Source organism: Microbacterium commune (genome assembly GCF_014836945.1).
Classification (GTDB): Bacteria; Actinomycetota; Actinomycetes; order Actinomycetales; family Microbacteriaceae; genus Microbacterium; species Microbacterium commune.
This window is the reverse complement of record NZ_JACSPX010000003.1, coordinates 409084-465103: the sequence shown is the minus strand read 5'-3', so window position 1 is coordinate 465103 and position 56020 is coordinate 409084. Positions and strand designations below refer to the sequence as shown.

The following is a 56020-nucleotide window of genomic DNA, read 5'->3' as shown; positions in this document are numbered from 1 at the left end:
GAGTGGGCGTCGACCATCGCCACGGCGGAGGCCACCGAGTGGAAGGCCGCCTGGACGACCTTCAACGCGATGGAGAAGACCTGGGCGTACCGCCAGGACCAGCTGCCCTCGACCCACCCGATCGTCGCCGAGATCAACGACCTCGAAGACGTGATGGTCAACTTCGACGGCATCACTTACGCCAAGGGCGGCTCGGTGCTCAAGCAGCTGACCGCATGGGTCGGCATCGACGCGTTCTTCGCCGGCGTCGGCCAGTACTTCCAGAAGCACGCGTGGGGCAACACCGAGCTGAGCGACCTGCTCGCCGAGCTCGAGGCCACCAGCGGGCGCGACCTGACCACCTGGGCGAAGAAGTGGCTCGAGACGGCGGGCGTCAACACGCTCGCGCCGGTCATCGTCGATGACGCCGCGGGTGTCATCACCCGCTTCGCGGTGACCCAGACGGCTCCCGCCGACTACCCGACCATCCGTCCGCACCGCCTCGGCATCGGGTTCTACACCCTCGATGACTCCGCGGGGCGGTCGGAGCTGGTGCGCACCCACTACGTGGAGGTCGACGTCGACGGCGATCGCACCGAGATCCCCGAGCTGCAGGGCCTCGAGCGTCCCGACATGGTGCTGCTCAACGACAACGACCTCGCCTACGCGAAGATCCGCCTCGACGAGCGCTCGCTCGCGACCGCCATCGAGCACCTGTCCGACATCTCCGACCCCCTCGCGCGCTCGCTCGTGTGGGGTGCGGCGTGGGACCAGACCCGGGATGCCGAGACCGCCGCCTCCGATTACATCGACCTGGTACTCGGCAACATCGGTCGCGAGACCGAGTCGACGACGGTGCGCACGACGCTCTCGCAGCTGCAGCTCGCGGCGAACATCTACGTCGCGCCCGAGACCCGCGCGGCCGCCCGGGAGAAGGTCGCCGACGGACTGTGGGCGCTCGCCCACCAGGCCGAGCCAGGCAGCGACAGCCAGCTGCAGCTCGTGACCGCGTTCGCCAACTCGATCGCGACCCCCGAACAGGCCGGCATCGTCGGCCGGCTGCGCGCGGGCGAGGAGACCCTGCCGGGGCTGGAGATCGACGCCGACCTGTCGTGGCTGCTGCTCACCGGCCTCGCCGCGGCAGGCGCCACCGACGCCGCAGCCATCGACGCCGCGCTCGCGGCCGACAACACCTCCAAGGGCGCCGAGTTCGCGGCCCAGGCGCGCGCCGCGCTGCCGACGGCCGAGGCGAAGCACGCCGCGTGGTCGTCGCTGATCGACAACAGCGACCTGCCGAACACCATCGTGCGCGCCGCCGCCCTCGGCTTCGTGCACCCGGCGGGCGTCGAGGTGCTCGGCGCCTTCATCCCGAAGTACTTCGAGATGCTGCTGCCGATCTGGGAGGAGCGCACCTACCAGATCGCCGACTACCTGATCGTCGGCCTCTACCCGCGGTCGCTCGCGAGCGTCGAGCTGCGTGACGCGACACGCGCGTGGCTCGCCGAGAACCAGGACGCGGCCCCGGCGCTGCGCCGTCTCGTGCACGAGAACCTCGCCGACGTCGAGCGCGCGCTCGCCGCGCAGTCCCGCGACGCCGAGGACTGATCCGCACGGCACCGTCAGCCGATCGGGCCTCAGCGCACGCAGAATGCGCTGAGGCCCGATCGCTAACATCGACGTGATGGACATCCGCTTCGCCGCCGAGACTCCCGCCCCCGACCCCACCGATCCGGGGTGGTGGGGCGGCGTGCTGGAGATCCTGCTGAAGATCGGCGGCAGAGCGCTCACCGTCGCCGTGATCATCGCGAGCTGCGTGGCCATCGCGTTCATCCTGCGCTTGGTCATCCGCCGCGTCGTGCAGCGCATCGTCAACAGCGCGAAGACGAAGGCGCGGGTCGACGACACGCAGGCTCTCGAGCGCTCCCCGCTCGCCGACATGCGTCTCGTCCAGCGCACCCGCACGCTCGGCTCGATCCTGCAGAACATCGTCAACGTGATGCTCGTGGTCATCGCGCTCGTCCTCACCGTCAACGCAGTCGATTCCAGCCTGCTCGGCTCGCTCACGCTGCTGACCGCGGCGGTCGGCGCCGGTCTCGGCTTCGGCGCGCAGAACATCGTGAAGGATGTGCTGAACGGCATCTTCCTCGTCGCCGAGGATCAGATCGGCATCGGCGACGTCGTCGATCTCGGCCTGGCATCCGGTGTCGTCGAGTACGTCAGCGTGCGGATCACGCAGGTGCGCGACGTGAACGGCACCCTCTGGTACGTCCGCAACGGCGAGGTCACCCGCATCGGCAACATGTCGCAGGGCTGGGCACGCGCCATCGTCGACCTCGGCGTCGCGCCTGACGCCGACCTGGAGCTGGTCGAGAAGTCGATGATGGACACCGCGCAGAGCCTGGCGAAGGACCCGAAGTGGCGCACGCGCATCATCGCGAAGCCGGAGATCTGGGGACTGGAGAGCGTCGACGGCGATGCCCTCGTGGTGCGCGTGGTCATGAAGACCCGCGCCAACGCGATGGACGACGTCTCGCAGGAGCTGCGTCGTCGGCTGCGGGCCGCGCTGGCCGAGCAGGGCATCGGCGTGCCGCGCCTGGCCGCGGTGACGCTGACCGGCCTGGAGGGCGCCCGCCGGGTGCGCGGAGCCAACCCGCCGGTCACGAAGCCGAACCCGGTCACCGGCGTGCCGCGCATCGTGGATCGCGGCATCTGGCGACGCAAGAAGACGACTGACGAGGAAGGCGGCGCACAGTGACGTTCTACGACGAGGTCGGCGGCCGGCCCACCTTCGAGCGCCTCGTGGCGGTGTTCTACCGCGAGGTCGCGCTCGACCCCGTTCTGAAGCCGATGTACCCCGAGGAGGATCTCGGGCCCGCCGCCGAGCGCCTGACCTGGTTCCTCGTCCAGTACTGGGGCGGGCCGACGACGTACGGCGAGCAGCGCGGTCATCCGCGGCTGCGGATGCGGCATGTGCCGTTCCACATCGATCCGGATGCCAGGGACCGCTGGCTGCGTCACATGCGCACCGCGCTCGACGAGGTGCAGCTCTCGCCGTTGCACGAGGCGACGCTGTGGGACTACCTGGAGCGGGCGGCGTATGCGATGGTGAACACATTCGAGCCCTCGGGCATCGGTGCCGGCCCCCAGGGCCGCCCGACGCTCGAGCACCGCGCCGCCCCGGAGTCGACGGAGACCACATGACCACCCCGCCCCGCATGCCCGCCACCGACGTCCTCGTGATCGGCTGGGGGCTGGCGGGGCTGGTGGCCGCCACCGAGGCGCTCGCCGCCGGTCGACGGGTCACGATCATCGACCAGGAGCCCCGCCAGAACCTCGGCGGGCAGGCGTGGTGGTCGTTCGGGGGCCTGTTCCTGATCGACTCCCCCGAGCAGCGTCGGATGGGCATCCGGGACTCGCTCGATCTCGCGCGGCAGGACTGGTTCGGCGGCGCCGGCTTCGACCGACCCGAGGACGCCTGGCCGCGGCTGTGGGCGCAAGAGTACCTGCAGTTCGCCGCCGGAGAGAAGCGCGCCTGGCTGCGCGAGCGCGGGGTCGGGTTCTTCCCGGTGGTCGGCTGGGCCGAGCGAGGAGGCGGGAGCGCGATCGGACCGGGCAACTCGGTGCCTCGCTTCCACATCACGTGGGGCACGGGTCCGGGCATCGTCGCCCCGTTCGCCGCCGCCGTCGAGCAGGCGGAGGCCGAGGGACGGGCCCGGGTGCTGCCCCGCCACCGGGTATCGGATCTCCTCGTCGACTCCGGCAGCGTCGTCGGGGCACGCGGCACGGTGCTCGCCGATGCCTTCGCCCCGAGGGGCGTGCCGACGTCGCGCGAGCCGGTGGCCGACTTCGAGATCAGGGCGGATGCCGTGATCGTCGCCTCCGGCGGCATCGGCGGGGATCACGATCTCGTCCGAGCGGTCTGGCCCGAGCGTCTCGGCACGGCGCCCGAGCACATGCTCACGGGAGTCCCCGCGTACGTCGACGGCTCCATGCAGGCGGTGGCGCGGGCGGCGGGCGCCGACCTGATCAACGCCGACCGCATGTGGCACTACGTGGAGGGGATCGAGAACGTGGATCCGGTGTGGCCGGGGCACGGCATCCGGATCCTCCCCGGCCCGTCGTCGCTGTGGCTGGACGCGACCGGCAGCCGCCTTCCGGCGCCGCTGTATCCCGGCTTCGACACGCTCGGCACGCTGGCGCACCTGCGCGGCACCGGTCACGACCACTCGTGGTTCGTGACCACGCGGAGGATCGTCGAGAAGGAGTTCGCGCTGTCGGGCAGCGAGCAGAACCCCGATCTCACCGGGCGGGACGTCGGGCTCCTGCTGCGCTCGCGCCTCGCGAAGGGCCCGACGGAGCCTGTGCGCGCGTTCCTGGAGGGGGGCGCGGACTTCGTCGTGGAGGACGATCTGGAATCACTCCTCGCCGGCATGCGCTCCCTGCCCGGCGGCGAGGTCCTCGACGTCGACCGCGCACGCGAAGAGGTGCTCGCGCGTGATCGCGAGATCGACAACGACTTCACGAAGGATGCCCAGATCGCCATGCTGCGCTCGATGCGGGGCTATCGCGGTGACCGGCTGATCCGCACCGCGGCGCCGCATCGTCTGCAGGATCCCTCAGCCGGCCCCCTGATCGCCGTGAAGCTGCACGTGCTCACCCGCAAGTCGCTCGGCGGCATCCACACCGACCTCGACGCTCGCGCGCTGGACGCCGCGGGCGATGCCATCCCCGGGCTGTTCGCCGCCGGTGAGGCGAGCGGCTTCGGCGGTGGCGGGATGCACGGCTACCGAGCGCTGGAGGGGACCTTTCTCGGCGGCTGCCTGTTCTCCGGTCGCAGGGCGGGACGAGCCGCGGCGCGCTGAGCGCGGGTTCGGCGCGCCGGCTACCGGGTCTCCGAGCCTGCCGAGGAGGCCGTGCTGCGCACGGCGGTGAGGCCGGTCACGGCCGGGCCGCGACTGAGCACGTGCCCACGGGCGAACGCGAGTCGCGTCCAGCGGCCCGACCGGGTGATGCGCACCTGCTCGGCGCCGTTGATGAAGCCGAACGCGTGAGCGGCGAACGCCACGCCGCGCGGCAGTCCTGACAGGGCGTCGTCCGGTTCGCCCCAGATGCGGGCGCGCAGCGCACGCACGGCCTCCTCGCCGGATCCGGGTGCGGTGCCGTGCGCGACGGCCGAGATGCCCCACTGGGCGCGCTCGGCCACCGTCTGCGCGGTCAGATAGCCCACGTGCTCCCACTGCGCGCGCGGCGGCGCGACGCCCGCCCACGCAGGCGCGCGACCGGTGTCGGGAAGGGTGAGCTCGTGCGGGTTCTCGCCCTCGGCGAGCTCGTCGACGACGATGTCGCAGTGCAGTTCGGGATCGGCGCGCACGATCCGCATCGCGAGCACCGTGGGCGTCTGATCGAACAGGCTCTGCGGCGCGAGCGCCGCCGAGGTCAGAGCGAGCACGCCGTCGGCCGCTTGCAGCCGCACCCCGTCCGCTCCGGCCTGGGCCGCTCGCCCGGCGAAGGTCAGCACGTCACGGGCGGTCTGGGCGTCGGCGAGCACGAGCGGTCTGGTCACCCCTCTAAGTTAGCCGGATGACCGCCGGCCCGGAGGCCGGTGATCCGTCGACCTAGACTGGTCGGATGACCGCTGAGCAGGATGCCCGCCGATCCGTCGACGCCCTTCTCGACGTCCTCGATCTGGCGGAGTCGGAGGCGAGGACCACCGAGGACATCTTCACCGGCCGCTCGCATTTCATGCCCACCGGGCGGGTGTACGGCGGTCAGGTGCTGGCGCAGTCCCTCGTCGCCGCGGAGCGCACGCTGCCCGAGGACCGGGTGGTGCACTCGATGCACGGCTACTTCCTGCGACCGGGAGACACGACGAGCAGGATCACCTTCTCCGTCGACCGCATCCACGATGGGCGCTCGTTCTCCACGCGCCGCTGCCAGGCGTTCCAGGGCGGCGTGCCGATCTTCTCGATGATCGCGTCGTTCCAGGACGAGGATCCGGGTGCCGAGCACGCCGAGCCGATGCCGGGCGGCATTCCCGACCCCGAGCAGCTGCGTCCCGACGAGGAGCTCGTCGGCGAGGTGCATCCGCTGACGCGGAAGATGCTCGCCGAGCGCCCCGCCGATGTGCGCCACGTCGAAGGTCCGCTCTTCGTCGACGTCGCCGGGGAGGCGGTCGCCCATCAGGCGGTGTGGATGCGGATGCGCGCGGCGATGCCCGACGATCCGCGCCTGCACCGGGCGGCGCTCGCGTATCTGAGCGACATGACCATCCAGGAGCCGATCCTGCGCCGCCACGGTGTGACCTGGAGCACCCGGGGGCTGAAGGTCGCGAGCCTCGATCACGCCATGTGGTGGCACCGCTTCGGCCGCGCCGACGAATGGGTGCTGTACGTGCAGGAGTCGCCCAACGCACGCGGTGGACGCGGGCTCTCCACGGGTCGGATCTACGACCGCGCGGGGACTCTGCTGGCCAGCGTCGCGCAGGAGGTCATGGTGCGGGTGCCTGAGGCCGGCGTGTGAGCGTCAGCGACGCGCGTAGCTGATCGGCTCCCCGACGTACGGCTGCCACGCCTCACGCATCTCCGGGCTGATCCGCAGCGGGCGGCCGGTGACGGCATCGACGAGCACGATGACGGCGGTCGAGCGCGCGTACAGCACGCGTGCGGAGCTCGCCGGGTCGTTGTGGACCTCGTAGCAGACCTCGAGACTCGAGCCGCCCAGCTTGCCGAACCACATCTGCACCTCGAGCGGACGGCGCTGATACGGCACGGGCGCCAGATACTCGATCTCCTGACGGGCGATCAGGGTCAGCACTCCCTGATCGATTCCGGAGGCGAGGATCGCCGTCTCCGGAGCCTGCTCCCCCGGCTCCGGCTTCCAGAAGGCGCGCACCCGCGCCTCCTCGAGCAGCTTGAGCATCGAGGTGTTGTTGACGTGGTTGAACGCGTCGAGGTCGCCCCATCGCAGGTGGATGGGGATGTGCAGACGCCGGAATGTCACGGTCACAGCTCCCGTCAGGTTCGATCGGCGTGGGAACCCCGCGCCCCGGCTGCTCCGGACAGCGCCGGGCGCCGTCCGGAGTGGGGCCCGGGGATCAGTCGCGGGTCAGCTTGCGGTGGGTCGTGCGGTGCGGGCGCGCCGCCTCCGGGCCCATGCGCTCGATCTTGTTCTTCTCGTACGCCTCGAAGTTGCCCTCGAACCAGTGCCACTGCGCCGGGTTCTCGTCCGTGCCCTCGTAGGCGAGGATGTGCGTGGCGATGCGGTCGAGGAACCACCGGTCGTGCGTGATGACCACCGCGCAGCCGGGGAACTCGAGCAGGGCGTTCTCGAGCGAGCTCAGGGTCTCGACGTCGAGGTCGTTCGTCGGCTCATCGAGAAGCAGCAGGTTGCCGCCCTCCTTGAGCGTCAGTGCGAGGTTGAGGCGGTTGCGCTCACCACCGGAGAGCACGCCGGCCTTCTTCTGCTGGTCAGGGCCCTTGAAGCCGAACTTCGAGACGTATGCGCGCGAGGGGATCTCCGTCTTGCCGACCGTGATGAAGTCGAGCCCGTCCGAGACGACCTCCCACAGCGTCTTGTTCGGATCGATGTTCGCGCGGGACTGGTCGACGTAGCTGATCTTCACGGTCTCGCCGATCTTCAGGTCACCGCCGTCGAGGGGCTCGAGCCCGACGATGGTCTTGAACAGCGTGGTCTTTCCGACACCGTTCGGACCGATGACGCCGACGATGCCGTTCGGCGGCAGGCTGAAGCTCAGACCGTCGATCAGCACCCGATCCCCGAACGCCTTGCGCAGCTTCTTCGCCTCGATGACGACGCTGCCGAGGCGCGGACCGGCGGGGATCTGGATCTCCTCGAAGTCGAGCTTGCGGGTGCGCTCAGCCTCGGCGGCCATCTCCTCGTAACGGGCCAGACGCGCCTTCGACTTGGTCTGCCGACCCTTGGCGCTGGAGCGCACCCAGTCGAGCTCGTCCTTCAGCCGCTTGGCGAGCTTGGCGTCCTTCTTGCCCTGGATGTCGAGGCGCTCGGCCTTCTTCTCGAGGTAGGTCGAGTAGTTGCCCTCGTAGCCGATCAGGCGACCGCGGTCGACCTCGGCGATCCATTCCGCGACGTTGTCGAGGAAGTACCGGTCGTGCGTGATCGCGATGACCGCGCCCTTGTAGTCCTTGAGGTGCTGCTCGAGCCAGAGCACGCTCTCCGCGTCGAGGTGGTTGGTGGGCTCGTCCAGCAGCAGCAGGTCGGGCTTCTGCAGCAGCAGCTTCGCCAGAGCCACGCGACGCTTCTCACCGCCCGAGAGCGGGCCGATCTCCGCGTCGGCCGGCGGCGTGCGCAGGGCGTCCATCGCCTGCTCGAGCTGGGAGTCGAGGTCCCAGCCGTCGGCTGCGTCGATCTCCTCCTGCAGCACGCCCATCTCGGCGAGCAGCGAGTCGAAGTCGGCGTCGGGGTCGGCCATCAGCGCCGAGATCTCGTTGAACCGATCCAGCTTCGGCTTGATCGCCACACCGTCCTGGATGTTCTCCAGCACGGTCTTGGTCTCGTCGAGCTCGGGCTCCTGCATGAGGATGCCGACGCTGAAGCCGGGGGTGAGCTTCGCCTCGCCGTTGGACGGAGTGTCGAGGCCGGCCATGATCTTCAGGATCGTCGACTTTCCGGCACCGTTCGGGCCGACCATGCCGATCTTGGCGCCGGGCAGGAACGCCATCGTCACGTCGTCGAGGATGAGCTTGTCACCGACCGCCTTGCGCGCTCGCACCATGGAATAGATGTACTCAGCCATACCTTCACCGCTCCTCTGGAGGATCTGTCTCAGCGCCCGTGATCGGCGCAGCGCATGCCGGGTCCGGATGCGCGAAGTGTGTGCGGCCGAACACGGGGGCTGCCCCTCTGGTCGGCTCGGCTTCCCAGCCTACCGGTCGACGCGCGCGGCAGCGCTCAGGCGCCGTGCGGTCGACTCCGACGACGGGTCACCAGTCGATGGGCCTGGTGCCGCCCACGAGACAGGCTCCGTCAGCCAGTCGAGGAAGCACCGCCGTGACGGGCTCGCCGGTCGACGGGCCGACCTGACCGACGAGGCACTGCGTGTCGCTCCACGCGACCGAGAACTGCAGGCTCTCCGCGGGGTTGCCGACCGTGCTCCGATCGGCGGTCACCTGCATCGCGTCCTTCGCGAAGCCGGCGTGCTCGAGGGCGTCGACGTAGGCACGGCCCTGCAGCCGCGAGTCCGATGCCCACACGCGGGCGGTGACCTCCGTGAAGGCGGCGAGAGCGGCATCCGCACCCGTCGGCGAGGCAGACGGTGCGGGGGCGCTCTTGGCGGCCGCAGGCGCAGGCGACGGTGAGACGGGGGGCGTGACAGGAGCAGCCGTCGGAGCACAGGCCGTCAGCGCGAGCGCGAGCGCCCCCGCGCTGACCAGCAGAGAGCATGATCGCGCCGACCGCCGGGCGGGGACGGAGGACCTGTGGTGCACGCCTCGAGTCTAGGCGCTCGGTTCTGCGTCCCCGCCGCGTCGGGCATCACGCGAAGGTCAGAGCGTCATCGCGGGACTCCCCCGCGGGGTCGTCGGAATCCGGCCCACCGGCCGGACGCAGCCCGGCGTCTGCCCACGCCTCATGATCCGCCGCGGTGGGCTCGTCGAACGCCGGTGCGTCGTCGCCGGCGGGCGGCACGCTGGCCTGCTCCGGACGCGGGCGGCGCACGAACGCGCTCGTACCGCGCCGCAGGTCGTGGCCGATCGCGTCGGCGGTGAGCTCGATGTCGATGCCCTTCTTGCCGTTCGCCTCCCACTCCTTCTGGCGCAGACGCCCGACGACGATGACGGGGTCGCCGCGGTGCAGCGACGCCTTCGCGTGCTCGGCGAGCTTGCCGAACGCCGAAACCGCATACCAGTTGGTGACCCCGTCGACCCAGGCGCCGGTGCGCTGATCGAAGTACCCGGACGAGGTGGCGACGCGGAAGTTGATCACCGCCTTGCCGCTTCGGGTCTCGTTGCCGGTCGGGTCGTTGCCGATGTTCCCGGCGATGGTCAGGACGTCGTTGGTGATGCTCATAGCGTGCTCCTTCGTTGCCGGGACCAGCCCGGGTTCGACCAGAGTGCATGCCGCCGCGGGTCGCACGGAGTCGGTATCGCGGCGGCGGTGGACAACCGGCCGCCGACGCGACCGGTGCAGGAAGACCGCGCGAGCAGGTGGGTCGTCAGTGCAGGAACAGCAGCAGGGCGGCGACGGCGATGAAGAGGGCGCCGAAGACCGAGTTCAGGACGCGCTGACCGCGGGCGTGGGTCGTGAACCGCCGGAACGATTTGGCGGCGGCGGCGAAGAAGAACCACATCACCAGGATGTCCACGACGATCACGGTGCCGACGAGCACCAGGTACTGCGGCAGCGGATCGCGGTCCAACCGGACGAACTGCGGCACGAACGCGAGGAAGAACACGATCGCCTTCGGGTTGAGCAGGTTCACCCAGAATCCCCGCCGGAAGATCGACCAGGCGCCCTCGCGCGCCGAGATGGTCGTGTCGACGCCCTGCGGCTGCGGCGGCGCCAGGAGGAGGCGGATGCCGAGATAGATCAGGTAGGCGGCGCCGGCGTACCTGATGATCTCGAAGAGCAGCGGCGATCGCGAGACGACCAGGCCCACCCCCGCCGCGACGATGACCACGTGCACGATGAGAGCGGCCTGCTGGCCGAGCACGCCCCACAGCGAACGGCGCCAGCCCTGCACGAGGGCGTTGCTCATCGTGTTGATCGCCCCGGCCCCGGGTGTGAAGCTGATCACCACGCATGCGGCCAACAGAGAGAGCCATACCGTCCAGGTCACCAGCACAGCGTAGTGATCCCGGGCCGTCGGTGCGGAGTCGGGCCGTGTCGGCGCCCCCTCCTATGGTGTCGGCATGACCTTCCCGCTCGATGCTACGGCCTGGCTCACCCGCGTGGGCGTGTTCGATCTCGAGACGACCGGCGTCGATGTGGCGCAGGATCGCATCGTCACCGCGCACGTCGGGGTGCTCGATCGGCACGGCAGGGAGCTCGCCGCCCGTGACTGGCTGGCCGATCCGGGAGTGCCCATCCCCGACGGCGCGGCGGCCGTCCACGGGATCAGCACCGAGCAGGCCAGGGCCGACGGTAGACCGGCGCGTGAGGTGGTGGCCGAGATCGTGCATGCCCTTCGCGCACTGTTCGCGCAGGGTCTGCCGATCGTCGCGTACAACGCCTCGTACGACTTCTCGCTCCTCGCGCACGAGGCGCGCCGCCACGGGATCCCCGAGCTGATCAGCCCGTCGCCGGTCATCGACCCGCTGGTCCTCGACAAGGCGTTCGACCGATACCGTCGCGGCAAGCGCACGCTCACCGTCGTCGCCGATCACTACGCGGTGCCTCTGGATGACGCGCATGAGGCGTCGGCGGATGCCGTGGCCGCGGGGCGGGTGGCGCTCGCCCTCGCCCGCCGGTTCTCGCTGCCCCGCTCGGCAGCCGACCTGCACACCAGGCAGATCGGGTGGGCACGGGACCAGGCGGCGAGCCTCACGGAGTACTTCATCGGGATCGGGCGGATCGACCCCGAGCAGCGTCTCGACGGCTCGTGGCCGGTTCGAGGCTGAGGGCGCCGGCACGCCGGATGCGAGGGGCCGGATGCGATGAGGCCAGGTGCCCGATCGCGGAGCCCGGGTACGACGAAGGCCCCGCCGGGGCGGGGCCTTCGCTGCGGCTGCTTACTTGGCGGAGCCGCCGAAGTTCTTGAAGCGCTGGTTGAACCGCTCGACACGACCGGCCGAGTCCATGATGCGCTGCTTGCCCGTGTAGAACGGGTGCGAAGCCGACGAGATCTCGACATCGATGACGGGGTACTCCACACCGTCCAGCTCGATGGTCTTGTCGCTCGTGACGGTGGAGCGGGTGAGGAAGGTCTCTCCCGAGCCGAGGTCACGGAAAACGACCGCGCGGTAGTCGGGGTGGATGTCAGTCTTCATGGGGTTCCTTACGTGGTGCCCTGGATTCTGCCAGAGTCGAGGGAAGTCTGTGGTGCTATCGCACCAAGGATCTACTTTAGCACCACTCAGGCGGAGCGTGCGGCGTAGCGGCCGCCGTCCTGCGTGAGCACGATCGGCATGCCGAACGCCTCGGTGAGCGCTTCCGCCGTCAGCGTCTCGGCGATCGGCCCGCCGGCGACGACAGCGCCGTCACGCAGCAGCAGCACGTGTGTGAAGCCCACCGGGATCTCCTCGACGTGGTGGGTCACCATGACCATCGCCGGGGTGGTCGGCGATGCGGCGTACCCGCCGAGCAGCTGCAGCAGCTCCTCGCGGGCGCCGAGGTCGAGGCTCGCCGTGGGCTCGTCGAGCAGCAGCAGCTCCGGATCGGTCATCACCGCGCGGGCGATCTGCACGCGCTTCTGCTCGCCGTCGCTGAGCGTTCCGAACAGGCGCTCCGCGAGGTGCTCCAGGCGCCAGTCGGCGAGCACACGCCGCGCGCGCCGCTCATCGATGGCCTCGTAGTCCTCGTTCCAGCGACCCATCACGCTGAACGCGGCGGTCATGACCGCGTTGAGCACGGTCTCGTCGCGCGGAATGCGGCGGGCCATGGCGGACGAGGCGAAGCCGATCCGCGGCCGCAGCTCGAACACGTCGGTGCGTCCGAGGGTCTCGCCGAGCACGGTCACCGTGCCCGACGTCGGGTGCATGAGGGTGTCGGCGAGCTGCAGCAGCGTCGTCTTGCCGGCGCCGTTGGGCCCGAGCACCACCCAGCGCTGATCCTCGGATACCGACCAGGTCACCCGATCGACGATGTTGCGGCCTTCGCGACGCACGACGACATCGGTGAGATCCAGAGCGCTCGACATGAGGTCAGCCTATCGGCTCAGGCGGTCAGCTCCTCGTAGAGCGCGCGCGTGGTGTCGGCGATCGCGCCCCAGCTGAACTGGCTGCGGGCTCGCTCCCTTCCGGCCTCGCCGTACTGTCGCGCCCGTGCGGGGTCGCCCGTGACCTCGGTGAGCGCGGCGGCGAGATCCGAGACGTAGCGCTCGGGATCCACGGGAGTCCCGGTGCCGTCCTGCAGCTGCTCGATCGGCACCAGCCGCCCCGTCACCCCGTCGTCGACGACCTCGGGGATACCACCCGTCGCGGTGCCGACCACCGCGGCGCCGCACGCCATCGCCTCGAGGTTGACGATGCCCAGCGGCTCGTACACCGAGGGGCACACGAACGTGGTGGCGGCGGCGAGGATCGCCGACAGCTCGTCGCGCGGCAGCATCCGCTCGATCCAGATGACCCCCTTGCGCGTCTGCTGCAGCAGGCGGACGCCCTCCTGCACCTCCGCCATGATCTCGGGGGTGTCGGGAGCGCCGGCGCACAGCACGAGCTGCACGTCCGGCGGCAGCAGCCGGGCGGCGCGCAGCAGATACGGCAGCCCCTTCTGCCTGGTGATGCGTCCGACGAAGACCACCGACGGGCGAGACGGATCCATCCCGATGCTCGCCAGGAACTCGGGGTTCTCGACCGGGCGCCAGCGCTCGACGTCGATGCCGTTGTGGATCACGCGCACACGCTGCGGGTCGACCTGCGGGTAGCTGCGCAGGATGTCCTGGCGCATGCCGTCGCTGACGGCGACGATCGCGGCGGCGTTCTCGTACGCGAGCCGCTCGATTCCACTCGAGACCGCGTAGCCGCCGCCGAGCTGTTCGGCCTTCCACGGCCGCAGCGGCTCGAGGCTGTGCGCGGTGAGCACGTGCGGGATGCCGTGCAGCTGGGACGCGAGATGGCCGGCGAAGTTCGCGTACCAGGTGTGACTGTGCACGAGGTCGGCTCCGGCGACGTCGCCGACCATGACCAGATCCGTGCCGAGGGTCTGCAGCGCGGGATTCGCCGCGGCCAGCTCCGCCGGGACCCGATACGCGTGCGTGCCCGGCTCGGCGCGCTCGGCCCCGAAGGCGCGCACCTGCACCTCGATGCTGCTGCGCAGCGCCGCCACGAGCTCGGCGACATGCACGCCGGCGCCGCCGTAGATCTCCGGCGGATATTCCTTGGTGATGATGTCGACTCGCATGTCTGCACGGTAGTACATCGGTCGTCGGGCGCTCTATGGTGGACGCATGTCGGCTCCAAAGAAGGTTTTCGGGATCATCCTCGCCGGCGGTGAGGGCAAGCGCCTCATGCCCCTCACCGCGGACAGAGCCAAGCCTGCGGTGCCCTTCGGCGGCCAGTACCGCCTGATCGACTTCGCGATATCCAACCTCATCAACTCGGGCCTGCGGCAGGTCGTCGTGCTGACGCAGTACAAGTCGCACAGCCTCGACCGGCACGTCTCGCAGAACTGGCGGATGTCGGCGCTGCTCGACTCGTACGTCACCTCCGTTCCTGCCCAGCAGCGTCTCGGGAAGCGCTGGTTCTCCGGCTCCGCCGACGCGATCCTGCAGAGCCTCAACCTCATCAACGACGAGAAGCCGGACATCGTCGTCGTGATCGGCGCGGATCACGTCTACCGCATGGACTTCCAGCAGATGATCGACGCGCACATCGCGTCCGGCGCGCCCGCCACCGTCGCCGGCATCCGTCAGCCGATCGCGCTGGCCTCGCAGTTCGGGGTGATCGACGCGGATCCCGACACCGGACGCATCCGCGACTTCCTCGAGAAGCCGGCCGACCCGGTCGGGCTTTCCGACTCCCCCGACGAGGTGCTCGTCTCCATGGGCAACTACGTCTTCAACGCCGACGCGCTCGTCGCCGCGGTGGAGGCGGACGGCGAATCCACCTCATCCGGGCACGACATGGGCGGCGACATCATCCCCTACTTCGTGCAGCGCGGCGAGGCGGGCTACTACGACATGAAGCAGAACGATGTGCCCGGCTCGTCGCCGCGGGATCGCTCGTACTGGCGGGATGTCGGGACCATCGACTCGTACTTCGACGCCCACATGGACCTGATCTCGACCCTGCCGATCTTCAACCTGTACAACACCGACTGGCCGATCCGCACGCAGAACGTCAACATGCCGCCGGCCAAGTTCGTGCGGGATGCGGTCGGCAGGATCGGCAACGCGATCGACTCGATCGTCGCCGCGGGCTCGGTGCTCTCGGGCACGCACATCGAGCGGAGCGTGATCGGGCTGCGCGGCGTCGCGCTGGGCGGCTCGACGATCACCGACTCGGTGCTCCTCGACAACGTGCACATGGGGCTCGGGTCCCGCGTGCGTCGCGCGGTCCTCGACAAGAACGTCATCCTCGAGGACGGCGCGACGGTCGGGGTGGACCGCGAACGCGACCTGGAACGCGGCTTCACGGTGACCGACTCGGGCATCACGGTCGTCGGCAAGGGCGTGCGCGTCACCCGCTGAGCGCTACGCTCGACGGGTGACCGCTGCGCGATTCCTCGTCGTCCTCGATGCCGATTCCACCCTCATCCGCAATGAGGTGATCGAACTCCTCGCCGACGAGGCGGGTCGCCGCGCCGAGGTGCAGGCGGCCACCGAGGCGGCGATGCGCGGTGAGGTGGACTTCGCGACGAGCCTGCGTTCACGCGTCGACGCGCTGCGCGGCGTGCCCACCGCCGCCTTCGAGCGCGTGCGCGCCCGGATCGAGCCCACGCAGGGCGTGCACGAGCTGACCGCGGCGGTGCATGAGCGCGGCGGTGTCGTCGGCGTGGTCTCCGGCGGGTTCCACGAGATCCTCGACCACATCGCACCGGGTCTGGGCGTCGATCGCTGGCGGGCGAACCGGCTTCTGCTCGAGGGCGACGTGCTCGCCGGCGCCGTCGACGGGGAGATCGTCGACGCCGACGCGAAGGCGGCGTCGCTGCAGAGCTGGGCCGCTGAACTGGGCGTCGCACCGCACGCGACGATCGCGATCGGGGACGGCGCGAACGATCTCACGATGATGGCCGTGGCAGGGCTCGGGATCGCGTTCAACGCCAAGCCCGCCGTGCGCGCGGCGGCGTCGCTCGTCGTCGGACCGCAGGATCTGTCCGAGATCATCCCGCTGCTGCCCTGAGGTGCCGCCTGTCCCGGTCCGCGCCGGCCGGGCTCAGTGCCCCATGCCGAGCCCGCCGTCGACCGGGATGACGGCTCCCGAGATGTAGGCCGCGTCGTCGCCCGCGAGCCACACGACCGCACCGGCCACCTCGTCCGGCGTCGCGAAACGGCCCGCGGGGATGCTCGCCTTGTACTGCTTCTGCGTGTCCTCGGGCAGCTCCGCCGTCATGTCGGTTTCGATGAACCCCGGTGCGACCACGTTCGCGGTGATGCCGCGACCGCCCAGCTCGCGGGTGAGCGAGCGGGCGAAGCCGACCAGCGCGCTCTTGGACGCCGAGTAGTTGACCTGCCCTGCCGAGCCGTACAGGCCGACGACACTGGAGATCAGGATGACGCGTCCGAAGCGCGCGCGCAGCATGCCCTTCGACGCGCGCTTGACGACCCGGAAGGTGCCGCCGAGGTTGGTCGCGACGACGCTGTCGAAGTCGTCCTCGCTCATGCGCATCAGAAGGGTGTCCTTGGTGATCCCGGCGTTGGCGACGACGATCTCGACCGGTCCGAGCTGCTGCTCGACCTCGGTGAACGCCGCGTCGATGTCGGCGGCGTCGGTGACGTCGGCACGCACGGTCAGAGTGCCCTCGGGGCCCTCGCCGCTGCGTGCCGTGACCGCGACGCGGTATCCGTCGCGGACGAAGCGTTCGGCGATGGCACGGCCGATGCCGCGGTTTCCGCCGGTGACGAGGACGACGCGCTCAGCGCTCATGTAGGGCTCCTGACTGGGGATCGGATCGCACGCCATCCTACCGATCACGTCCTGCCGCGCGCGGCCCGCCGAGCGGCGTCCGGCATGCCGCGCGCGGCGTAGGCTGGAAGCACCGTGAAAGAGAAGCGCCGCGCCCCCGCTGTCACCTCCCTGCCGCAGTCGCCGCAGGCCGAGGCGGACCACCGCGTGCGCCGGTACGCGCTGACGATGATCATCCGCACGGTCTGCTTCCTGCTCATGATGCTCGTGCAGCCGCTCGGGTGGTGGACGTGGGCGTTCGCCGTCGCCGCGATCTTCCTCCCGTACATCGCCGTCGTCTACGCGAACGCGGGCAGCGACAGCACCTCCAGCACCGTCGAGTCGCCGGTCACGCAGCTCGAAGCGCCACGCGCCTCCGCCCCCGCACCCACCGGCGCGGATCCGGACGTCATCACCATCATCGAGAGACCGGGCGACCGCGAGGCCGGCGAGCGATGACAGCCGAGCTCGAGTGCGCGCGGGCGGAATGCCGAGAACGCGCCACCCACCACATCGTCTGGCGCAACCCGCGCATCCACGCCGAGGACCGACGCAAGATCTGGCTCGCCTGCGACGCGCACGTGGGGTTCCTGAGCGACTATCTCCGGGCGAGGGACTTCCCCGTCACCGTGCACGAGGGGATGCCCGCGTGAGCCGTCTGATGCGCTGGGGCATATACCTGCTCGTCGCGATCGGCTTCGCGATCGCATGCGCCTTCCTGTCGCAGTGGCAGTTCGACCGCAACGAGGCGCGTGCGGAGCAGATCGCGCTGGTCGAGCGCAACTACGACGCGGAGCCGGTGCCCGTCGCCGAGCTGCTCGGTGACGACGCAGCGCTCGCGCCGGCCGACGAGTGGCATCCGGTGCTGCTGCGCGGGGAGTACCTCGCCGACCAGCAGCTTCTCGTGCGCAACCGTCCGCACGGCGGCACGAGCGCGTTCGAGGTGCTGGTGCCCTTCCGGGATGAGAGCGGCCTGGTGCTGCTGGTCGACCGCGGCTGGATCTCGTCGGGCGAGGACGCCGTTCCGAAGACGGTTCCCGCGCCCCCCGCGGGCGAGAGCACCGTGGTGGTGCGGCTGCGTCCGGGCGAGCGCCTGCCCTCGTCGGGTCGCAGTGCGCCGGCTGGGCAGGTGCCCACGATCCATCTCCCCACGATCGCCGAGCGGGTGAATCCGGCGCTCGTGACGAGCGCCTACGGACAGCTCGTCTCCGAGGATCCGGCCGCGGCATCCGCTCTGGGCGGGTTCACCTCCCCCACCGACGACCCCGGCCCGCATCTGTCGTACGCGATCCAGTGGATCCTGTTCGCGGTGATGGGCTTCGCCTTCATCGGCTACGTCATCCGCATCGAGATCGTGAAGGCGAAGGAGGATGCCGGAGAGCTGCCGACCCGCCAGCCGCGTCGCCGCGACCGGGATGCCGACGACGAGGACGCACTGCTCGACTCCGCGACACGCTGACCTGCGGCCGTCGGGGGCTCAGGCGAGCGCCTCAGGCGAGCTCGATGAGGTCCTGGTACTCCTTGCTCCAGATGTCCTCGACGCCGTCAGGCAGGATCAGCACGCGCTCGGGATTGAGCGACGCCACCGCACCGGGGTCGTGCGAGACGAGCACGACCGCTCCCTCGTAGTGCGCGAGCGCGCCCAGGATCTCCTCGCGGGAAGCGGGGTCGAGGTTGTTCGTCGGCTCGTCGAGCAGCAGCATGTTCGCCGCCGACACGACCAGCGTCGCGAGCGACAGACGGGTCTTCTCGCCGCCCGAGAGCACACCGGCGGGCTTGTGCACGTCGTCACCGGTGAAGAGGAAGGATCCGAGCACCTTGCGCGCCTCGGTCTCGTTCAGATCCGGGGCCGCGGAGATCATGTTCTCCAGCACCGTCCGCTTCACGTCGAGGTTCTCGTGCTCCTGCGCGTAGTAGCCGATCTTCAAGCCGTGGCCTGGTTCGAGCTGACCCGTGTCGGGCTGGTCGACGCCGGCGAGCAGACGCAGCAGCGTGGTCTTGCCCGCACCGTTCAGCCCCAGCACGACGACCTTCGAGCCGCGGTCGATAGCGAGATCGACGTCGGTGAAGATCTCGAGCGAGCCGTACGACTTCGACAGCCCGGATGCCATCAGCGGCGTCTTCCCGCACGGCGCGGGCTTGGGGAAGCGCAGCTTCGCGACCCGGTCGACCTGACGCACCTCGTCGAGGCCCGACAGCAGCTTCTCGGCGCGCGCGACCATCTGGTGCGCCGCGGCGGCCTTCGACGCCTTGGCGCCGAACCGCGCGGCCTGCAGCTGCAGCTGGGTGGCCTTCTTCTCGGCGTTGGCGCGCTCCTTCTTGCGGCGCTCCTCATCCGCCACCCGCTGGCGCAGGTAGTTCTTCCAGTTCATGTTGTACATGTCGATGACCTGGCGGTTCGCGTCGAGGTAGAACACGCGGTTGACCGTCTCGCCGACGAGCTCGACATCGTGGCTGATCACGATGAGCCCGCCCTTGTAGTTCTTCAGGAACTCGCGCAGCCACACCACGCTGTCGGCGTCGAGGTGGTTGGTGGGCTCGTCGAGGATCATCGTGTCGGCGTCGGAGAACAGGATGCGGGCGAGCTCGATCCTTCGACGCTGGCCGCCGGAGAGGGTGCTCAGCGGCTGATCGAGGATGCGATCGGGCAGCGAGAGGTTGTTGGCGATGGACGCCGCCTCGGCCTCGGCCGCATAGCCTCCGAGCGCCTCGAACCGCTCGGTGAGGTTGGCGAACTTGCGCATGGCGCGCTCGGCGAGCTTCGGATCATCCGATGCCATGTCGTGCGAGGCCGTGGCGATGCCGAGCTGGATGGTGCCGAGACCGCGCGCATCGAGGATGCGGGTCCTGGCGAGCATCTCAGGGTCGCCGATGCGCGGATCCTGCGGGAGGTACCCGATCTCGCCCGATCGTGTGACCTTGCCCTCGGAGGCCAGCACATCGCCGGCGAGCACCTTCGTCAGGGTGGTCTTGCCGGCGCCGTTGCGGCCGACGAGGCCGATCTTGTCGCCGGCGGCGACCCGGAACGAGACGTCCGACATGAGCACACGTGCTCCGACGCGGATCTCGAGGTCATGCACGGCGAGCACAGCGGTATCCGTTCGTAGAGGGGAGAGCGGCCGAGGGGCCAGCCTCCCAGTATAGTTCGCGGGCGATGCGGGGCCTTTCAGGATGGGAGGACGCCCGCGCCCCCGCCCCACGGCCGGCCCGTGAGGTCAGCGGGCGAGCCCTCGCGCGGTGAGCGCATCGCCCACGTCGTCGGCGTGCTTCATCGCGAGCACGAGCAGGGGCACGGCGGCCCGCACACCGAGCCGCACTCCCCTCGCGCGCTGCGCGTCGCGCACCTGCTCGAGGAGGCCGGCGAGCACGGGCACCATCGTGATCGTCAGCGAGACGGCGAGAGCCGGGGTCTCGGGATCCACGCCGAACACGCGCAGCGGACGGAACAGCCGGCGCAGCACGTCGAGCGGGTCGCCCGTCCTAGTGGTCCTCGTCACCGCCTCCGCCAGCAGGAGCATGGCCACCACCCTGCCGGTGCTCTGCACCGCGGCGGTGACGTCGACGAAGACGACCAGTGCGCCGCCCAGCACGACGATCAGCCAGCGCAGCCGCCACCAGGCCAGAGCTGTCCCCCGCAGGCCAGCGCCGGTCGAGAGCAGCACGGTCGTGGCCGCACCGAGCAGCACGATGGTCCCGGTCGTGGGCAGACGCGTAATCGAGATGGCCAGCGCGCAGATCGCCAGCGCGAGAAGCTTCCACCCGGCGGGGATCCGGTGCAGGATGCTGTCGCCGGCCCGATACAGGGAGATCACGCGCTGATCCGCCGATACGTCTCGATCACGGCTGGCGGCTCCCCCATCTCGACCACGCGCCCACCGTCGAAGAGCACCGCCGCGTCGCAGCGCCCCGCCAGCTCCAGGTCGTGTGTGACGATCACGACCGGCACCGGCAGCGTGAGCAGCAGGTCGGCGATCCGGCGGGCGTTGCGCAGATCGAGCAGCGTGGTCGGCTCATCCGCGACGACCAGCCGGGGATCGGTGCACAGCACCGCAGCCAGCGCCAGCAGCTGTCGCTGGCCGCCCGAGAGCTCGGAGACGGGCTGATCGCCCCGCCCGGCCAGCCCGTACTGCTCGAGGATCCGCGCGACGCGCAGCGTGCGCATCGCTCGCGGCAGGGAGCCGAGAGAGAGCGCGAGATCCTCGGCTGGTGTCGGCATGAGGATCTGAGCCTCGGGGTTGGTGAACACGAACCCCACCCGCGAGCGCACCCTCGCGGCATCGGCCGCCGGGTCGAGTCCCAGCACGCGGACGGAGCCGGAGGTCGGCTGACGCAGCCCGTTGATCATGCGGGCGAACGTCGACTTCCCCGAGCCGTTGGCGCCGATCACCGCCGTGCGTGACGCGGTCAATCGGGTCGTGACGCCACGCAGGATCGGAGCATCGTCGACGACGTAGGACACGTCCTCGAAGGCGATGTGAGCGGTCGTCACCGCGCGGGGACGGGAGTGGCGCCGACAGCTCGCGCAGGCGCGGCGACTCCCGCCGGGAAGGCCCGGGGGTACGCCCGGTGGAGCGCGACCGCGAGCACGGTCGCCAGCGTCGCCTTGATCAGGTCGCCGGGAAGGAAGGCGACGGTCGACAGCGCCGTCAGGTCGAGCGGCACGCCGGTGACAGCGGCCTGCACCGGGATCCCGAAGAGGTAGACGACGATGATGCCGCCGACGAGGGATCCGGTGGCCGCACGCCACCAGGTGAAGCGCCCACTGTGCGCGATCAGGCCGATCACGACCGCCCCGACGACCCAGCCCGCCATGTATCCGGCGGTCGGCCCGACGAAGGCTCCGAGCCCACCGCGTCCCCCGGCCAGCACCGGGAGTCCGATCGCCGCGAGTGCGAGCATGAGCAGCACCGACAGCGGCGCACGGCGCGCGCCGAGCACGAGTCCGGCGAGCATGACGCCGAGCGTCTGACCGGTGATCGGAACACCGCTCGGCAGCGGCACCATCACCGTGCCGAGCACGATCACCAGTGCGGCGAAGACGGCGATGCGCGCCAGATCAGCGCTGAGCGGACGGCGGTCGGGAGCCATGGATCCTCCGAGGTCGTGGGTTACGTGCACCGAAGCGGCTGTCACGTTGTCGATTCCCACAGTATTGAGAAGATCCCAGGCGGCGCACGCCGACACCTACAGCGTGGGTCGGCAGATCTTGTCGACCTCGACCCAGTCGCCGACGCCCGTCAGCTCAGATCGCGAACCCGAGGGCGCGCATCATGTCGCGCCCGTCGTCCGTGATCCGCTCCGGGCCCCACGGCGGCATCCACACCCAGTTGATCCGGAACTGCTCGACGACCGAGTCCAGCGCCTGGGCGGTCTGCTCCTCGAGAACGTCGGTGAGCGGGCATCCGGCGCTGGTCAGCGTCATGTGGATCACGAGTGCGTCGTTCTCGTCGTCCCACGAGAGATCGTAGATGAGGCCGAGATCGACGACGTTGATCCCGAGCTCGGGATCCATCACGTCCTTGAGAGCCTCGGTGACCTCGTCGAACTTCTCGGGGCTGAGCGTCGCGGTCATGCTCCCAGCCTACGCTTCGATCGGCTCGGCGGGGTCGAGGAAGCGGTCGTAGCCCTCCGCCTCGAGCCGGTCGGCGAGCTCGGGTCCGCCCTCCTCGACGATCCGTCCCTTGACGACGACGTGCACGTAGTCGGGGCGGATGTAGCGCAGGATGCGGGTGTAGTGGGTGATCAGCAGCACACCGAGGTTCGTGGCCTCCTTGGCGCGGTTGACGCCCTCGGAGACGATCTTCAGCGCGTCGACGTCGAGACCGGAGTCGGTCTCGTCGAGAACGGCCAGCTTCGGCTTGAGCACCTCGAGCTGCATGATCTCGTGACGCTTCTTCTCGCCACCCGAGAAGCCCTCGTTGACGTTTCGCTGGGCGAACTTGGGGTCCATGCGCAGGTTCGACATGGCCGCCTTGACGTCCTTCGTCCACTGCCGGATCGAGGGCGCCTCGCCGTCGATCGCGGTCTTGGCGGTGCGCAGGAAGTTCGTGACCGTGACACCGGGGATCTCGACCGGGTACTGCATCGCGAGGAAGAGGCCGGCGCGGGCGCGCTCATCGACGCTCATCTCGAGCACGTCCGCACCGTCGAAGGTGATGGTGCCCTGCGTGACGGTGTACTTGGGGTGGCCGGCGATCGTGTAGGCGAGCGTCGACTTGCCCGAGCCGTTGGGGCCCATGATGGCGTGCGTCTCACCGGTCTTGATGGTGAGGTCGATCCCGTTGAGGATCGGCGTCTCGCCCTGGTCGGTCTCGACCGTTACGTGCAGGTCGCGGATCTCGAGAACAGACATTCAGACTTCCTTAGTGACAGTGGGGTCGATGAGCACGTCGTCACCGTCGATCTCGACGACGAACACCGGGACGGGCTCGTAAGCGGGGAGGTTGAGGGGGTGGCCGGTCTCGAGCGAGAACGCCGAGCCGTGGGCCCAGCACTCCAGCGTCTTGCCTTCCACGAACCCCTCGGAGAGCGAGATGTCGCCGTGCGTGCAGCGGTCGCCGATCGCGTGGATCTCGTCGTCGCTGTCCTTAACGATCGAGATCGCGATGCCGTCGAGCTCGACGCGCAGCGGCGTGTCCTGCTCCAGCTCGCTGACACTGCAGGCGCGCTGTGCGCTCATCGGGTCACCGCCTCGAGCTCGGCCTCGAGCGCGGCGGTCAGCTCGTCCTGCAGCGTCGGGATGCCGATGCGCTGCACGACCTCGGTGAGGAAGCCGAACACGACCAGGCGGCGCGCCTCCTCCTCGGAGATGCCTCGCGCCTGCAGGTAGAACAGCTGCTCGTCGTCGAAGCGACCCGTCGCACTCGCGTGTCCCGCCCCGGCGATGTCGCCGGTCTGGATCTCGAGGTTCGGGATCGAGTCGGCGCGGGCGCCCTCGGTGAGTACGAGGTTGCGGTTCGCCTCGTACGAGTCGGTGCCGGTCGCGTCCGGTCCGATCAGCACGTCGCCGATCCAGACGCTGTGCGCGCTCTGACCGTGCAGCGCGCCCTTGTACAGCACATCGCCCGTGGTGTGCGCACCCTTGTGGTGCAGGTAGACCTGGCTCTCCAGGTGCTGGCCGGAGTCGGCGAACGACAGCCCGTACAGGTAGCCGTGCGACCCGGTGCCCGCGAGCTCGACGTTCGGGTTCACACGCACGACGCCGCCGCCGAGGCTGACCACGATGTGCGTGAGCTCGGCGTCGCGGTCGACGCGCGCCTGGTGGGCGGCCGCGTGCACCGCGTCGTCCTCCCAGCGCTGCACGGTCACGACCTTGAGCTTCGCGCCGTCGCGCACGATGATCTCGACGTTCTGCGCGTACTCCGCCGTACCGCCGTGCTGCAGCACGACGGTGGCGACGCTGTGGCGTCCGGCCTCGATCACGAGGTGCGCGTCAGCGCGGCCGCCGCTGCCGTCGATCGTCACGACGATCGGCTCTGCGACCTCCTCATCGGCCGGGATGCTGAGGTGCAGCGCCTCGGCCGCACCCTGCCATGCCACGGCCGAGACGACGTCCTCCGGGACGAAGAACTCGCCCCGCGGCGAGGCGCCGTGCGCGAGCGGCGCGCTGACGTACTGCTCGTGGCTGAAGGTGTAGGTGACCGCGTCGCTCGCGGCTGCGGTGTCGAACAGCGTCTTCATCTGCGCGACGGGGGTGTGCTTCCAGTTGACCTCACGGCCGGTCGGAACGCCGAAGTCGTCCGGGTCGAACGACCTCGGACGCTCGGAGCGGGTCTGCACCGGCACGAAGCCGGCGCTCGCGACCTGCGCGGCAGGGTCGATGTGCGCGTTCGTCTGCGGCGCCAGCTCGGGCGCCTGGGTGGGGGCCGTCATCAGCCGACCGATCCTTCCATGCCCATCTCGATGAGCTTGTTCAGTTCCATCGCGTACTCCATGGGCAGCTCGCGTGCGATGGGCTCGATGAACCCGCGCACGATCATCGCCATCGCCTCGGTCTCCTCGATGCCGCGGGACTGCAGGTAGAAGAGCTGCTCCTCGCTGACCTTCGAGACCGTGGCCTCATGACCGAGCTGGACATCGTCGACGCGGATGTCGATCGCCGGGTACGTGTCGGAGCGCGACTGCGTGTCGACGAGAAGCGCGTCGCAGACCACCGAGTTGGCGGAGTGGTGCGCAGCGGCGTCCACGCGGACCTCGCCGCGGTACCCGGCGCGGCCGCCGCCGCGGGCGATCGACTTCGACACGATCGACGACTGCGTGTACGGCGCCATGTGCACCATCTTCGCGCCCGCGTCCTGGTGCTGACCGGGACCGGCGAAGGCGACCGACAGGGTCTCGCCCTTGGCGTGCTCGCCCATCAGGTAGATGGAGGGGTACTTCATCGTCACCTTGGAGCCGATGTTGCCGTCGACCCACTCCATCGTCGCGCCCTCGTGGGCGACCGCGCGCTTGGTGACGAGGTTGTAGACGTTGTTCGACCAGTTCTGGATCGTCGTGTAGCGCACGCGGGCGTTCTTCTTCACGATGATCTCGACGACGGCCGAGTGCAGCGAGTCCGACTTGTAGATCGGGGCGGTGCAGCCCTCGATGTAGTGGACGTAGCTGTCCTCGTCGGCGATGATCAGGGTCCGCTCGAACTGACCCATGTTCTCGGTGTTGATGCGGAAGTACGCCTGCAGCGGGATCTCGACGTGAACGCCCTTGGGCACGTACACGAACGAGCCGCCCGACCACACCGCCGTGTTGAGCGCGGCGAACTTGTTGTCGCCGGTCGGGATCACGGTGCCGAAGTACTCCTCGAAGAACTCGGGGTGCTCGCGCAGCGCCGTGTCAGTGTCCATGAAGATGACGCCCTGGGCCTCGAGGTCCTCACGGATCTGGTGGTAGACGACCTCGGACTCGTACTGCGCGGCGACGCCGGCGACGAGACGCTGACGCTCGGCCTCGGGGATGCCGAGACGCTCGTAGGTGTTCTTGATGTCGTCGGGAAGGTCTTCCCAGCTCTGCGCCTGCTTCTCGGTGGAGCGGACGAAGTACTTGATGTTGTCGAAGTCGATGTCGCTGAGATCCGCACCCCAGGTGGGCATCGGCTTGCGGTCGAACAGCGACAGCCCCTTGAGGCGGGTCTTCAGCATCCACTCCGGCTCGTTCTTGAGAGCGGAGATGTCGCGCACGACGTCCTCGGAGAGACCGCGGCGCGCGCTGGCTCCGGCGGCATCGGCGTCGTGCCAGCCGAACTCGTACACCCCCAGCCCATCCAGTTCCGGGCGGTCGATCAGGACATCCGACATGACACACTCTCCTCAACACGGCCCAGACGGTGTCATCCGCCCCGGCACACCGGTTCCCCGTCGAGTCTTCGGGAAAAGGATGCCGCTCATAGGCCCTCATCTTCGGCGCGAGACTCGCGCCTAAACTGTCGGTGAGGGAATCCGCGCTGTGTGCGCCCCTCATCACAATCCCGATTCTACAGGTTCCGCCTCGCGAGCGGGCCGCGCCCGCCTGTCGATTCCGCGAACCGGAGGCACCATGAACCACAACGCCGCTACGGATACCCTCCCGCGCAGGCGCACGCCCGGCGACACCCTGAGCTGGCTGCCGACGACGATCGGCCGACGGCTGCGCGTCTTCGCGTGGCTGTCGTTCGCCGCCGAGGTGCTGATCATCGGCACCGGCGGCGCCGTGCGGCTGACCGGCTCCGGCCTGGGCTGCACGGAGTGGCCGCTGTGCACGCCGGAGTCGCTCGTGCCGATCCTCGAGGTGCAGGGCGTGCACGGGGCGATCGAGTTCGGCAATCGGGTGATGACCGGCGTCGTGGGTCTGCTCGCGCTCGCCGTGCTCATGCTCACGCTGCACGTCATCAGCGGACGCCGACTGGTGCTGCGCGCCGTCTGGTTCGCGCTCGGCGGCATCGCCGCAGGGGTCGCGGTGTACATCGCGGCGTCCGCGCTGGGTCTTCCGGATGCGGCGCTCATGTCCGCCGTGCTGCTCCTCGCGGTGCTGGTGGGAGCCGTCGACTCGCTCCGGCAGACGACCGAGCGGCGCGACCTCGCCGTCCTGGCGTGGGTGGTGCTGGTGGGCGTGATGGCGCAGGCGGTCGTCGGCGGCTTCGCGGTGATCAGCAGCCTCAACCCGTTCCTCGTCGGCTTCCACTACACGGTGTCCCTGCTTCTCGTGTGCGTCACGGCCCTGTTCCTCGTGCGCCTGCGCGCGCAGCCGGGCAGGCGCATCCCGGCCGTTCCGGCCTGGTTCTCGATCACGGCGCATCTCACCGGTGTCGCGCTGGCTCTCACGATCGTCTTCGGCGTGCTGACCACGGGCTCAGGCCCCCACTCCGGCGACATCGACATCCAGCGGCAGGGCTTCGACGCCAGCATCCTCGCCCACGTGCACGCCTGGCCGGGCTACGTGCTGGCAGTCCTCGTGCTGATCCTGGCCGTGTCGGCATGGGTGCTGAAGCTGCCGCCGCGCCGGTGGATGCTCGTGCTCGTCGTCGCGATCCTCGTGCAGGTCGGCGTCGGCGTGCTGCAGGCGCGCACCGGTCTGCCCCCGGTGCTGGTCGGCATCCACATGGTGCTCGCCGCGCTGTCTGCCGCGACGTACACCGTGGTCATCACCAGACTGAAGAAGCCCGCGGCCTGACCAGACTCGCCGCCACGAACAGGCCCCCGCCGGATGGATCCGGCGGGGGCCTGTTCGTGATGTCGATCGGAGGATCAGAACGGCAGCAGCGGGTCGACCGCGACGGCGACGAAGATCAGGGTCAGGTAGGTGATCGACGCGTGGAACACCCGCATCGGCCGCGCCTCGTCGCCGTGCACGGCCCGGTTGTACAGGCGGTGCGACTCGTAGATGAACCAGCCGCCGAAGACGAGGGCCGAGACGGTGTAGACGAGTCCCATGTGCGCGACGGGCACGAGCAGCAGCGAGCACGCGACGGTCGCCCACGCGTACAGAATGACCTGCAGACCCACCTGCGAGGCCGACCGGGTGACGCCGAGCATCGGCACGTCGACGTCGTCGTAGTCGTCCTTGTACTTCATCGACAGCGGCCAGTAGTGCGGCGGCGTCCAGAGGAAGACGAGCACGAAGAGAACCAGCGGCGGCCAGTCGAGCGAGCCGGTGACGGCGCTCCAGCCGATCAGCACGGGGAAGCATCCCGCGATGCCGCCCCAGACGATGTTCTGCTCGGTGCGGCGCTTGAGGATCATCGTGTAGATCACGACGTAAAAGAAGATGGCGATCACCGAGAGCGTCGCGGCGAGCCAGTTGGTCGTGAGCAGCAGCCAGACGGTGGATGCCACGGCCAGCACCCACGAGAAGACCAGGGCACCGCGCGGAGAGACCTCGCCGGTCACGAGCGGCCGGTTCTCGGTGCGCTTCATGTGCACGTCGATGTCGCGATCGAGGTACATGTTGAACGAGGCCGCCGAGGATGCGCTCATCGCACCGCCGATGACGGTCGCGATGACGAGCCAGAGATCGGGCATCCCGCCCTCGGCCAGGAACATCACCGGAACGGTGGAGACGAGCAGAAGCTCGAGTACGCGAGGCTTGGTGAGGGCGATGTAACCGCGGATCCTCTGACCGAGCGAGTGATGAATCGCGGCGGTCTGCGATGTCGTCGAGATCGCGATCCCCTCCTTATACATGGCGGATGTGCCCCCATTCTATGCCACCAGGCGTGTCGAGCCCGGCCTTCGGCGGGTGACTCGGCACGCCGCTCAGAACCCGCGCCGAAGGGGGTCTGCCGCGGCCGTGCCGTCGCGTGCAACACACGCCGAACCGTCGTGTGCGCACCGCTATGCTGAAACCCACTCGCGCACCCGCTGCTGTGCACATCCACTCCGTGAAGACGCGGAAGGCGCAGGAATGCGGGAGCGTCCCCGAGCGTCTAAAGGAGTATGGCTGTGGCAGAACTGCACTGGGATGAGATCGACCGACGAGCGGTGGACACCGCCCGGGTGCTCGCGGCGGATGCTGTCGAGAAGGTGGGCAACGGCCACCCCGGCACGGCGATGAGCCTCGCTCCCGCGGCGTACCTCCTCTACCAGCGCGTGATGCGTCACGACCCCACCGACACCGACTGGCTCGGCCGTGACCGCTTCATCCTGTCGGTCGGCCACTCCTCGCTCACGCAGTACGTGCAGCTGTACCTCGGCGGCTTCGGACTCGAGCTCGAAGACCTCGAGTCGCTGCGCACCTGGGGTTCGAAGACCCCTGGGCACCCTGAGTACGGGCACACCAAGGGCGTCGAGATCACCACCGGTCCCCTCGGTCAGGGCCTCGCGTCAGCTGTCGGCTTCGCGTACGCCGCCCGGTACGAGCGCGGGCTGTTCGACCCGGATGCCGCTGCCGGCACGAGCCCGTTCGACCACTTCGTCTACGTGATCGCCGGTGACGGCGACCTGCAGGAGGGCGTGACCAGCGAGGCGTCCTCGCTCGCCGGCCACCAGCAGCTGGGCAACCTCATCGCGATCTACGACTCCAACCAGATCTCGATCGAGGACGACACCGATGTCGCCTTCACCGAGGACGTGGCCGCTCGCTACGAGGCGTACGGCTGGCACGTGCAGACCGTCGACTGGAAGAAGACCGGCGAGTACGTCGAGGACGTCGCCGAGCTGCACGCCGCGATCGCCGCGGCGCAGGGCGAGCAGTCCAAGCCCTCGCTGATCATCCTGAAGACGATCATCGGCTGGCCCTCCCCCGGCAAGCAGAACACCGGCAAGATCCACGGCTCCGCGCTGGGCGCCGACGAGCTGGCCGCCACGAAGAAGGTGCTCGGGTTCGACCCGGAGCAGCACTTCGTCGTCGCCGACGACGTCATCGCGCACACCCGGGAACTCGCGCAGCGGGCGGCCGAGGCGCGTGCCGAGTGGCAGAAGTCGTTCGACGCCTGGGCCGAGGCGAACCCCGAGCGCAAGGCGCTGCTCGACCGTCTCGAGGCGCACGAGCTGCCCGAGGGCATCGCCGACGCCCTGCCGGTCTTCGAAGCCGGCAAGGACGTCTCGACCCGAGCGGCATCCGGACAGGTCATCAACGCTCTCGCCGCCCAGCTCCCCGAGCTGTGGGGTGGTTCGGCCGACCTGGCCGAGTCGAACCTGACGACCATCAAGGGCGCCCCGTCGTTCATCCCGACGGAGTGGTCGACGCACGAGTGGAAGGGCGCCCCCTACGGACGGGTGCTGCACTTCGGCATCCGCGAGCACGCGATGGGCGCGATCATCAACGGCATCGTGCTGCACGGGCCCACCCGCGCGTTCGGCGGCACGTTCCTCATCTTCAGCGACTACATGCGCCCGGCCGTGCGTCTGGCCGCCCTGATGAACGTGCCGAGCATCTTCGTCTGGACCCACGACTCGGTGGCCCTCGGCGAGGACGGCCCTACGCACCAGCCGATCGAGCAGCTCGCGTCGCTGCGACTGATCCCGAACTTCACCGTGGTGCGCCCCGCCGACGCCAACGAGACCGCCGCCGCGTGGCTCGAGCTGCTCCGCCGTCACGGCGGCCCGGCCGGCATCGCCCTGACGCGGCAGAACATCGCCGTCTTCGAGCGCGGCGACGGCGAGGCCTCGGGCGACACGTTCGCCTCGGCGGCGCACACCGCCAAGGGCGCCTACGTGCTCGCCGAGGCGCCCAACGGCACGCCGGACGTGATCCTGATCGCCACCGGCTCCGAGGTGCAGCTCGCGGTCGCCGCGCGCGAGACGCTCGCCGCGGAGGGCGTTGGCGCGCGCGTCGTCTCCGCCCCCTCGCTGGAGTGGTTCGCCGAGCAGGACGAGGCGTACCGCGAGTCGGTGCTGCCGGCGTCGATCACCGCGCGCGTCTCGGTGGAGGCGGGCTCCGTCGCCAGCTGGCGCGGCATCGTGGGCGACCGCGGTCGCTCGATCGGCATCGACCACTTCGGCGCGTCGGCCGACTACAAGACCCTGTTCGAGAAGTTCGGCGTCACCGCCGAGGCGGTCGTCTCGGCCGCACGCGAGACCATCGCCGACGCAGCGCGCTGAGCGCTGCAGAAGGAGAACGAGAGACATGAGCACCCCCACCGAGAACCTCGCGCAGGCCGGCGTCAGCATCTGGCTCGATGATCTGTCGCGCACGCGCATCAGCTCCGGCAACCTCGCGCAGCTGATCGACAGCCGCAACGTCGTCGGTGTCACCACGAACCCGACCATCTTCGCCACCGCGCTGATGGACAAGAACGACACCTCCTACGACGAGCAGACCCGCGAGCTCGCCGCGGCGGGGGCATCCGCCGAAGAGGCGATCTTCGCCGCCACCACCCAGGATGTGGCCGACGCGCTGGACGTCTTCCGCCCGGTGTGGGAGGCGACGAACCACGTCGACGGACGCGTCTCGATCGAGGTCTCCCCCGACCTCGCGCACGACACCGAGGGCACGGTCGCGTCGGCCAAGGAGCTGTGGCAGAAGATCGACCGCCCCAACCTGCTGGTGAAGATCCCCGCCACCAAGGCCGGTCTTCCCGCGATCACCGAGGCGATCGCCACCGGCATCAGTGTGAACGTCACCCTGATCTTCAGCCTGGAGCGGTACGAAGAGGTCATCGACGCGTACCTGACGGGCCTCGAGCGCGCGCACTCCGCCGACTTCGACCTGTCGAGCATCCACTCGGTCGCCTCGTTCTTCGTGTCTCGCGTCGACACCGAGACCGACAAGCGTCTGGAGGAGATCGGCACCGAGGAGGCGCTGGCCCTGAAGAGCAAGGCGGGGCTCGCCAACGCCCGCCTCGCCTACGAGCTGTTCGAGAAGAAGTTCGCCGAGAAGCGCGCTCAGGATCTCATCGCCCTGGGTGCCAACCTGCAGCGGCCGCTGTGGGCGTCGACCGGCGTCAAGGACCCGAACCTGCCCGACACGCTCTACGTCACCCAGCTCGTCGCTCCCGGCGTCGTGAACACGATGCCCGAGAAGACGCTCGAGGCGACCTTCGACCACGGCGAGGTCACCGGCGACACGATCACCTCGACCTACGCCGAGTCGCACGAGGTGATGGCGAACCTGAAGGCCGTCGGCGTCGACTTCGACGACGTCACCCGCGTGCTCGAGGAGGAGGGCGTGGCCAAGTTCATCGACTCGTGGCACGGCCTGCTCGAGAGCGTCGCAGGGGTCCTGGACGCCGCACGATGACCGTCTCGGTGCACGTGTCGCAGGCGGCTCAGGCCACCGTCGAGCAGCTCGTGCCGGGGCTGGTCGACGACCTCGTCGCCTCACGTGTCACCGCAGCCGACAACGACCTGTGGGGTCCGGATGCCTCAGCCGAGGCGTCCGTTCGCCTCGGCTGGGTCGACGCCGTCTCGAACTCGCGTCCGCTCGTCGCGGAGATCGTCTCACTGCGCGACGATCTCCGCGCGCGCGGGATCGACCGCATCGTGCTGGCCGGCATGGGCGGGTCGTCGCTCGCCCCCGAGGTCATCGCGAACACCGCGGGCGTGCCGCTGACCATCCTCGACAGCACGGCACCCGCGCAGGTGCTGCGCGGGATCGACGAGGGCCTCGCCCGCACGGCACTCGTCGTGTCGTCGAAGTCCGGGTCCACCATCGAGACGGACTCGCAGCGCCGCGCCTTCGAGGCCGCCTTCAGCGACCTCGGCATCGACCCGGCCGAGCGCATCGTCGTCGTCACCGATCCCGGATCCCCGCTGGAGGAATCGGCGCGGGAGGCCGGATACCGCGTCTTCACCGCCGACCCGAACGTCGGGGGCCGGTACTCCGCGCTCACGGCATTCGGCCTGGTGCCGGCCGGTCTCGCCGGCGCCGACATCGCCGAGCTGCTCGACGAGGCGGAGGCATCGATGCTGCAGTTCGCCGTCGACTCGACCGAGAACCCGGCGCTGCGACTTGCCGCCGCCATCGTGGGCACGGAGCCCCGCCGCGACAAGCTCGCGCTCATCAGCGACGGCACCCACATCGAGGGGCTTCCCGACTGGATCGAGCAGCTCATCGCCGAATCCACCGGGAAGGCCGGCACCGGCATCCTCCCCGTCGTGCTGCTGCCCGTCTCCCCCGAGGTGGAGTCTGCGCCCGCCGATCTGCAGATCGTGCGACTCGTCGACGACGCCGACGAGTTCCACCTGCGCCACCACGGCGAGATCCTCGTCAGCGGCACGCTCGGCGCGCAGTTCCTGCTCTGGGAGTACGCCACGGCGATCGCCGGCCGTCTGCTCGGCATCAATCCGTTCGACCAGCCCGATGTCGAGGCCGCGAAGACGGCCGCACGCGGTCTCCTCGACGCGCGACCGGAGGCGACCACGGCGGCATTCGTCGAGAGCGGCATCGAGGTGCGGGCGTCGGACCCCGCGCTGCTGCGCTCGGGTACGCTCGCCGGTGTGCTCGACGCCCTGTGGGAGCGGCTCGGCACCGACGGATACGTGGCGATCCACGCGTACGTCGACCGCAACGACATGCCCCAGCTCTCGGGGCTGCGCGAGATGGTGGCCGCCGACTCCGGACGTCCGACCACGTTCGGCTGGGGGCCCCGCTTCCTGCATTCGACGGGCCAGTACCACAAGGGCGGCCCGGCCCAGGGCGTGTTCCTGCAGATCACCGAGCGCACCGACGTGGATCTGGAGATCCCCGGGCGCCCGTTCACGTTCGGGCAGCTGATCGAGGCACAGGCTGCGGGCGACGCGGCCGTGCTCTCCGGTCTCGGTCGCCCGGTCGTCACCCTGACCATCACAGACGCCGTGGATGACGTGCTGGCGCTCTTCGAAGCCGCTCAGTGAGCTCATCCTCACGACTTGGAGATATCCCCCACCGATGACTGCCACCGTCTCCCGCGGACACAACCCCCTCCGCGACCCTGATGATCGCCGCCTGAATCGCATCGCCGGCCCGAGCGCCCTGGTGATCTTCGGCGTGACCGGCGATCTGTCGCGCAAGAAGCTCATGCCCGCCGTGTACGACCTCGCCAACCGCGGCCTGCTGCCGCCCGGTTTCGCCCTCGTCGGCTTCGCCCGGCGCGACTGGGAGGACCAGGACTTCGCGAAGGTCGTGTACGACGCCGTGAAGGAGCACTCGCGCACCGAGTTCCGTGAGGAGACCTGGCAGCAGCTGCTGCAGGGCATCCGGTTCGTGCAGGGCACGTTCGACGACCCGCAGTCGTTCGCACGGCTGCGCGAGACCGTCGAGACGCTCGACGTCGAGCGCGGCACCATGGGCAACCACGCCTTCTACCTGTCGATCCCCCCGAAGGACTTCCCGACGGTGGCGCGCCAGCTGAAGGAATCCGGCCTGGTCGGCGAGGACAGCGACGACGACACCTGCTGGCGCCGCGTCGTGATCGAGAAGCCGTTCGGCGACGACCTGGAGTCGGCTCGGGCCCTCAACAGCGCGCTCGAGGTCGCCTTCCCCGCCGACTCGATCTTCCGCATCGACCACTACCTCGGCAAGGAGACGGTGCAGAACATCCTCGCGCTGCGCTTCGCGAACGAGCTGTACGAGCCGATCTGGAATCGCAACCACATCGATCACGTGCAGATCACCATGGCCGAGGACATCGGCGTGGGCGGCCGCGCGGGCTACTACGACGGCATCGGCGCGGCACGCGACGTGATCCAGAACCACCTGCTGCAGCTTCTCGCCCTCACGGCGATGGAGGAGCCGATCAGCCTGTCGGCCGAGCATCTTCGCGCCGAGAAGGAGAAGGTCCTCGAGGCGGTCCAGCTCCCGGAGGATCTGTCGCTGGCGGCCGCACGCGGCCAGTACGCCGGCGGGTGGCAGGGCGGCGAGAAGGTGAACGGCTTCCTCGAAGAGGAGGGGATGAACCCCCAGTCGACCACCGAGACGTACGCGGCCCTCAAGCTCGAGATCGCCAACCGCCGCTGGGCAGGTGTGCCGTTCTACCTCCGCACCGGCAAGCGCCTGGGACGCCGGGTCACCGAGATCGCGATCGTCTTCAAGCGCGCGCCGCACCATCTGATGGGCCGCGCGTCGGAGATCGGCCAGAACGCCCTGGTCATCCGCGTGCAGCCGAACGAGGGCGTCACGATCCGCTTCGGCTCGAAGGTCCCCGGCGCCGGAACCCAGGTGCGCGACGTGACCATGGACTTCGGGTACGGCCACGCCTTCACCGAGGCGAGCCCCGAGGCGTACGAGCGCCTCATCCTCGACGTGCTCCTCGGCGATCCCCCGCTCTTCCCCCGGCACGAGGAGGTCGAGCTGTCGTGGAAGATCCTCGACCCGATCGAGCAGTACTGGGCATCTCTGGACGAGCAGCCCGAACAGTACGCCCCCGGCTCCTGGGGCCCTGCCTCGGCCGATGACCTCCTTGCCCGCGACGGACGAGTCTGGAGACGCCCGTGATCATCGACATCCCCGACACGACGATCAGTCAGGTCGCCAAGCAGCTCGTCAAGGTGCGCGAAGAGGGCGGCGCCGTCGCCCTCGGTCGTGTGCTGACCCTGATCATCGCCGCCCGCAACGGGGTCGCCGAAGAGGCGATCGAGGCGGCCAACGACGCATCCCGCGAGCACCCGATGCGCGTGATCGTCCTCACCCTCGGCGACGGCGAGGCCCGACTGGACGCGCAGATCCGCGTCGGCGGCGATGCCGGAGCGAGCGAGGTGGTGGTGCTGCGAGCCTTCGGCGACGCGGCGAGCAACGCCGAGAGCCTGGTCACCGGACTCCTGCTGCCGGATGCCCCCGTTGTCGCGTGGTGGCCGGACGAAGCGCCGCTGGATGCCGCGGATTCCCCTCTCGGGCGGATCGCGCAGCGCCGCATCACCGACGCGGCCACGAGCTCCGATGTGCGCGACCGCCTGACCCTGCTGGGCCGCACCCACGCCCCCGGCGACACGGACCTCGCCTGGACCCGCCTCACGCACTGGCGCGAACAGCTCGCAGCCGTGCTCGACCAGCCGCCCTTCGAGGACGTGGTCGGCGCCGAGGTGCGCGGCGCCGCGGCGTCGCCGTCGACCGCGCTGCTGGCCGCATGGCTGCAGATGGCGCTCGATGTGCCCGTGACGTGGTCGTACGAGGATCCGAGCGAGTGGGAGGAGGGCATCAAGTCGGTGCGCCTCACCCGCGCCAGCGGCGACATCCTGCTCGAGCGGCCCTCAACCGGCGTCGCCGTGCTGACCCAGCCCGGCCAGCCCGACCACGAGCTGCACCTGCCGCGGCGCACGCTGCGCGAGTGCCTCGCCGAGGAGCTGCGCCGCCTCGACGCGGATCTGCTCTATGGTCGTGTCATCACCGAGGGCTGGTCGCACCTCGGCCCGCCCGAGCAGGGAGCGTGATCGGCGTGAAGGTCCAGGGAACGACGAAGACCGTGGTCGTCGAGCCCACTCCCGCCGATCTCGCGGCGCGCGTGGCAGACCGCTTCATCACCCGCCTTCAGGCCCGCACCCGCAACGGCCGCATCGCGCACGTGTGCCTCACGGGTGGGTCGATGGGCGGGGCCGTGCTCGCGGCGACCGCAGAGGACCCCCGTTCGGCGGACATCGACTGGTCGCTGGTGCACTTCTGGTGGGGTGACGAGCGCTTCGTCGAGCGCGACGACCCCGACCGCAATTCGCTGCAGTCGCGGCGTGCGCTGCTCGATCACATCCCCGTACCGGCCGAGAACGTGCACGAGGTCGCCGCCCCCAGCGACGGCGTCACCCTCGACGAGGCGGCCCAGGCGTACGCCGCCGAGCTCGCCCGCTTCGCCAGCGTGCACGACGAGTGGCCGTCGTTCGCGGTCTGCTTCCTCGGCGTCGGACCCGACGGGCACATCGCCTCGCTGTTCCCCGACCGCCCCGAGGTGACCGTGACAGACGCCGCGGCGCTGCCGGTGCGCAACTCGCCCAAGCCGCCGCCGGAACGCGTCACGCTGACCCGTCCGGTGCTGAATTCGGCCAAGCGCGTCTGGCTGGTGCTGACCGGTGCCGACAAGGCATCCGCTCTCGGTCTCGCCCTCGCCGGCGCAAGCTACGCCAGTGTGCCGGCGGCGGGCGCGAAAGGGCGCCGCCGCACGGTGTTCTTCGTCGACGAGGCCGCCGCAGCGGAGGTCTCGCCCGAGCTCATCGACCGGGACTACTGAGCCCGGCCGGTCCGGCCGGCCGTGCCTGCTGCGGGTCAGTTCTGCGCGGACGCTGAACCCGTGCCCGGGTCGCTGCCCCGGCGGAAGCCGAGCTCCTGGCTGTCGCTGAGCACCTGCGGGTGGTACCGCGCCAGGCTGAACACGCCCCAGATGGCGATCGCTCCGGCGACGACGAACAGGATCACGACCCACAGCGGAGCGGCCGCGGCCTCCCCGAGCACGAGCGCGCCGATGAGCACGGCCACGATCGGATCGATCACCGTGAGGCCGGCGATGACGAGGTCGGGCGGCCCCGAGCTGTAGGCGGTCTGCACGAAGTACGCGCCGACGGCGGCGGCGGCGATCAGGGCGATCACGCAGACCACGGTGAGCCACTCGAAGTCGCCGGCCTGGATGCGGCTGATGACCGCCTTGGCGAGCGTGGCGACGAAGCCGTACAGGATGCCGGCGCCGGTGACGTAGAACAGGGCGCGCATGCGGCGACGCAGGATCAGCCAGCACGCGCCGAGGGCGATGATCACGACCAGCAGGATCGTGAGGATCATGAAGAGGTCGTCGTTGCTGATCGGTCGTTCGGTCGCGTAGAGCGCGGCGAACACGACGAACAGGAAAATGCCGCCGAGACACGCGCCGATCGCGATTAGCGACTGCCGGGTCGGGGTGTGACCGGAGATCCGCGCGTTCAGAAGAGTGGTCACCACGAGCGCGATCGCACCGAGCGGCTGCACGACGATCAGCGGGGCGATGGCGATGGCGCTGAGCTGGCACACGATCGCCAGGGCCAGCATCAGGGTCCCGATGATCCACGACGGGCGTGTGAGCAGCCCCTTCAGCTGTGCGCCGCTGAGACCGGTCGCGCCCTGCGTGCCGCTGAGCCGCTCCACCTTCTCGACGCCGCGATGCTGGTACTGCGCACCGAGCGACATGAAGACCGCTCCGGCCAGAGCCAGCGGGATGCCGAACAGCAGAGCGGGGTTCTGGAACACCCCGACAAGCTGATCGCTCACGTTCCCTGCGAAGTCCGCCCCATGCTGCACCGTCTCACCCTACCTGCCGCTTCCCGCCCGTTAGGGTTGTGGCGTGGCTGTTCTTCCGATTCGCATCATGGGCGATCCTGTTCTGCACGCACCCGCGAGCGAGGTGGGCGAGGTGACCGACGAGATCCGCACGCTCGTCGCCGACATGTACGAGACGATGGACGCCGCTCCCGGCGTCGGGCTGGCGGCGCCACAGGTGGGCGTGGGCCTGCGCATCTACGTCTACTCCTACGTCGACGATGACGAGAACCCCTGGCGCGGGGAGATCATCAACCCCGTGCTGTGGATGACCCCTCTCGAGCCCGGCTCCCCCGACCCCGACGAGGAGTCCGAGGGCTGCCTGTCGTTCCCCGGTGAGCGCTTCGCGCTGCGCCGCTCGGACCGCGTGCTCGTCACGGGCACGGATCTCGAGGGCCGCGACGTGCGCATCGAGGTCGACGGCTGGCGGGCGCGCATCATGCAGCACGAGTTCGACCACCTCGACGGCGTGCTCTACGTCGATCGCCTCGGCGACTCGGACGCGAAGACGGTGCAGAAGATCGCGCGCAAGCGCGGCTGGAACCGCGGCTCGCACAGCTGGATGCCCGGGGTCGACGACCTCGAGGGCTGAGACTCCCCCACGGACAGACCGCGCTCGCGCGCTACAGAAGAGAGCACCATGAACGCACAGCTGCGCATCGGCATCGTCGGCTACGGCAATCTCGGGCGCGGGGTCGAGCGATCCATCGCCCTGAATCCCGACATGCGCCTCGTCGGGGTGTTCACCAGGCGCGACCCCGATTCGGTCCGCACGGTCGACCCGGCCGTCCCGGTGCGAGGCGTCGACGAGCTCGACGCCATGCAGGACGAGATCGACGTGCTGGTCCTCTGCGGCGGCTCGAAGAGCGACCTGCCCGAGCAGACGCCGCAGCTCGCATCCCGCTTCTCGGTCGTGGACAGCTTCGACACCCACGCGCGCATCCCCGAGCATTTCGCCGCTGTCGACGCCGCGGCGCGGGCAGCGGGGACCACCGCGGTGATCTCGACCGGATGGGATCCCGGGCTGTTCTCGTTGCAGCGGCTCTACGGCGAGGCGATCCTGCCGCAGGGCGAGACGTACACCTTCTGGGGGCGCGGACTCAGTCAGGGGCACTCCGACGCCATCCGCCGCGTGCCCGGAGTCGCGGCCGGCGTGCAGTACACGATCCCGTCCGACGATGCTGTGGCCAGGGTGCGCGCGGGCGAGCGTCCCGAGCTCGGCACGCGGGACAAGCACACCAGGGAGTGCGTGGTGGTGCTGGCGGACGGCGCCGATCCGGATGCCGTGCGCGAGGCGATCGTGAGCATGCCCGATTACTTCGAGCCCTACGACACGACGGTGCGGTTCGTGTCGGCGGAGGAGCTCACCCGCGATCACGCCGGCGCGCCGCACGGCGGCTTCGTGATCCGCAGCGGGACGACCTCCGACGCCTCGTCTCAGACGATGGAGTTCCGACTCGCCCTCGAGTCGAACCCCGAGTTCACCGCCAGCGTCCTCGTGGCGTACGCGCGCGCCGCCGCGCGCCTGCACGCGTCGGGCGACCACGGCGCGAAGACGCCGTTCGACATCGCGCCGGGGCTGCTCTCCCCGAAGACCGCTGAGCAGCTGCGCGCCGAGCTGCTCTGACTCCACACCGATCGCCGCAGCCGCTCATGGGACTTTCGTCCCGGCGCAGCGGGAGGCGGGCGGGCAGGGTGACGTCATGGACACCGACGCCCCAGCGCGCAGCCCCGACGCGGCCGACGACCGACACACCGAGGACGACCGCATCGTCGTCGGCGTCGACGGATCCGCCGCCTCCATCGCGGCGCTGCGATACGGAGCCCGGATCGCCGACGCGCTCGACGCTCCCCTCGAGGCGGTGACCACCTGGACCTATCCGCCGATCATGGACTCGTACACGATCGCCGGCTGGTCGCCGGAAGACGATGCCGAGAAGCTGCTCGATGCCGCGATCGCCGACGCGTTCGCATCCGATCCGCCGGCAGACCTCGTGCGCAGCGTGCTCGCAGGCCCGGCCGCGCCGACGCTCATCGACGTCAGCCGCCGAGCGGGGATGCTCGTGCTCGGGAACCGCGGGCACGGGGGCTTCGTGGGCCTGCTCCTCGGGTCGGTGAGCACGGCATGCGCGGCACATGCGAAGTGCCCCGTGCTGATCGTGCACGCGCACGCGGACGTGCCCGCAGCATCGCGACAGAGCGAGCCGGTTCCGCACCGGTGAGCAGCGGTCTGCGACCGCATCCGGGTCACGGATGCGGCACGGACCTCCCGGCGATCTGCGCATCCATCTGCGCATGCTTGCGATCGTTCTCGAAGAGCGCGGCCTGCGTGCGGTGCTCCAGCCCGAGCTTGGCGAGCATGGTCGAGACGTAGTTCTTCACCGTCTTCTCGGCCAGGCCGAGCCGGTCCGCGATCAGGCGGTTGGTGAGCCCGTCGGCGATCAGAGCGAGGATCTGCCGTTCGCGCAGCCCCAGCGAGCCGAACCGCGGATCGTCTGCGGCCATGGCGCGCATCTGTTGAGCCGCTCGCTGCGCAGCCACCGGGTTGATCAGCCGATGGCCTGCGGCGATGCGCTGGATGGCGTGCACCAGATCCACACCGTGCGCGCTCTTGAGCAGGTACCCTGAGGCGTCCGCCAGGATCGACGCGAAGACGGCATCGTCGTCGTCGAATGCGGTGAACATCAGACAGCGCACCCGCGGATGCCGCTGCCGGATCTCACGGCACAGCTCCGCGCCGTTGCCGTCCGGAAGCTGCACGTCCAGCACAGCGACGTCGGGCAGAGTGGCCGCGACCCGGCCGAGCGCCTCCCGGTAGGTCGCCGCCTCACCGACCAGCTCCATGTCCGGCTGGGAGGCCAGCAGCTCGGCGACGCCGCGCCGGACGACCTCGTGATCGTCCACCAGGAACACCCGCAGCATGGCGTGGCCCCTCTCGAAGTCGTTCCGACCGCACGCGGCAACGAGGCGGAGCCGCTGTGCACGACAGTACGCGGACGGCGATGAGACCGCATGGGACTTTCGGCCCGACGCGACCGCGCGGGCGCCGGTGGATCCCGCTGTCGGGCGCGCAGCCTCGGACGCTACACTCGGGCTACCAGCCACCGGGAGGTGCTGCAGCGTGGACGCGAACCTTCAGTTTCCCGATCAGCCCAGAGCCGAGCTCGACAAGACGATCGGCGAGCTCATCTCGCACGCTGAGCATGTGCTGGCCGTGCAGGGGCGGCTGCGCGAGCTGCTGACGGCCACACGGTCGGTCATCGACGCCCTCGACATCGACAGGGTGCTGGGCCAGATCGTGCAGTCCGCGATGACTCTCGTCGGCGCCCGGTACGGAGCGCTCGGAGTGATCGACGAGAACCGGACGCTGGAGCGCTTCGTGCACTGCGGGATCCCCGCCGAACAGGTCGAGAGGATCGGCCCTCTTCCGCACGGATACGGGCTGCTGGGGGCCGTCATCGACTCGGCGGAGACGATCCGGCTCGCGCACATCACCGACGACGCCCGCTCGGTCGGCTTCCCGGAGCACCACCCCCCGATGGACGCCTTCCTCGGCGTGCCGATCCTGCTGCGTGACGAGGTGTACGGGAACCTGTATCTCACCGACCCCGCCGCCGGGTTCTTCACCGAGGAGGACGAGCAGCTGATCCAGGCTCTCGCGAGCACGGCCGCGGTCGCTATCCAGAACGCCCGGCTCTACGACGAGGCGCGACGCCAAGAGCGGCTGAGCAAGGCGTTCTCCGAGATCGCGACGGCCCTGCTCTCCTCCCGCACCGCCGACGTGCTGAGCGTCGTGGCCGAGCACGTCGCGCTCGTCATCCGCAGTCGGCTGGTCACCATCGCCGTACCCGCCGACAGCGAGAACATCCGCATCGCGGTCGCGCACGGCGAAGGCTCCGCTGACCTCGCCGGCACCACCATCCCCGCCATCACCTCCCTGGCAGCGCGCGCGATCGAGAGCGGGCAGCCGATCACCGACGAGTCACACGAGCGGACGTTCCTCGACGGCCGGATTCTCGTCGGCCCCGGCGCCGCGGTCCCGCTGACGGCCTCGGGCCGGGCGATCGGCGCGCTCTGCGTGTTCCGCGAGCGCGCGGAGAGCGGCTTCACACGTGGAGAACTCGCCACGATCGCGGAGTTCTCCGCCCACGCCGGCATCGCCGTGTCCCTCGCGTGGGCCCGAGCGGATCGCCAGCGTCTGGACATCATCGAGGACCGCGCACGGATCGCGCGGGATCTGCACGATCACGTGATCCAGCGGCTCTTCGCGACCAGCCTCGGCCTGCAGGCCCTGAGCGCAGCGATCCCCGCGCAGTCCGAGCGCATCGACGAGCACGTCAGCGAGCTCGATGCCGCGATCGCAGACATCCGCACGGCGATCTTCACCCTCCGCGGACGGCAGCCGGGGGCGCAGCAGACGCGCGACCGCATCCTCGCTATCGTCGCCGAACTCGCCCCCGCGCTCTTCCGGCCACCGCGGGTGACCTTCTCGGGACCGGTCGATCTCGCCGTCACGGGCACCCTCGCCGACGATGTGATCGCCGTCGTGCGGGAATCGCTCGCGAACGTCGCACGCCACGCGAACGCACAGAACTGCTCGGTCGCTGTGGTGGTCGACGATGCCGGTGTCACCGTCACCGTCGACGACGACGGCGACGGCCTCGGAGAGCGTGCCGGCGTGCCCGGCGGAACCGTGAATCTCGCGCACCGCGCGGCCGATCACGGTGGCGACTTCAGCATCGCCGACGGCACGGACCGCGGCACCAGAGCGCAGTGGCGGGTTCCGGTCACCTCCTGACCCCGGGTCCACGCGGGGTGCTGTGACCAAAGTCCCGGTGCAGCGCCGGCGGTTCCGGGAACATGATGTCAGCGCAGAGCACCACGACGTTCCGCGCGGAGAGTCGGGAGTCAGCATGCGCGCACTCGTCGTCTACGAGACCATGTTCGGCAACACGCGGAAGATCGCGGAGGCGATCGCCGACGGCATGCGCGACAGCGCGCACGTCGATCTCGTCGAGGTGACGGACGCCCCGGACGACATCTCCGACGCGGTCGACCTCCTCGTGGTCGGCGGCCCCACTCACGCGTTCTCGATGTCGCGGTACTCCACCCGGCAGGAGGCCGCGCACCGCGGGGGCCGAGTCGCCGATCTCCCGCGCGGCATACGCGATTGGCTGTCCGATCTGCCGTCCGGTGAGAGCAAGCCGATCTTCGTCGCGTTCGACACGCGCGTCGACATGCCGCTGATGCCGGGCGCGGCCTCGCGTTCGGCGACCCGGGCAGCGCGACGGAAGGGATTCACGCATACGGCCGCGCCGGAGAGCTTCCTCGTCGAGGGCTATGAGGGACCGCTCGTGGACGGGGAGCTCGATCGGGCCAGGCAGTGGGGACATTCGCTCACCGCCGGGCCTGCGGACTGACGCACGGAGGGGTCTCCGCACGTGCGCTTCGTCGACAACCGGATCCTGGTGCGCTCGTACTGATCGCGCGACGATCCGAGCGGAGAGACGACGAAACCCCGCCACTCGGGCGGGGTTTCGCAGGGATTGGCTCCCCGGCTTGGACTCGAACCAAGAACCTGCCGGTTAACAGCCGGCTGCTCTGCCAATTGAGCTACCGAGGATCATTCGGTCGTTCCCCGCTGCGCGGGCAACTCCCCCAGCTTAGCAAACTCCACCGGCGCTGCTGAACACACGGCACCGCCCGGGCGTGGCGGGGTCAGGGCGTGACGTCGCCTTCGGCGTTCGGCGCCCAGATGAGGTTCGATCCGGTGCCTCGAGCCACGACATGACCCGCCCGCAGCAGCAGCGCCTCGGCGTCGAGCTCGCGGATGAACGCGGCATCGTTCGTCACCAGCAGCGCGGCCATGGCACGCTCGGTGCGGCGGCGGGTGATCGCATCGAAGACGACCGGTCGTACCTCGAGGTCGAGGTTCGCGAGCGGTTCGTCGGCGATGAGCACGTGCGGTTCGAGCATGAGCGCTCGGGCGATCGCGACGCGTTGGCGCATGCCGGCGCTGAGCTCGTAGGGGAACTTCGAGGCGAGCCCCAGCGGCAGGTGCAGCTCGTCGAGCAGCGACGCGACACGGATCGCCAGCGCCCTGCCGTTGACCTTCTTCTCGCGCGACGTGATCGGCTCCGAGATCGCCTCGGCGACGGTGAGCCGGGGTGGCAGCGCCGCGCCTGCCGCCTGCGCGAGGTGGCCGGTGAGCGCGGTGAGGGTGCGACGAGCGCGCCCCGGTCTGCGGATGTTCACACCGCACACCGTCGCTCGACCCCCGGCGACTTTCAGCGACGCGTCACCCATCCCGGCCAGCGCGGTCACGAGGGTCGACTTCCCCGCGCCGGTCGCCCCGCCGATGCACATCAGCTCGCCGGGCCGGAGCGAGAACGTCACACCGTCGACCGCGCGGGTCGTTCCGCCGTGCCCGATCCGGTCGATGACCAGGTCGTGGCAGTCGATCGCGAACTCGCTGTCGGCAGGCATACCGTCCATCCTGCCGGTTCCGCGAGCGAAAGCGCTCAGGACTCGGTGAACCGCAGCCGCTCGGCATCCACATCGCGCAGGCGCATGCGCAGCGCACGGCCGCCGTCCGAGTCGGCCGGCACCCGCTGCACGGCACCCAGCAGCTCCTGCTTCTCGCGCTCGATGCTGCGCAGGATCAGCCGCCGGCACAGGTCAGCCGACGAGGCGAGTGCGCCCTCGTCGTCGCGTGCCGGGAACGGCATCATCAGCAGCTCCCCCGCGAGGCTGCGGTACGGCTCGCGAACGCTGTCCGCCGCCGCCGTCGCCCAGCCGACGCGGGTGCGATCGCCGACCGACGCCACGGCGTCGCGCACCGCGTCCAGCGCCGGATGCCGGAACGGCTCGCTCAGCGCGCGCGCGAGCACCTCCTGGTCGAGTCGGTGACCGTACTGCAGCACGCCCATCAGCGCATCGCGCTCGAGCGCGACCTCGGGCGTGCGCGGCAGGTCCACCAGGCGAACCCGTGTGGTGCTCTCGACGCCGTCCCCGGCGGGCGGCGGCTGCTGACGCTGTGCGGGCTGCTCGCGTTCTCCGCGTGCCGCGCGCTGCACCTGCTGGTGCACGGCCGTGGGGTCCATCCCGAGTCGGCGGGCGAGCACCCGCTCGTATCCAGGGCGCAGCAGCTCGTCGCGGATCTCGGCGACGATCGGCGCTGCGGCACGCAGGGCACCGACCTGCCCCTCGACGGTCGAGAGGTCGTAGCCGGCGAGCTTGCGGTCGATCGCGAACTCGAACATCGGCACCTTGGCATCCATCAACCCGCGCACAGCGGCATCGCCGCGCTGCAGACGCATGTCGCATGGATCGAGGCCGTCGGGCGCGACGGCCACGAAAGTCTGCGCGGTGAAGCGGGAGTCCTCGCTGAACGCGCGCAGGGCCGCCTTCTGTCCCGCTTCGTCGCCGTCGAACGTGAACACCACCTCGCCCGCCGCCGAGTCGTCGCCCATCACCCGGCGAAGCACCTTGATGTGCTCCGCACCGAACGCGGTGCCACAGGTCGCGATCGCCGTCGTGACGCCGGCGAGATGGCACGCCATCACATCCGTGTACCCCTCGACGACGACGACGCGACGCGGGTCACCCCTGCTGATGTCGCGCTTGGCCAGGTCGAGCCCGTAGAGCACCTGCGCCTTCTTGTAGATCGGCGTCTCGGGGGTGTTCAGGTACTTCGGCCCCTGGTCGTCGTCGTAGAGCTTGCGCGCGCCGAACCCGATCGTCTGACCGGTGACGTCGCGGATCGGCCAGACGACTCGGCCACGGAACCGGTCGTAGACGCCGCGCTGGCCGGCCGAGACGAGACCGGCCGCGGTGAGCTCATCGCGCGTGAACCCCTGTGCGCTCAGCGCCTTGAGCATGTTGTCCCAGCCGCGGGGGGCGTAGCCGACGCCGAAATGGGCGGCGGCGCCCGCATCGAACCCGCGCTCGCCGAGGAAGCGCCGCGCGCTCTCCGCCTCGGGGCTGAGCAGCTGCGACCGGAAGTACTCCCCCGCCGCGGTGTTGGCGGCGTACAGCCGGCTGCGGCCGCTGGTCTCCGGCGCGGCCCCGCCGTCTTCGTAATGCAGCGAGTAGCCGACGCGGGCGGCGAGCCGCTCGACGGCCTCGGTGAAGCTCACGTGATCCATCTCGCGCAGGAACGAGTAGACGTCTCCCGAGGCGCCGCAGCCGAAGCAGTGGTAATAGCCGACCTGCGGGCGCACGTGGAAGCTCGGGCTCTTCTCGTCGTGGAACGGACACAGGCCCTTGAGCGATCCGACGCCGGCAGACTTCAGCGCGACGCGCTCCCCCACGATGTCGGCGATGTTCGTGCGGGTCTTGACCTCCTCGACGTCCGCCTGCAGGATGCGCGGCATCAGACGGCCCCTTCGACGACCACCCGGGATTCAGCTCGGTGGCGCACCCCGGGCCGGGCGTGACGCGGTGACCAGATCCCCACCTCGGCGGGATCGATCTCGCCGACGAGACGATTGTGCCAGTCGACGGCGGTCTGGTCGGTCAGGCTCGCGATCTGGTCGACGACCACCCGGGCGCGCTGCGCATCGGAGTCCGCCGCGAGGAAATCCGCCGAGAACGCGGGCTCCAGCACGTCCGCTCCCGCCGACCACAGGGCATCGGTCGACCACAGCGCGTCGGCCAGTCGCTGCAGCACGCGACGCTGCTCTTTGTACACGCCCTTCCGGGCGTCGATCGTGACGATGGCCTGACCCATGATGCCCTTGAGTACGGCGATCTCGGTCTCGACCTCACGAGGGATCACGACGTGCGCGCTGTACCGCGCGAGCGTCTCACCCGGGTACGCCGCCCGTGTCGCGGCCACCGAGCCGCGCGCGAAGCGCCCGATCATGTCGCTCGTGAGGTTCTTCAGCCGGGCGAGGTCACGACGCGATCGGTCGAACGAGCGCATCCACATCGTCTCGCGGGTGAGTCGGTAGAGCGCGTCGGCCAGCTCGTCGCGGGTGTAGTCGTACCCGACCCACTGCTGGATGCGGCCGACGAGGGGGTGGTGCTCGACCGGATCCGACAGCTGCGCCACATCGACGTAGCCGTTCACGATCGCGTCCTCGAAGTCGTGCACCGAGTAGGCGATGTCGTCGGACAGATCCATGATCTCGGCCTCGATGCACCGCTCGCGACCCGGGGCTCCGTCGCGCATCCACCGGAAGACCGGCTCGTCCTCGGGGTACACGCCGAACTTCAGCCGCCCGCCCGGGTCCGGCACGGGCTCGTCGACGGTCCACGGGTACTTGCAGGTCGCGTCGAGGCTGGCGCGGGTGAGGTTGAGCCCGACGGAGTGATCGCTGTCGTCGAGCACCTTGGCCTCGAGGCGGGTCAGGATGCGCAGCGACTGCGCGTTGCCCTCGAAGCCGCCGATGTCCTCCGCCCACTCGTTCAGGGCGCGTTCGCCGTTGTGCCCGAACGGCGGATGCCCGAGGTCGTGGCTCAGGCAGGCCGTGTCGACCACGTCGGCCGAAACGCCCAGGGCGCTGGCGAGCTCGCGGCCGACCTGGGCGACCTCGAGGGAGTGCGTGAGCCGGTTCCGCGCGAAGTCGGCGGTGCTGGCCGGACTGAGCACCTGGGTCTTCGCCGCGAGGCGCCGAAGCGCCGCGGAGTGCAGCACGCGTGCGCGGTCGCGGGAGAAGTGGTCGCGCTCGGACCGATGGGTCTCCGCGAAGAAGCGCTCGGCGTCATGCTCGTCGTAGCCGTGCACGAGGTCAGCCGCCATCGTTCTCGGTCTCCGCTCCGCGCATCATGTCGCCGACGCCCTCGCCGATCTCGCGCGAGTCGAGCCAGCCCTCGGGCAGGGCGGTTCGCTTGGGCGAACCGGCGCGCCCGCGCTGGCCCTCCGCACCGACGCCGGGGTACGGCGCGTCGCCGATCGTGCCGAGCAGGTCGTCGATCTCCTGGAGGGTGGATGCCCGCGCCAGCGCGGCGCGCAGCTCGCCGCCCACCGGGTAGCCCTTGAAATACCAGGCGACGTGCTTGCGGATGTCCTTGCAGCCGCGATCCTCGTCCTCGAAGAACTCCACCAGCAGCTCCGCGTGCCGGCGGAAGGCGTCCTTGACGAAGCCGAGCGTCGCGTCGACGACGGGGGCGGGCTCGCCACCCGGCTGGGCAGAAGGTCCGAGGGCCGCGGCGAGTTCGCCGAACAGCCACGGCCGGCCCAGGCATCCGCGACCGACGACCACGCCGTCGCAGCCGGTCTCCTCCATCATCCGCACCGCGTCGGCGGCCGACCAGATGTCTCCGTTGCCCAGCACGGGGATGCTGGTGACCGCCTGCTTGAGCTCGCCGATGGCGCTCCAGTCGGCGTGGCCGGAGTAGTACTCCGAGGCCGTGCGCGCGTGCAGCGCGACGGCGGCGGCACCGGCATCCTCCGCCGCCCGGCCGGCGTCGAGGAAGGTGAGGTGGTCTTTGTTGATGCCCTTGCGCATCTTCACGGTCAGCGGCACGTCGCCCGCCGCCTTCACCGCCCGCTGGACGATGTCGGAGAACAGGCCGATCTTCCACGGCAGCGCGGCGCCGCCGCCCTTGCGGGTGACCTTGGGAACCGGGCAGCCGAAGTTCAGGTCGATGTGATCGGCGCGATCCTCGGCCACGATGATCCGCACGGCCTCGGCGATCGTCGCGGGATCGACGCCGTAGAGCTGGATCGACCGGGGGGTCTCGCTCTCGTGATGCTGGATGAGTCGCATCGTGATGGCGTTGCGCTCGACGAGCGCGCGCGAGGTGATCATCTCGCTCACGTACAGGCCTGCGCCGTACTCCCGGCACAGCCGGCGGAATGCCGTGTTCGTGATACCCGCCATCGGGGCCAGCACCACCGGGGTGTCCAGTGCGATCGGGCCGATGCGCAGAGCGGGGGCCGGGGCGGTATCGAGAGCGGAGTCAGGGGCGATAGTCATGTCTTGTCCATTCTCCCAGACGGCGGCCGGACCAGGGCACCGCGCGCTTAGGCTGTGGAGATGGCCGATGCGACCCTGCGACAGATCCCGTTCACCGACGCCGAGGGCGCCTCGAAGACTCTCGACGACATCGGCGCAGACGTGCTGCTGGTGGTGAACGTCGCGTCGAAGTGCGGGCTCACTCCGCAGTACACGCAGCTCGAGCAGCTGCAGCAGCGCTACGCCGATCGCGGTTTCAGCGTCATCGGCTTCCCCTGCAACCAGTTCTTCGGTCAGGAGCCGGGGTCGATCGAGAAGATCCTCGAGTTCTGCTCGACCAGTTACGGCGTCACCTTCCCGATCAACGACAAGGTCAAGGTCAACGGACGCAGCGCGCACGACCTCTACAAGGCTCTGAAGGAGACTCCGGATGCCGATGGCAGGGCCGGCCGGGTGGAGTGGAACTTCGAGAAGTTCCTGGTCGGCGCGGACGGGTCGGTGCAGCGCTTCCGCCCGAAGCAGCTCCCGGACTCCGTCGAGATCGTCTCGGCGATCGAGACGGCGCTGACGGAGGCGGGTCGCTGATCAGCTCGCGGCGCTCTTCTGCGCCCACACGTCTCGGATGACGTTCTCGAACGCCTCGGGAGGCTGGGCACCGCTCACGCCGTACTGGCCGTCGATGACGAAGAACGGCACGCCGTTGATGCCGTAGGCGCGCGCCTGCGCCTGATCTGCGCGGACGGCGTCGAGGTAGGCGCTCGATTCGAGCGCTGAGCGCGCCTCGGCGGCATCCAACCCGACCTCCTCGGCCAGGGCGACCAGATCATCGACACGACCCACGTGCCTGCCCTCGGTGAAGTAGGCCGACATGAGCCTCTCCTCCATCTCGTGCTGCAGGCCCTTCGCCTTCGCGAAGTGCAGCAGCTCGTGCGCCTTGACGGTGTTCGTGTGCTGCAGCAGATCGAAGCGGTACTCCAGCCCCGCCGCCGCGGCGACGCTCGTCACCTGCCCGAGCATCTGCTCGACCTGCTCGCGCGGCATGCCCTTGTGCCCGGCGAGGAAGTCGATCTCGTCGCCGTCGAAGTCGACGGGGGTGTCGGGCGAGAGCTCGAACGAGTGGAAGGTGATCCGCACCTGCGGCGCGTCGTCATCGCCGGCGGTCGCGGCGAGCCCCTTCTCGAGGTTGCGCTTGCCGATGTAGCACCAGGGGCAGGCGATGTCGGACCAGATGTCGATGGAGATGGGTTCGCTCACATGGGTGACAACCGCATGCCCCGGTGCGCATATTCCCGATCGACTAGCCTTCTCGGGTGCTGACTGCCGAAGACGCCCTCCCTCTGCGACCGTCGCGGGTGCTGATCGCCGGAGTGACGGGATCAGGCAAGACCACGCTCGCGCGGCGCCTCGCCGTGATCTGGAACCTGCGTCACGTCGAGCTCGACGCCCTGTTCCACGGGCCGGAGTGGACACCTCGGCCCGAGTTCCTCGACGACGTGCGGGCGTTCGCCGCCGATGAGCGCTGGATCACCGAGTGGCAGTACACGAGCAGGGGCACAGAGGCGGTGCTCGCTCCTCGCGCAGAGCTCGTGCTGTGGCTCGATTATCCGTACCGCGTGGTGCGCACGCGGCTCGTGCGCCGCACGGTCGCTCGGCAGGTGCTGAGGACCGAGCTGTGGAACGGCAACCGGGAGCGCGGGATCTCGAACATGTTCCGGCGCGACCCCGAGGAGAACCTCCTGCTGTGGCAGACAAGAACTCTGCACAAGTGGACGGAGCGGATGCCGGATGTCGAACGGCGGCATCCGCATCTGACGATCGTGCGCTTCCGCCATCCGCGCGAGACGGAGCGCTGGCTCGCGCGGCTCGCCGTCGCCGATTCCTGAGCGCCCGCTCTGCCTGCGGCAGCTGAATGTCGGAGGTATGTTCTACCGTTCTCGTATGGCCACCACATCGATTGATCCGTTCGCCCGGCAGCGCGAGCTGTTGGACGAGTGGCTCGATGTGCGCGCCGAGATCAACCGCCTCCAGGCGCGGGCGGCGACGCTGTTGGCTCAGCGCGTGGAGGTGATGGATGCCGATGTCGCCACCGCCCCGATGCATCGTGAGGCGATCCGCCGGTCGATGGTGGCGGAGTACTCCGCAGCCGGGAGGATGGCGAAGGGCGCCGTCGAGCAGGCATTCTCGGACGCCCGCGCACTGCGCGATGTGCGCGAGATCCTCCGTGCGGCGGGCCCACTGATCCAGGCGCGCAGCGGCGGTACGGCGACCGAGGGTGCTGTACGAGGCGGCAGCACTGGAGTTCGCCGAGACCGAAGCCCCGGCCCGAACTCGGGCTCACGTGCGGCAGCTCGTCGCGGCGCTCGCGCCGCAGACAGTGGCCGAGCGGCACCGCGCGGCGACCGCTCAGCAGGTGGTGAGCGTGCGGGAGCTCGACGATGAGATGTCTCTGCTGCAGGCGGTCATGCCCACGTACAAGGCCGTCGCCATCCTCGACCGTCTCACCACGATGGCCCGCACGCAGCGACAGCATCCCGAGAACCGCACTCCCACCCTCCCCTCCGACGTCGAGGCCGATCTCGAGTTCGAGGCCGCTCGCGCCGCGGCCGCAGCGGCGGCCGCCGAGGCCACCGCGGTTGCCACCGGGGCGATCTCCGGAACCGGCGACACCTGCGCCACCGACCCGTTCGACCCGTTCGACCCGTTCGACCTGTTCGATGTCCCGGGGGCGTGGGAGGCGTACGACGACGCGATGGAGCGCATCATCGCGGCGGGTCCCACAGTCATCCAGATCCCGACCGACAGCCGCGCGCTGGACGAGATCCGCACCGAACTGCTCAGCGACCTCCTGCTCAGCGCAGCACCGAGCGCGATCATGGGCACCGGTCTCGAGAACATCCACGCCCGCATCCAGGTCACGGTCGCCGCGACCACCCTCGCCGGTGTCGACGAGACCCCCGCCCAGCTCGACGGCCATGGCACCCTGCACCCCGACACTGCCCGTCGACTCGCCGGGCAGTCCACCGGATGGACCCGTCTGTTCCTCGACCCGACCGGATTCGTCACCGAAACCGACACCTACACCCCGACCGAGCCGATGCGCCGATACCTGCGCGCCCGCGATCAGCACTGCCGTTTCCCCGGCTGCCGCATGCCCGTCCACCGCTGCGAATCCGACCACACCATCGACTGGGCCCGCGGCGGCCCCACCCGCACCGACAACCTCGCCTACCTCTGCCTCACCCACCATGCTCTGAAGCATCCGGACATACCGGCGCAGTTCCGCTGGACTGCCCGTCAGCTGCCCGACTGGTCGCTCGAGTGGACCAGCCCCTCCGGGCGCACCCACCTCGACCCACCGCCTCGCCGCGTCATGTTCGTGCCCACCGGGCCCTGGCCACCCGACACGTGTGATCCGCCACGGTCCGAGCCACCCGACACGCCCACCCGCGGGGCCGCGCACGGCGACCGGCCCACGCACGTCGACTGGCCGGCGCGTGGCGACTGGGCCGCCCACGACGAGACGCCACCCTGGGAGGCGACTGACACCTGAGCCGCGCAGGTCAGGCGCAGGCTGCTACCAGCCGCGTCAGGCAGCAGGCTGCTACCAGCCGCCTCAGGCAGCCGCGTCAGGCGGGCGCGTCGGGCGCGTCCACGGCTCCCCCGAAGCGGCGATCCCGCGCCAGGTAGATCTCGATCGCCCGCCACAGCTCCTCGCGGGAGAAGTCCGGCCAGAGCGTGTCGAGGAAGACCATCTCGGCGTACGCGGCCTGCCAGAGCAGGAAGTTCGACGTGCGCTGCTCCCCCGAGCTGCGCAGGAACAGATCGACGTCGGGCATGTCCGGCACGTACAGGTGCCTGCGGATCTGCTTCTCGGTGATGGCGCTCGGGCGCATCCGCCCCGCCTTCACCTCTTCCGCCATGGCCCGCATCGCGTCGACGAGCTCGACGCGGCCGCCGTAGTTCACGCACATGGTGAGGGTGAGCACGTCGTTGTCCTTGGTGAGCTGCTCGGCGAACTGCAGCTCCTTGATGACCGATCCCCACAGGCGCGGCTTGCGCCCGGCCCAGCGCACCCGCACGCCCCACTCGTTGAGCTGATCGCGCCGCCGATGCAGCACGTCGCGGTTGTAGCCCATCAGGAAGCGCACCTCCTCCGGCGAGCGGGCCCAGTTCTCGGTGGAGAACGCGTAGACCGACAGGTGCTTCACCCCCGCCTGGATGGCGCCGGCCACGACATCGAGCAGCACCTCCTCGCCGGCCTTGTGACCCTCGACACGGCTGAGGCCGCGGCGGTTGGCCCAGCGTCCGTTCCCGTCCATCACGATCGCGACATGCTCCGGCACGGCCGGGAACGCCGGCGGAGTCCTGCCCGTCCAGTCGAGCGGGCGGAACGGCACCGCGTCCTTGTGCGTGTAGGGCTTCGGGGTCACCGTGCTCCAATGCTCGACGGGTGGGTGACGTGCTCGAGGGAGCGGATGCCGCGCTCGAGATGCCACTGGGCGTATGCGGCGACCGTGCCGGACGCGGCTGCCATGTCGGCCGGAGCTGCGGCATCCACCATCGTCCAGTCGCCGCCGATCAGCGCCCGCAGCAGCGCCAGCGACGACGACGAGATCCGCGGGCTGCCGGCGGGGGCGCACGCGTCGCACACCGACCCGCCCAGCTGCGCCCCGAAATGCCGGTGCGGGCCCGGCGCGCCGCATCGGGCGCAGTCATCGAGAGCCGGAGCCCAGCCCGACAGGGCCATGACGCGAAGCAGGTAGGAGTCCAGGATGCTGCGGGCAGCATGCTCGCCGCGCGAGAGCGACCGCAGCCCCCCGACGAGCAGCAGATACTGCTCAGCGGTCGCCTCGGCCTCGTTGAGCCGGTCGGCGGTCTCGACCATCGCACTGGCCGCGGTGAAGCGCTCGTAGTCGACCGCGATGTCGGCCCCGTAAGCGCCCAGCGACTCGGCCTGCTGCACGATGTCGAGCGATCGCCCCTTGTACATCTGCACATCGGCGACCATGAACGGCTCGAGCCGGGAGCCGAACTTCGACGAGGTGCGCCGCACGCCCTTCGCGACCGCGCGGATCTTTCCGTTGCGCCGTGACAGCATCGTGACGATGCGATCGGCCTCACCCAGCTTGTGGGTGCGCAGGATCACCGCTTCATCTCGATAGGTGGGCACCCCTCGATTATCTCCCGGGCACGAGAGAATGGACGGGTGACGGAACCGCTCTTCACCATCCCGCTCTGGGCTGATCTGCTCGGCGTCGGGCTCGGCGGCATCCAGGGGGCGATGTTCGCCTCCGGCTTCCAGGGCCAGCGCCGCCTCGACTGGCTCGGCGTCGCGATCATCGGCATCATGATCGGCATGGGCGGCGGTCTCATCCGCGACCTGCTGATCGGTCAGCCGCCCGCGACCCTGCAGAACGAGTGGTACCTCATCACCGCGACCGGTGCCGCGCTGTTCGGGATGCTGCTCGCCGGCGTGCTGAACCGCATCAACACCCTGATCGTCGTCCTCGATGCCGCCGTGATCGGCATGTTCGGCGCGTTCGGCGTCAGCAAGGCGATCGCATTCGGGATCCCTCCCGTTCCCGCGGTCTTCATCGGCGTGTGCGCGGCCGTCGGCGGCGGGGTGCTGCGCGACGTGCTGATGGGTCTGCCCGTCGCGATCATGCACGTCGGCTCGCTCTACGCCGTGGCAGCGGGCGCCGGATGCACGGCCATCATCATCCTGAACGCCTTCGACGTCTCGATCACGCTCGCCGCGGTGATCGGGATCGTCGTTACCGCCGTGATCCGGGTGCTCGCCGTCGTGTTCGACGTGTCGCTGCCCGAGCAGCGCCGCCTGTACCGCCGCAAGGTGGCCACCGAGACGGGCATGATCCCGATCATCAAGCCGTGATCGGGATCATGCGCGCTCAGACTCCGGCGAGCTCGGCCTCGCGGGTGCGGATCGAGCGGTTCACGCACGAGACGATCGCCTTGAGCGACGCCGTCGAGATGTCGCCGTCGATGCCCACGCCCCAGAGCCGCTGGTCGTCGACCTGCAGCTCGACGTAGGCGGCCGCCTGCGCGTCGCCGCCGGTGGAGAGCGTGTGCTCGACGTAGTCGTACAGCGAGATCTCGAAGCCGCGTTCGCGCAGCACCTCGATGAACGCCGCGATCGGGCCGTTGCCCCGACCGGACGCCTGCTCGCTGGTCTCCCCGTCGCGCAGCACGACGTCGAGCGCGACCTCCCCCGACATGTCGCTGCGGGTCTGCGTGCCGAGCAGCTCGAAACGACCCCACTTCGCGCTCTCGTCGTCGGACGGCAGGTACTCGTCGTGGAAGATCGACCAGATCTGCTCGCTGGTGACCTCGCCGCCCTCGGCATCCGTCTTCGCCTGCACCACACCCGAGAACTCGATCTGCAGCTTGCGCGGCAGGTCGAGCGCGTGGTCGGTCTTCAGCAGGTAGGCGACGCCGCCCTTGCCCGACTGCGAGTTGACGCGGATGACGGCCTCGTACGAACGGCCGAGGTCCTTCGGGTCGACCGGCAGGTAGGGCACGCCCCACTCGATCTCGTCGACCGATACGCCCTGGTCCGCGGCCTTCGCGGCCATGGCCTCGAACCCCTTCTTGATCGCGTCCTGGTGCGATCCGCTGAACGCGGTGAAGACGAGGTCGCCCGCCCACGGGCTGCGCTCGGGCACGGGCAGCTGGTTGCAGTACTCGACCGTGCGCTTGACCTGGTCGATGTCGCTGAAGTCGATCTGCGGGTCGATGCCCTGCGTGAACAGGTTGATGCCCAGCGCCACCAGGTCCACGTTCCCGGTGCGCTCGCCGTTGCCGAACAGGCATCCCTCGATGCGGTCGGCGCCGGCGAGATACCCGAACTCGGCCGCGGCGATCGCGGTGCCGCGGTCGTTGTGCGGGTGCAGCGACAGGATCACGTTCTCGCGGTGGGCCAGGTGGCGGTTCATCCACTCGATCGAGTCGGCGTACACGTTGGGCGAGGCCATCTCGACGGTCGCCGGCAGGTTGATGATGACCTTGCGGGCTGGCGTCGGCTCGAGCACGTCGAGCACGGCGTTGCAGACCTCCACGGCGTACTCCAGCTCGGTGCCCGTGTAGCTCTCCGGCGAGTACTCGTAGTAGACCTGCGTGTCGGGGATGCGCTTCTCGAACTGCCGGCACAGACGCGCGCCTTCCAGGGCGATCTGCTTGACGCCTTCACGATCGGAGCGGAAGACGACCTCGCGCTGCAGCACGCTCGTGGAGTTGTAGAAGTGCACGATGGCCTGCTTGGCCCCGGTGATGGCCTCGTAGGTGCGCTCG

The 56020-nt window shown here is 69.8% G+C and carries 58 protein-coding genes and 1 tRNA gene (2 of these 59 running past the window's edge); 28 read left to right on the top strand and 31 right to left on the bottom strand.

Annotated features, from left to right (window positions below; all coding sequences use genetic code 11):
• From pepN to H9633_RS12395, 4 genes are all read left to right on the top strand, one after another.
• Positions 1 to 1584, top strand: the 3' portion of a protein-coding gene (pepN, locus tag H9633_RS12410; protein ID WP_191713361.1) for an aminopeptidase N. It extends 993 nt beyond the left edge of the window; the window shows 1584 of its 2577 coding nt (coding positions 994-2577); its start codon lies beyond the left edge, outside the window; it ends in the stop codon at positions 1582 to 1584.
• 76 nt (positions 1585 to 1660) lie between these two features.
• Positions 1661 to 2734: a mechanosensitive ion channel family protein gene (locus H9633_RS12405; RefSeq protein ID WP_191713360.1), complete on the top strand. Its 1074-nt coding sequence runs from the start codon at positions 1661 to 1663 to the stop codon at positions 2732 to 2734.
• Positions 2731 to 3180, top strand: a complete 450-nt coding sequence (locus tag H9633_RS12400) for a globin (protein ID WP_191713359.1) — start codon at positions 2731 to 2733, stop codon at positions 3178 to 3180. Before H9633_RS12405 ends, H9633_RS12400 begins: the two co-directional genes overlap by 4 nt.
• On the top strand, positions 3177 to 4841 hold the full coding sequence (locus H9633_RS12395; protein ID WP_191713358.1) for an FAD-binding dehydrogenase: 1665 nt from the start codon (positions 3177 to 3179) through the stop codon (positions 4839 to 4841). Before H9633_RS12400 ends, H9633_RS12395 begins: the two co-directional genes overlap by 4 nt.
• 20 nt (positions 4842 to 4861) lie before the next feature.
• On the opposite strand, the gene H9633_RS12390 is transcribed toward H9633_RS12395, so the two are convergent.
• Entirely contained in the window at positions 4862 to 5542 is a 681-nt protein-coding gene (locus H9633_RS12390) for a hypothetical protein (protein ID WP_191713357.1), read from the bottom strand.
• A gap of 65 nt (positions 5543 to 5607) precedes the next feature.
• Here H9633_RS12390 and H9633_RS12385 point away from each other — a divergent pair, with 65 nt between their 5' ends.
• A complete protein-coding gene (locus H9633_RS12385) occupies positions 5608 to 6498 on the top strand; it encodes an acyl-CoA thioesterase (RefSeq protein WP_191713356.1) in 891 nt (296 codons plus the stop codon).
• Between the two features lie 3 nt (positions 6499 to 6501).
• On the opposite strand, the gene H9633_RS12380 is transcribed toward H9633_RS12385, so the two are convergent.
• The 5 genes from H9633_RS12380 to H9633_RS12360 form a co-directional block, all read right to left on the bottom strand.
• A complete protein-coding gene (locus tag H9633_RS12380; RefSeq protein WP_191713438.1) occupies positions 6502 to 6978 on the bottom strand; it encodes an acyl-CoA thioesterase in 477 nt (158 codons plus the stop codon).
• 94 nt (positions 6979 to 7072) lie between these two features.
• Positions 7073 to 8752 carry an energy-dependent translational throttle protein EttA gene (gene ettA, locus H9633_RS12375; protein ID WP_191713355.1) on the bottom strand — a complete coding sequence of 560 codons (1680 nt, stop codon included), beginning with the start codon at positions 8750 to 8752 and terminating at the stop codon, positions 7073 to 7075.
• 187 nt (positions 8753 to 8939) lie between these two features.
• A complete protein-coding gene (locus H9633_RS12370) occupies positions 8940 to 9443 on the bottom strand; it encodes a DUF6993 domain-containing protein (RefSeq protein ID WP_191713354.1) in 504 nt (167 codons plus the stop codon).
• 46 nt (positions 9444 to 9489) lie between these two features.
• Complete coding sequence (locus H9633_RS12365; protein ID WP_191713353.1) at positions 9490 to 10023, bottom strand: single-stranded DNA-binding protein; 534 nt, start codon at positions 10021 to 10023, stop codon at positions 9490 to 9492.
• 145 nt (positions 10024 to 10168) lie between these two features.
• Positions 10169 to 10792: a LysE family translocator gene (locus H9633_RS12360; RefSeq protein ID WP_191713352.1), complete on the bottom strand. Its 624-nt coding sequence runs from the start codon at positions 10790 to 10792 to the stop codon at positions 10169 to 10171.
• Between the two features lie 73 nt (positions 10793 to 10865).
• Between H9633_RS12360 and H9633_RS12355 the strand changes: the two genes are divergently transcribed.
• Positions 10866 to 11573 (top strand): 3'-5' exonuclease, encoded by a 708-nt coding sequence (locus H9633_RS12355; RefSeq protein ID WP_191713351.1) that lies wholly within the window; start codon positions 10866 to 10868, stop codon positions 11571 to 11573.
• Positions 11574 to 11684: 111 nt separating this feature from the next.
• Here the strand turns inward: H9633_RS12355 and H9633_RS12350 are convergent, their stop codons facing one another.
• From H9633_RS12350 to glgA, 3 genes are all read right to left on the bottom strand, one after another.
• On the bottom strand, positions 11685 to 11942 hold the full coding sequence (locus H9633_RS12350) for a type B 50S ribosomal protein L31 (RefSeq protein WP_071643444.1): 258 nt from the start codon (positions 11940 to 11942) through the stop codon (positions 11685 to 11687).
• Between the two features lie 86 nt (positions 11943 to 12028).
• A complete protein-coding gene (locus tag H9633_RS12345; protein ID WP_191713350.1) occupies positions 12029 to 12811 on the bottom strand; it encodes an ABC transporter ATP-binding protein in 783 nt (260 codons plus the stop codon).
• A gap of 17 nt (positions 12812 to 12828) precedes the next feature.
• Entirely contained in the window at positions 12829 to 14013 is a 1185-nt protein-coding gene (gene glgA / locus H9633_RS12340; protein WP_191713349.1) for a glycogen synthase, read from the bottom strand.
• A 46-nt stretch (positions 14014 to 14059) separates the two neighbouring features.
• Here glgA and glgC point away from each other — a divergent pair, with 46 nt between their 5' ends.
• Entirely contained in the window at positions 14060 to 15301 is a 1242-nt protein-coding gene (gene glgC / locus H9633_RS12335; protein ID WP_191713348.1) for a glucose-1-phosphate adenylyltransferase, read from the top strand.
• A 16-nt stretch (positions 15302 to 15317) separates the two neighbouring features.
• Positions 15318 to 15953 (top strand): phosphoserine phosphatase SerB, encoded by a 636-nt coding sequence (serB, locus tag H9633_RS12330; RefSeq protein ID WP_191713347.1) that lies wholly within the window; start codon positions 15318 to 15320, stop codon positions 15951 to 15953.
• A 33-nt stretch (positions 15954 to 15986) separates the two neighbouring features.
• Here serB and H9633_RS12325 read toward each other — a convergent pair whose 3' ends face one another.
• Complete coding sequence (locus tag H9633_RS12325) at positions 15987 to 16697, bottom strand: beta-ketoacyl-ACP reductase (RefSeq protein ID WP_191713346.1); 711 nt, start codon at positions 16695 to 16697, stop codon at positions 15987 to 15989.
• Between the two features lie 114 nt (positions 16698 to 16811).
• Here H9633_RS12325 and H9633_RS12320 point away from each other — a divergent pair, with 114 nt between their 5' ends.
• From H9633_RS12320 to H9633_RS12310, 3 genes are read left to right on the top strand one after another with little or no spacing between them, the layout of a single operon-like run.
• Positions 16812 to 17174, top strand: a complete 363-nt coding sequence (locus tag H9633_RS12320) for a DUF3099 domain-containing protein (RefSeq protein WP_191713345.1) — start codon at positions 16812 to 16814, stop codon at positions 17172 to 17174.
• Positions 17171 to 17368: a hypothetical protein gene (locus tag H9633_RS12315; protein ID WP_071643429.1), complete on the top strand. Its 198-nt coding sequence runs from the start codon at positions 17171 to 17173 to the stop codon at positions 17366 to 17368. Before H9633_RS12320 ends, H9633_RS12315 begins: the two co-directional genes overlap by 4 nt.
• Before the next feature lie 8 nt (positions 17369 to 17376).
• A complete protein-coding gene (locus H9633_RS12310; protein ID WP_071643490.1) occupies positions 17377 to 18174 on the top strand; it encodes an SURF1 family cytochrome oxidase biogenesis protein in 798 nt (265 codons plus the stop codon).
• A 31-nt stretch (positions 18175 to 18205) separates the two neighbouring features.
• Here the strand turns inward: H9633_RS12310 and H9633_RS12305 are convergent, their stop codons facing one another.
• The 9 genes from H9633_RS12305 to sufB all read right to left on the bottom strand — a co-directional run bounded on the left by H9633_RS12305 (position 18206) and on the right by sufB (position 26005).
• Positions 18206 to 19804 (bottom strand): ABC-F family ATP-binding cassette domain-containing protein, encoded by a 1599-nt coding sequence (locus H9633_RS12305; protein ID WP_191713344.1) that lies wholly within the window; start codon positions 19802 to 19804, stop codon positions 18206 to 18208.
• Positions 19805 to 19930: 126 nt separating this feature from the next.
• Positions 19931 to 20527, bottom strand: a complete 597-nt coding sequence (locus H9633_RS12300) for a CbiQ family ECF transporter T component (protein WP_191713343.1) — start codon at positions 20525 to 20527, stop codon at positions 19931 to 19933.
• Positions 20524 to 21204 carry an energy-coupling factor ABC transporter ATP-binding protein gene (locus H9633_RS12295; RefSeq protein ID WP_318247278.1) on the bottom strand — a complete coding sequence of 227 codons (681 nt, stop codon included), beginning with the start codon at positions 21202 to 21204 and terminating at the stop codon, positions 20524 to 20526. The genes H9633_RS12300 and H9633_RS12295 overlap by 4 nt, the downstream gene beginning before the upstream one ends.
• On the bottom strand, positions 21201 to 21803 hold the full coding sequence (locus tag H9633_RS12290) for a biotin transporter BioY (RefSeq protein ID WP_191713342.1): 603 nt from the start codon (positions 21801 to 21803) through the stop codon (positions 21201 to 21203). The genes H9633_RS12295 and H9633_RS12290 overlap by 4 nt, the downstream gene beginning before the upstream one ends.
• A 154-nt stretch (positions 21804 to 21957) precedes the next feature.
• Positions 21958 to 22287 carry a metal-sulfur cluster assembly factor gene (locus H9633_RS12285; protein ID WP_191713341.1) on the bottom strand — a complete coding sequence of 110 codons (330 nt, stop codon included), beginning with the start codon at positions 22285 to 22287 and terminating at the stop codon, positions 21958 to 21960.
• A 9-nt stretch (positions 22288 to 22296) separates the two neighbouring features.
• Positions 22297 to 23067 (bottom strand): Fe-S cluster assembly ATPase SufC, encoded by a 771-nt coding sequence (gene sufC, locus H9633_RS12280; RefSeq protein WP_191713340.1) that lies wholly within the window; start codon positions 23065 to 23067, stop codon positions 22297 to 22299.
• The gene (locus H9633_RS12275; protein WP_071643402.1) at positions 23068 to 23394 is read right to left on the bottom strand and encodes a non-heme iron oxygenase ferredoxin subunit; all 327 of its coding nucleotides are present in this window, start codon (positions 23392 to 23394) and stop codon (positions 23068 to 23070) included.
• Positions 23391 to 24587 carry a Fe-S cluster assembly protein SufD gene (sufD, locus tag H9633_RS12270; RefSeq protein WP_191713339.1) on the bottom strand — a complete coding sequence of 399 codons (1197 nt, stop codon included), beginning with the start codon at positions 24585 to 24587 and terminating at the stop codon, positions 23391 to 23393. Before sufD ends, H9633_RS12275 begins: the two co-directional genes overlap by 4 nt.
• Positions 24587 to 26005 carry a Fe-S cluster assembly protein SufB gene (sufB, locus tag H9633_RS12265; protein ID WP_071643400.1) on the bottom strand — a complete coding sequence of 473 codons (1419 nt, stop codon included), beginning with the start codon at positions 26003 to 26005 and terminating at the stop codon, positions 24587 to 24589. Before sufB ends, sufD begins: the two co-directional genes overlap by 1 nt.
• A 238-nt stretch (positions 26006 to 26243) precedes the next feature.
• On the opposite strand from sufB, the gene H9633_RS12260 reads away from it, so the two are divergent.
• Complete coding sequence (locus tag H9633_RS12260) at positions 26244 to 27356, top strand: COX15/CtaA family protein (protein WP_191713338.1); 1113 nt, start codon at positions 26244 to 26246, stop codon at positions 27354 to 27356.
• A 74-nt stretch (positions 27357 to 27430) separates the two neighbouring features.
• On the opposite strand, the gene H9633_RS12255 is transcribed toward H9633_RS12260, so the two are convergent.
• Positions 27431 to 28366, bottom strand: coding sequence for a heme o synthase (locus H9633_RS12255; RefSeq protein WP_071643396.1), 936 nt, complete (start codon positions 28364 to 28366; stop codon positions 27431 to 27433).
• Positions 28367 to 28624: 258 nt separating this feature from the next.
• Here H9633_RS12255 and tkt point away from each other — a divergent pair, with 258 nt between their 5' ends.
• The 6 genes from tkt to pgl are packed head-to-tail and all read left to right on the top strand — an operon-like array spanning position 28625 to position 36753.
• Positions 28625 to 30724, top strand: coding sequence for a transketolase (tkt, locus tag H9633_RS12250; protein WP_191713337.1), 2100 nt, complete (start codon positions 28625 to 28627; stop codon positions 30722 to 30724).
• Between the two features lie 25 nt (positions 30725 to 30749).
• Positions 30750 to 31862 carry a transaldolase gene (gene tal / locus H9633_RS12245; protein WP_071643392.1) on the top strand — a complete coding sequence of 371 codons (1113 nt, stop codon included), beginning with the start codon at positions 30750 to 30752 and terminating at the stop codon, positions 31860 to 31862.
• On the top strand, positions 31859 to 33457 hold the full coding sequence (locus H9633_RS12240; protein ID WP_191713336.1) for a glucose-6-phosphate isomerase: 1599 nt from the start codon (positions 31859 to 31861) through the stop codon (positions 33455 to 33457). The genes tal and H9633_RS12240 overlap by 4 nt, the downstream gene beginning before the upstream one ends.
• A 34-nt stretch (positions 33458 to 33491) precedes the next feature.
• Positions 33492 to 35036 (top strand): glucose-6-phosphate dehydrogenase, encoded by a 1545-nt coding sequence (zwf, locus tag H9633_RS12235; RefSeq protein ID WP_191713335.1) that lies wholly within the window; start codon positions 33492 to 33494, stop codon positions 35034 to 35036.
• Positions 35033 to 35968 (top strand): glucose-6-phosphate dehydrogenase assembly protein OpcA, encoded by a 936-nt coding sequence (locus H9633_RS12230; protein ID WP_191713334.1) that lies wholly within the window; start codon positions 35033 to 35035, stop codon positions 35966 to 35968. The genes zwf and H9633_RS12230 overlap by 4 nt, the downstream gene beginning before the upstream one ends.
• Before the next feature lie 5 nt (positions 35969 to 35973).
• A complete protein-coding gene (gene pgl, locus H9633_RS12225) occupies positions 35974 to 36753 on the top strand; it encodes a 6-phosphogluconolactonase (RefSeq protein WP_071643488.1) in 780 nt (259 codons plus the stop codon).
• A 35-nt stretch (positions 36754 to 36788) separates the two neighbouring features.
• Here the strand turns inward: pgl and H9633_RS12220 are convergent, their stop codons facing one another.
• The gene (locus H9633_RS12220; RefSeq protein WP_318247277.1) at positions 36789 to 37760 is read right to left on the bottom strand and encodes a DMT family transporter; all 972 of its coding nucleotides are present in this window, start codon (positions 37758 to 37760) and stop codon (positions 36789 to 36791) included.
• 73 nt (positions 37761 to 37833) lie between these two features.
• Between H9633_RS12220 and def the strand changes: the two genes are divergently transcribed.
• From def to H9633_RS12205, 3 genes are all read left to right on the top strand, one after another.
• Positions 37834 to 38400, top strand: a complete 567-nt coding sequence (gene def, locus H9633_RS12215; RefSeq protein WP_191713332.1) for a peptide deformylase — start codon at positions 37834 to 37836, stop codon at positions 38398 to 38400.
• Positions 38401 to 38448: 48 nt separating this feature from the next.
• Positions 38449 to 39435 carry a diaminopimelate dehydrogenase gene (locus tag H9633_RS12210; protein ID WP_071643382.1) on the top strand — a complete coding sequence of 329 codons (987 nt, stop codon included), beginning with the start codon at positions 38449 to 38451 and terminating at the stop codon, positions 39433 to 39435.
• 76 nt (positions 39436 to 39511) lie between these two features.
• Positions 39512 to 40030, top strand: a complete 519-nt coding sequence (locus H9633_RS12205; RefSeq protein ID WP_191713331.1) for a universal stress protein — start codon at positions 39512 to 39514, stop codon at positions 40028 to 40030.
• Positions 40031 to 40055: 25 nt separating this feature from the next.
• On the opposite strand, the gene H9633_RS12200 is transcribed toward H9633_RS12205, so the two are convergent.
• Complete coding sequence (locus H9633_RS12200; protein ID WP_191713330.1) at positions 40056 to 40730, bottom strand: response regulator transcription factor; 675 nt, start codon at positions 40728 to 40730, stop codon at positions 40056 to 40058.
• 199 nt (positions 40731 to 40929) lie between these two features.
• Between H9633_RS12200 and H9633_RS12195 the strand changes: the two genes are divergently transcribed.
• Complete coding sequence (locus H9633_RS12195; RefSeq protein WP_191713329.1) at positions 40930 to 42606, top strand: sensor histidine kinase; 1677 nt, start codon at positions 40930 to 40932, stop codon at positions 42604 to 42606.
• Between the two features lie 115 nt (positions 42607 to 42721).
• Positions 42722 to 43228: a flavodoxin family protein gene (locus tag H9633_RS12190; protein WP_191713328.1), complete on the top strand. Its 507-nt coding sequence runs from the start codon at positions 42722 to 42724 to the stop codon at positions 43226 to 43228.
• Positions 43229 to 43355: 127 nt separating this feature from the next.
• Here the strand turns inward: H9633_RS12190 and H9633_RS12185 are convergent.
• The 5 genes from H9633_RS12185 to dusB form a co-directional block, all read right to left on the bottom strand.
• A tRNA-Asn gene (locus H9633_RS12185) sits at positions 43356 to 43431 on the bottom strand.
• 95 nt (positions 43432 to 43526) lie between these two features.
• Positions 43527 to 44294 carry an ATP-binding cassette domain-containing protein gene (locus H9633_RS12180; RefSeq protein ID WP_318247276.1) on the bottom strand — a complete coding sequence of 256 codons (768 nt, stop codon included), beginning with the start codon at positions 44292 to 44294 and terminating at the stop codon, positions 43527 to 43529.
• Positions 44295 to 44329: 35 nt separating this feature from the next.
• Positions 44330 to 46183 (bottom strand): DNA primase, encoded by a 1854-nt coding sequence (gene dnaG, locus H9633_RS12175; RefSeq protein WP_071644758.1) that lies wholly within the window; start codon positions 46181 to 46183, stop codon positions 44330 to 44332.
• Positions 46183 to 47553: a deoxyguanosinetriphosphate triphosphohydrolase gene (locus H9633_RS12170; protein WP_071644757.1), complete on the bottom strand. Its 1371-nt coding sequence runs from the start codon at positions 47551 to 47553 to the stop codon at positions 46183 to 46185. Before H9633_RS12170 ends, dnaG begins: the two co-directional genes overlap by 1 nt.
• A complete protein-coding gene (gene dusB, locus H9633_RS12165) occupies positions 47543 to 48733 on the bottom strand; it encodes a tRNA dihydrouridine synthase DusB (RefSeq protein ID WP_191713326.1) in 1191 nt (396 codons plus the stop codon). Before dusB ends, H9633_RS12170 begins: the two co-directional genes overlap by 11 nt.
• A 60-nt stretch (positions 48734 to 48793) precedes the next feature.
• On the opposite strand from dusB, the gene H9633_RS12160 reads away from it, so the two are divergent.
• The gene (locus tag H9633_RS12160; RefSeq protein WP_191713325.1) at positions 48794 to 49297 is read left to right on the top strand and encodes a glutathione peroxidase; all 504 of its coding nucleotides are present in this window, start codon (positions 48794 to 48796) and stop codon (positions 49295 to 49297) included.
• Here H9633_RS12160 and H9633_RS12155 read toward each other — a convergent pair whose 3' ends face one another.
• The gene (locus H9633_RS12155) at positions 49298 to 49966 is read right to left on the bottom strand and encodes a DsbA family oxidoreductase (RefSeq protein ID WP_071644754.1); all 669 of its coding nucleotides are present in this window, start codon (positions 49964 to 49966) and stop codon (positions 49298 to 49300) included.
• 56 nt (positions 49967 to 50022) lie between these two features.
• Here H9633_RS12155 and H9633_RS12150 point away from each other — a divergent pair, with 56 nt between their 5' ends.
• From H9633_RS12150 to H9633_RS12140, 3 genes are read left to right on the top strand one after another with little or no spacing between them, the layout of a single operon-like run.
• Positions 50023 to 50595 (top strand): P-loop NTPase family protein, encoded by a 573-nt coding sequence (locus H9633_RS12150; protein ID WP_071644753.1) that lies wholly within the window; start codon positions 50023 to 50025, stop codon positions 50593 to 50595.
• Positions 50596 to 50650: 55 nt separating this feature from the next.
• Positions 50651 to 51151, top strand: coding sequence for a hypothetical protein (locus tag H9633_RS12145; protein WP_191713324.1), 501 nt, complete (start codon positions 50651 to 50653; stop codon positions 51149 to 51151).
• Positions 51051 to 52262 (top strand): HNH endonuclease signature motif containing protein, encoded by a 1212-nt coding sequence (locus H9633_RS12140; RefSeq protein WP_225211428.1) that lies wholly within the window; start codon positions 51051 to 51053, stop codon positions 52260 to 52262. Before H9633_RS12145 ends, H9633_RS12140 begins: the two co-directional genes overlap by 101 nt.
• Positions 52263 to 52338: 76 nt before the next feature.
• Here the strand turns inward: H9633_RS12140 and H9633_RS12135 are convergent, their stop codons facing one another.
• Together H9633_RS12135 and recO are read right to left on the bottom strand one after the other, a co-directional pair.
• The gene (locus tag H9633_RS12135; protein ID WP_191713323.1) at positions 52339 to 53142 is read right to left on the bottom strand and encodes an isoprenyl transferase; all 804 of its coding nucleotides are present in this window, start codon (positions 53140 to 53142) and stop codon (positions 52339 to 52341) included.
• Entirely contained in the window at positions 53139 to 53882 is a 744-nt protein-coding gene (recO, locus tag H9633_RS12130; protein ID WP_191713322.1) for a DNA repair protein RecO, read from the bottom strand. The genes H9633_RS12135 and recO overlap by 4 nt, the downstream gene beginning before the upstream one ends.
• Positions 53883 to 53918: 36 nt before the next feature.
• Between recO and H9633_RS12125 the strand changes: the two genes are divergently transcribed.
• Positions 53919 to 54605, top strand: coding sequence for a trimeric intracellular cation channel family protein (locus H9633_RS12125; RefSeq protein ID WP_191713321.1), 687 nt, complete (start codon positions 53919 to 53921; stop codon positions 54603 to 54605).
• A gap of 16 nt (positions 54606 to 54621) precedes the next feature.
• Here the strand turns inward: H9633_RS12125 and leuA are convergent, their stop codons facing one another.
• Positions 54622 to 56020: the 3' portion of a 2-isopropylmalate synthase gene (leuA, locus tag H9633_RS12120; RefSeq protein WP_191713320.1), read on the bottom strand. The gene runs 356 nt beyond the window's last position; only the last 1399 of its 1755 coding nucleotides appear in the window; its start codon lies beyond the right edge, outside the window — the gene reads right to left on this strand; it ends in the stop codon at positions 54622 to 54624.

Bases quoted from the DNA above. Each gene is read 5' to 3' on its own strand.
- H9633_RS12405 (WP_191713360.1), top strand. From the start codon at position 1,661: ATGGACATCCGCTTCGCCGCCGAGACTCCCGCCCCCGACCCCACCGAT.
- H9633_RS12395 (WP_191713358.1), top strand. From the start codon at position 3,177: ATGACCACCCCGCCCCGCATGCCCGCCACCGACGTCCTCGTGATCGGC.
- H9633_RS12385 (WP_191713356.1), top strand. From the start codon at position 5,608: ATGACCGCTGAGCAGGATGCCCGCCGATCCGTCGACGCCCTTCTCGAC.
- ettA (WP_191713355.1), bottom strand. From the start codon at position 8,752: ATGGCTGAGTACATCTATTCCATGGTGCGAGCGCGCAAGGCGGTCGGT.
- H9633_RS12365 (WP_191713353.1), bottom strand. From the start codon at position 10,023: ATGAGCATCACCAACGACGTCCTGACCATCGCCGGGAACATCGGCAAC.
- H9633_RS12355 (WP_191713351.1), top strand. From the start codon at position 10,866: ATGACCTTCCCGCTCGATGCTACGGCCTGGCTCACCCGCGTGGGCGTG.
- H9633_RS12350 (WP_071643444.1), bottom strand. From the start codon at position 11,942: ATGAAGACTGACATCCACCCCGACTACCGCGCGGTCGTTTTCCGTGAC.
- H9633_RS12345 (WP_191713350.1), bottom strand. From the start codon at position 12,811: ATGTCGAGCGCTCTGGATCTCACCGATGTCGTCGTGCGTCGCGAAGGC.
- glgA (WP_191713349.1), bottom strand. From the start codon at position 14,013: ATGCGAGTCGACATCATCACCAAGGAATATCCGCCGGAGATCTACGGC.
- glgC (WP_191713348.1), top strand. From the start codon at position 14,060: ATGTCGGCTCCAAAGAAGGTTTTCGGGATCATCCTCGCCGGCGGTGAG.
- H9633_RS12325 (WP_191713346.1), bottom strand. From the start codon at position 16,697: ATGAGCGCTGAGCGCGTCGTCCTCGTCACCGGCGGAAACCGCGGCATC.
- H9633_RS12315 (WP_071643429.1), top strand. From the start codon at position 17,171: ATGACAGCCGAGCTCGAGTGCGCGCGGGCGGAATGCCGAGAACGCGCC.
- H9633_RS12310 (WP_071643490.1), top strand. From the start codon at position 17,377: ATGCGCTGGGGCATATACCTGCTCGTCGCGATCGGCTTCGCGATCGCA.
- H9633_RS12290 (WP_191713342.1), bottom strand. From the start codon at position 21,803: ATGGCTCCCGACCGCCGTCCGCTCAGCGCTGATCTGGCGCGCATCGCC.
- H9633_RS12285 (WP_191713341.1), bottom strand. From the start codon at position 22,287: ATGACCGCGACGCTCAGCCCCGAGAAGTTCGACGAGGTCACCGAGGCT.
- sufC (WP_191713340.1), bottom strand. From the start codon at position 23,067: ATGTCTGTTCTCGAGATCCGCGACCTGCACGTAACGGTCGAGACCGAC.
- H9633_RS12275 (WP_071643402.1), bottom strand. From the start codon at position 23,394: ATGAGCGCACAGCGCGCCTGCAGTGTCAGCGAGCTGGAGCAGGACACG.
- sufD (WP_191713339.1), bottom strand. From the start codon at position 24,587: ATGACGGCCCCCACCCAGGCGCCCGAGCTGGCGCCGCAGACGAACGCG.
- sufB (WP_071643400.1), bottom strand. From the start codon at position 26,005: ATGTCGGATGTCCTGATCGACCGCCCGGAACTGGATGGGCTGGGGGTG.
- H9633_RS12260 (WP_191713338.1), top strand. From the start codon at position 26,244: ATGAACCACAACGCCGCTACGGATACCCTCCCGCGCAGGCGCACGCCC.
- H9633_RS12255 (WP_071643396.1), bottom strand. From the start codon at position 28,366: ATGTATAAGGAGGGGATCGCGATCTCGACGACATCGCAGACCGCCGCG.
- tal (WP_071643392.1), top strand. From the start codon at position 30,750: ATGAGCACCCCCACCGAGAACCTCGCGCAGGCCGGCGTCAGCATCTGG.
- H9633_RS12240 (WP_191713336.1), top strand. From the start codon at position 31,859: ATGACCGTCTCGGTGCACGTGTCGCAGGCGGCTCAGGCCACCGTCGAG.
- zwf (WP_191713335.1), top strand. From the start codon at position 33,492: ATGACTGCCACCGTCTCCCGCGGACACAACCCCCTCCGCGACCCTGAT.
- H9633_RS12210 (WP_071643382.1), top strand. From the start codon at position 38,449: ATGAACGCACAGCTGCGCATCGGCATCGTCGGCTACGGCAATCTCGGG.
- H9633_RS12205 (WP_191713331.1), top strand. From the start codon at position 39,512: ATGGACACCGACGCCCCAGCGCGCAGCCCCGACGCGGCCGACGACCGA.
- H9633_RS12200 (WP_191713330.1), bottom strand. From the start codon at position 40,730: ATGCTGCGGGTGTTCCTGGTGGACGATCACGAGGTCGTCCGGCGCGGC.
- H9633_RS12190 (WP_191713328.1), top strand. From the start codon at position 42,722: ATGCGCGCACTCGTCGTCTACGAGACCATGTTCGGCAACACGCGGAAG.
- H9633_RS12180 (WP_318247276.1), bottom strand. From the start codon at position 44,294: ATGCCTGCCGACAGCGAGTTCGCGATCGACTGCCACGACCTGGTCATC.
- dnaG (WP_071644758.1), bottom strand. From the start codon at position 46,183: ATGCCGCGCATCCTGCAGGCGGACGTCGAGGAGGTCAAGACCCGCACG.
- H9633_RS12170 (WP_071644757.1), bottom strand. From the start codon at position 47,553: ATGGCGGCTGACCTCGTGCACGGCTACGACGAGCATGACGCCGAGCGC.
- dusB (WP_191713326.1), bottom strand. From the start codon at position 48,733: ATGACTATCGCCCCTGACTCCGCTCTCGATACCGCCCCGGCCCCCGCT.
- H9633_RS12160 (WP_191713325.1), top strand. From the start codon at position 48,794: ATGGCCGATGCGACCCTGCGACAGATCCCGTTCACCGACGCCGAGGGC.
- H9633_RS12145 (WP_191713324.1), top strand. From the start codon at position 50,651: ATGGCCACCACATCGATTGATCCGTTCGCCCGGCAGCGCGAGCTGTTG.